This window comes from Megamonas sp., from assembly GCF_986095205.1.
The window spans coordinates 1-57671 of the sequence record NZ_CFQVBI010000056.1 but is presented as its reverse complement, the minus strand read 5'-3'; the positions used below and the strand labels follow the sequence as shown (position 1 = coordinate 57671).

Genomic DNA, 57671 nt, shown 5'->3' with positions numbered 1-57671 from the left:
AAGGGAGCATACTAATTCGCTCCAGAAAATTATTCTGCAGAAGCGATAACTTCTTTACCATCATAATAACCACATTCAGTGCAAACATGATGAGGCATTTTTGGTTCATGACACTGAGGGCATGCAACATAACCAGGAGCTTCTAATTTCCAGTTAGCACGACGTCTGTCACGACGAGCTTTTGACATTTTACGCTTAGGTACTGCCATTTACTACACACCTCCTTAAATAACTAAAGGTTCTTCAAGCTAAATTGCTTTTACCTATTTTTTCAATAAATCCTGCAAAGCTGCAAGTCTTGGGTCAATACTTTCCCTATTGCAACCGCATTCGGTTTTATTCAAATTAGCACCGCATACACTACATAATCCTTTGCAATCTTTGGAACATAAATGTTTTGTCGGCTGAGCAGAAATTATAATATCACGCACTAAATCGCCGATATTAATAATATCGCCGTCAAAATGATTTATCTCTTTAATTTTTGCAAATTCTTCATCTCTTGTATATTCTTCCGCAAAAGAATATTCACTTTTTGTCTGGAAATATTCTAAGCATCTATCACAAATCTCTGAAATAGTGCAAAAAATCTTTCCCTCTAAGCGAAAACAAGTACCAGTATTAGTTGCGGTTCCTTTGACCATGATGGGACCTTCTAATTTACAATCATCTAAAAGTGGCCCAATGTCTTCGGGTTTTGCATCAAAACTAAAAGCCTTTTCATGACCAATTTGTTCAGCTATTTCCGATACATTTATTTTCATCATTGCAATCAACCTCAATTCATTATAGCCGTAGCTATATATTTTGTCAAACAATCCAAGTAAAATTTTTAGGAAAAATTTTACTTCTATGCTAAAATATTTTTTATCGCTAAAAAAATTATAAAATAAAAATCAAAGAAAGTGAATTAAAAATGTCAATAACTGGAATTATTAGTGAATATAATCCATTTCATAATGGTCATAAATATCTCATTCAAAAACATAAAGAAAATTTTCCTGACAGCTATTTCATCGCTGTTATGAGTGGTAATTTCACGCAACGTGGAGAAATTGCCTTAGTTGATAAATGGCAAAGAGCTAAACTTGCTGTAGCTAATGGCATTGATTTAGTCATTGAGCTTCCCTTTGTATTTGCCGTTCGTAGCGCCCAATATTTTGCCAAAGGTGGCATTGATTTACTGCATAAATTACACTGTGTAGATACTATTTGTTTTGGTAGCGAATACACTAATGAAAAAGAGTTAACATTTATTGCTCAAACTTCTCAAAGTAAAAAATTTCAACAAATGTTAAAAAATAAACTTGCTGATGGTCAATCATATGCTGCTGTAACTAGTGAAGTTTTAAGTAATCTCACCAATATTTCTGAAGATATTTTAAAAGCTCCTAATACTATTTTAGGCATTGAATATTTAAAAGCTAATTTAAATTTAGAAAAACCTTTAAGCGTAAATATAATTCAACGCATGAAAGCAGAACATAATGACTTGAATTATCAAGAAAATTTTGCTAGTGGTACAGCCATTCGCCATTCTTTATATACAAATAATAGCAACTTTTCCAAGCTTAAACAAGTTGTACCATCTGAAACTTATTTTCTCTTGCAAAAAATTCACCAAACACAAGATTTACCTCATTTAGATTATCTTTTTACCAATTTAATCAGTAAATTACGACTAGCTAAACTTGATGAATTAACAAAAATTTATGGTATTCGTGAAGGATTAGAATATAAATTATTAAAAACTGCCAATGAAGCTATCAATTTACAAGATTTCTTTCAAAAATTAAAATCAAAAAGATATCCTTTGACAAATTTACAACGCTTAACATTATATTTACTATTAAATATAACTAAAGACCTTATACAAAGATTTGATGATACAGGCACTTTATATGCCCGTGTTTTAGCTTTTAATGATAGGGGTACAGAATTGCTCAAACAAATGAAAAAAAATGCTTCTATTCCTATCATAACTAAAACAACATCATATTTAGATAGCAAAAAACGTTGCCAACAAAAATTGACAACGTTTGAAGAAATGTTAGCTATAGATACTTACGCTACTGAATTGTATAATTTATGTTTTAATCCCTTTAAACCATATGGAAAAGATTTCACTACATCTCCATATTATTTCAAAACATATAACAAAAATTAAAAGTGTAAACTTTGTTGTTTCATATGAATATTCATCAATAAACCAAGACAAGTTACATTCGTTAATAGCGAACTTACACCATAACTCATAAGTGGAAGTGGTATACCTGTTACTGGCATAACCCCCATTGTCATGCCTACATTTACTAATAAATGGAAAGCCAACATAGAGGTAATTCCTGAAGCTAATAACATGCCAAAAGTGTCTTTACATTCTCGTGCTATTTTAACACCACGCCACAATACAATTAAATATAGACACAATAAAAATGCTGCCCCAATAAAACCAAATTCTTCACCAACTACAGCGAAAATAAAATCCGTATGATTTTCAGGCAAGAAATTTAATTGACTTTGTGTACCGCCAAAAAGACCTTTACCAAAAAACATTCCCGAACCAATAGCTATTTTCGATTGTATAATATGATATCCCGAGCCTAATGGATCAACATTTGGATCAATAAATACCATAATACGCATTTTTTGATAATCATGTAAAAATTGCCATATTATTGGCAGCATTGCTAAAAAACCACCAAATACAATACCTAATATTTTTAAACTAATACCAGCTACAAAAATCATTCCCAAGAAAATAGCTAAGAATACTAAGCCTGTACCCAAATCCGGCTGTTTTGCTACTAATAAAAACGGCACCAAAACGAATAAAGCAACTGGTATTACCTCTCTCCATTTACTCAAATGTCCAATTCTACTTTCTAATAATGACGCCAAAGCAATAATCATAATTATTTTAGAAAACTCAGAAGGCTGTATACTCACAGGCCCTATCTGTATCCAACGCTGTGCTCCTAATGCTGCATGTCCAAAAAACATAACAGCAAGTAACATGATTAAATTGAATATATATATCTTACTACCCCAATTTTTCAAAGCTCGATAATCAAAAAAATTCGTTATCATAAAAGCCCAAATCAATCCACCAACTGCAAACATACCTTGCCTTTGTAAATACCAATATCTATCGTCACTAGGTGTATTTACATGAGTTGCACTAGCTATTGTAATAAGACCTATTATTAAAATTCCAATGACTGCTAAAGTCAAAGGTAAATCCAACCGACGCAGTGTTCGATGCTCTCTAATATTGAACATAATTACCTACCATTTCTTCTTTTCTTCTAAAAATACTAATTACCTATACAAAATAATAGAGGATACAACTGATTTCATTTGTATCCTCACTTATTATAGCAATTCTTATCATAATGTCAAAGTCATTATCACTTCATCTGTATCTATATCGATAATTTTAATAGTTTTATCCTCTAATACAGCTACAGTTGCTCTATTATCTTCACGTTTACTAAGTGATGGAGAACCCGGATTTAAAAATACTGTATTTCCTCTTTTTTCTAAAACATTGATATGCACATGACCAGAGATGAAAATATCTGCTTTTAAAGCTTTAGCCATTTTATCTTTTGCTTCATCTGTTTCTACATAATGACCATGAGTAGTAACTATTTTTAAACCTTCTGCTACTACATAAGTATATGGTGCTTGAATTGGCATGTTTAATACTAAAGTGTCAACTTCACTATCACAATTACCACGGCAGATAACTACAGGCATACTACAAGCATTTAATTTTTCTGCAAGTTTGGCAGGATTATAATCGGAAAGCATAGGATTTCTTGGTCCATGATATAAAACATCTCCTGCATGAATAATCATATCTGCATCTTTAAAATATTTATCAAAAGCAAGTGAAAATCTTTCATGACAACCATGTGTATCGCTAATAATTCCAATTTTCATATCAAAGCACCTCTTTATCTTTATAATAAAATTATTCTAGCATTTTTCTAAAAAAAAATACATACTTGCACTTGTCATTCTAAAAATATCTTTCTAACAAAAAAGATTTCTTGAAAATTCAAGAAATCTTTTCTTCTTTTATTAGAGATTATTCATAGTTTTATTTTCGCCACAAAGAGCTTCAAAATCTTTTACAAATACATCAACTGCACATCTTGCAGCATCAACTTTGATGAGATTTTCAATTACATCTGGAGCAATTGTGCTTGCACCTACACCATATTTAGCAAGTTCCAATACTTGTTGGGAATTTTTAAAACTTGCAGCTAAAATTTCAGTTTCAAGACCTGCATTTTTCAACATATCATGAATATCTTTTGCTACTTGAATACCATTTGCACCTAAATTATCAATACGATTTACATATGGTGCTACATATTTTGCCCCTGCTTTACCTGCTAAAAAGCCTTGCATTTGATTGTAAATTGCAGTACCTGTGATATTTACGCCTTCTTTAGCTAAAGCTTTGATTGCTTTTAATCCTTCTGGAATTACAGGAATTTTGATAAAAGTATTTTCACCTAATACTTCACGCATTTTATAAGCTTCTTTGATCATACCTTGTGCATCTTTAGAGATAACTTGTGCATGAAGTTCAGCTTCACTGCCAATAAAAGCTCTGATTTCACTTAAAACATCAAAAGGATTTCTTCCTGCTTTTTTCAAAATTGAAGGATTTGTAGTAACACCATCTGCAGGATAATATTCATACATTTTTTTAATGGCATTAATGTCAGCATGGTCAACTAAAATTTTCATTATTATCGCTCCTATTCAATAATTAAATTTTTTATTCCATTTTGTTTAGCAATATCATAAAAAAATTGCAATTGTGCATTGCTATACAATTTAGGATTTTCTGTAAAATAATATTTTTTATCTAAATAACTATATTTAGCTTTTGCCAAAGGATTGTAATTTAACAATTCATACTTTACTTTATCATAACAACCACTAATAAATCTACTGATTTGCTCAATATTTTCTTTTGTAGCCGTCAATGTTGGAATAAGCGGTGTTCTTACAATCACACAATCTTTTTTATCAGTTTGCAATAAAAACTTTAAATTATCTTTTATTACTTGATTATCTACATTCGTGCATTTTTTATGCCAATCGTTATCAAAAATCTTTAAATCAGTATAAAACTCATCAACATATGGCAATATTTTGGCTAAAACTTCTCGTTTGACAAATAATGAAGTTTCTATCGCTGTATGCAAATTCTTTTGCTTACATGCTTTCAATATAGCTAAGGCAAATTCATGTTGGAATAATGGCTCTCCTCCAGAAAGCGTAACGCCTCCACCATATTTAAAAAAAGCTTCATCTTTCGTTATTTCTTGCATAATTTCTGTTAAATTATAGTATTTACTATCAAATTGCAAGGCTCTTGTTGGACATTCTTCTGTTATCTGTAACCAATTACTATCTTGCTGACGATTTATATTCATCTTATCATCTACAAATTTTATCGCATCATTTTGGGCAATATGCTCACAAGTCTTACACTTTATACATTTATTTTCTAAATATAATATCTGCTGTTTATAATCCAATCCTTCTGGATTTTGACACCATTTACAACGAAGGGGGCAGCCCTTCAAAAATACAGTTGTACGAATTCCTGCCCCATCATGCACAGCAAAACGCTTAATATCAAAAACTAAGCCTTTATCTTCAGACATTATCATATGTTGTTCTGGCGATGATTTCATTTTGTAACTCCCCTGCAAGCTCTGTAAAATACGCTGTATAACCTGCTACTCTAACAGTGAGTGAACTATATTGTTCTGGATTTTTTTGAGCTTTTAGTAAATCTTCTCTACGCACTACATTAAATTGAATATGCGGTATTTCTAAATCGACAAAAGTTCTTAAAAAACTAGCAAATTTATCTATACCTGTCTGTGTTTGGAAAAATTCTGGCAAAAACTTCATATTCAATAATCCGCCATTTGTCGTCAAATTATTATCTAAACGAGAAACAGATTTCAGTACTGCTGTTGGACCATTTAAATCTCTACCATATACAGCAGACATGCCACCATCAGCTAATGGAGTTTGTGATAAACGACCATCTGCACTAGCTCCCAAATTTTCCCCCATAGGCACATGAGCACTAACTGTATACATGCCCATATGATAAGCTCCACCTCGATAATTTGTAAATTCTCTGAGTTTTGCTCTGAATTTTCTAGCCCATTTAACGCCTAATTCATCCACCCAAGCAATATCATTGCCGTATTTAGGTACATGATTTAATAATTTTTGACGAAGAATTTCTTGATTAGCAAAATTATTTTTCAAAGCTTCTTCTAAAACTTTTGCTGATACTTTTTGCTCATCAAATACTAATTGTTTTATCACAGCTAAACTATCTGCTAAATTAGCCACCTGAATAAATTGTATTCCTGATAAATTATATTTTGCTCCACCTTTTGTTACATCAATGCCTTTTTCCATGCAATCGTCAATTACACTAGATAAAAATGCTGTTGGCAATATTGCAATATGACCTTTTTCCACAGCTTCACAACAAGGTATCATCTTTTCTACAAAATAATTCATTGTTTGCTCTAAAGCTATTTCTAAATCTGCAAAAGTTTTATAAGTACTAAGTGAGCCAAAATCAGGTGCCATCTGTTTATCCGTCAACAAACATCTACCATGATTTAAAGTTAGCTCTAAAACTTTGTTCATATTGAACATAGCCGCATCACTCCAGCCAAGATTATTGCCCTGTGTTGTGAGTTCTACACAGCCAACAATAGCATAGTTCATGGCATCTTTATGGGTTACACCTAAATTTTCCATTTCTTTAATGATAGCTTTATCATTGAAAAATTGTGGCATTCCACTGCCTTTTGCTACTACGCGAATAGCATGTTTTAATAATTTATCATTAGTTTTTTCATGAAGTCTTACCGATAAATTAGGTTGTGGCAAACCTAAATCTTCTTGTGCTGATAAAAATAATTCTGATAGATCATTGCTAAAATCATTACCTTGTTCATCTACACCGCCAACAGCTACATTAAAGCCAATAGGAAAACCTGCAAAGTATTTTGCACTATGCTGATTGCGTAAATAAACAATTTCATTGAATTTTAACCATAGACATTCAATAATTTCTAAAGCTTCATCTTTAGTTAAAATATTATTTTCTATATCTTTTATATAATATGGATATAAAATTTTATCCAATCTACCTGGAGAAAAACTAGATGCATTACTTTCCATGTGCAAAATCACGAATAAAAACCATGTAGCCTGCACAGCTTCATGAAAAGTTTGTGGTGGTCTTTGACTGATATTTTTACAAATATCTGCTACTTTTATTAAGCTAGTTCTATTTTTTTCATCAGTTTTGGCAGTAGCAATCAATAAATCATGATAACGAAGCATAAAATCTTGTACAGCTTTCATCACAATAATTATTGCTTGATAAAAATTTTTCTTATCTTCATCTGCATTTTCATAATGATTTTGAGCATCTTCTAGTAGACCACTAACGCCTTTTTGTAACCACTTTTCTACATTTGGACAAATATGTCCTTGTGCATGGTCTGTTTGATTTATTTTTACTACTTTATTTATCGCACTTATTTCTTGTCCAAAATTTTGTTTTATTACATCTTCTAGACTTTTGCCCTTCCAATAAGGTACTATCTGTTCACGAAAAATTTTTATATCTTCATCTCTTACCAAAAATTTATCTTGTTTTCGTGTTGGAATAGTTTCATACTCTCTATCCACCCAAGAAATACCGCTTTCAGGGAAAACAACGCCATAGCGCACACCTTTAGTGCGATTTCCCACTATCAATTCTTCATTTTCTATACCGATTTCTAATTCTCGCAAAGCATTTGCTAATGCATAAGCTCGTTTTAAAATTATGGGTTCATTTTCATGTTGTTTATATGTTTTTGTAATAATTAATGCTTGTTCTATACTGACATATCTAGGTTGGGACAACATTTTTTCTTTTAAAATTTGTATGCGATTTTTTGTCATAAATACACTCTCCTCAACTATAATCAACTGTCAGAAAATTCCATTCATTAATTTTATTATATAAAATTTCTTATTATTGTCAACAAATTTATATTATTTTTTATTATTTATTATTATTTTATCTGTTGATAATTTCTATATTATATTTTAATAATTCTTTTTCTTCTGTTTCCGTCAAATTCTCATCAGTAATTATTCCTTGAAAATCTTCGATATTAGCATATTTATAGCTTCCCGATTGTTTTAATTTTTCACTTTCTGCCATCATATAACTTTTTCTGCTAATATTTAACACTTCTTTTTTTGTAATACCATCATTTGCCATATAAGTAGTTACTGCATTATCGTGAATATCCACACTGACAACACCCATAAAAGATATATCAAAACGGAAATTTTTCAACATCTCTATTGTTAAACTACCCACAAAACCATCTTTGCCAAAATCAAATTCTCCACCGATAAAAATCACTCTTATATTTGATTTTGCCAATATATTCACTATCTCCAACATATTCGTTACAATGATAGCTTTCAAATCACTTTTAGCAATGAGATAAGCCAGTTCAATATTTATCGTAGATATATCTAAAAATACAACATAATCATCTTTTATCAAGGATAATGCTTTTTGTGCTATCTTTTGCTTAGCTACTAAATTAATGGATTTTCTTTGTGTAGCAAATTCACGATGCACATTTTCCTTTACTAATACAGCTCCGCCATACGTTTTTTTCAATTTGCCTTGCTGAGCTAATAAAGCTAAATCCTTGCGAATTAAATCCTCACTGACCTTAAATTTTGCACTCAATTCTTTTACTTTCACGCGACCATTTTCTTTTAATTCTTGTATAATCAAAGCATGTCTTTCTTCTACAAACACTTTTATCACCTTCAAAACTAAATTATTCCCCTTATTATTTTACTGCATAGCCTAAAAATCCAAAATAAAAAGATGAGATATCTATTTAAAATATCTCATCTTTTTTGTCTTTTATATTTAGTTTTAAAGTTTATCTACAAGCTAACACATCATTATAAAAAGCGTCCATTTCTTCTTTTGTATTGAAATTAGCTATATACATTTGATTTCCCATTGCCCCAGAAAGAGCATCCGCTACTCGTCCTGACATCTTCATGTTAGCACCGTATTTATGCATTATATCTTCATCACTCATCACGAAGTTTTTACCATCACGACGACCAGCAAATGCACAAAAAGCAGTTTGACCAATTCCTCTTAAGGAACTATCATATGCTATCATGTCCGCCCATATTTTATATACATCGGTACTTTGAGAAAAGTTCATCATGTCTGGGCTAATACCGCCACTTGGTCTCATATTTACTTCAAGCCCAATGAGCTCACCTTTTCTACCTAAACCTTCATGGTCTTTCAATAAACGGAAAAATTCAAAATGCACAAAACGACTTTTTACGCCAAAACTTTTTACTGTCGCTCTACCCATAGCACGTGTATCATCAGCTAAATTATTTAAAATATAAAAAATACTATTATCTGCATTATTTACTACATCCATGAGTGACATTGGTGTTACATTACCAATCTCAAAAATTGGCTCCCCATGAGAATTGATAATCGCATCATAAGAATTTATCTCTGCATATATGTATTCTTCCATAATATATTCTATGTGCGAAAATTTTGTTGCAAAGAAATATGCCACTTCATCTTGATTATTGAGCTTATATGTGAAGCTAGCACCCACACCATTATTAGGTTTTACAATTACAGGATAACCAACTTCTTGAATAAACGCCATACAATTTTCCCAACTATCCACAATATGATAACGTGCTGTAGGAATGCCTGCTCTAGCATAAAATTCTTTCATTCTAGACTTATATTTTACCTTTGGCATATCTTCATTGTGAAAGCCAGTTTTAATATTAAAATCTGTACGCAATCTAGCATCACGTTCTAACCAATATTCATTATTAGACTCTAACCAATCAATTTCACCATATTTATTTCTAAAGAAATCTACTGCTCTACAAACTTCATCATAATTTTCAAGACTGCCAACTTTATAATATTCATTCAAACTATCTTTTAGTTCTGGGCATAAATTATCATAAGGAGCATCGCCTATACCTAATACATTCAAACCATTATTTTTTAATTCTCTACAAAAATGCCAATAATTTTCTGGGAAATTAGGAGATATAAATATAAAATTCTTCATAATATTATCCTTTCTTTCATCTCTCTTCGTCTTAATCTAGCAAATATGGTACAAAATAAGCTACTTGTTTATACCACCAATCCCAATCATGACTACAATCATAGCCCCAATAATCTACCCAAGTATTAATATTTTTTTCTCTCAAAATATCATCAAGTTGACCTGTTGAAGAAGGTATTTCCCAAGCTCCTTTACCTACGCAAATCACAGATTTTTTTAGATTATATAAATGAATATATGGGTGGTCATATGGCATATTTTTTAAATAATCCACAGGAGAATTATTATAAACAATATCGTCCATATAGCCATCAAATCCATAGCTTGCAGTGTAAATACCACTTAATGCCAATAATCTATCAAATAAATCTGGTCGACGATAAAATAAATTTGCTGCATGTGTAGCACCTAAACTACAACCAAAGACCATTATTCCAGGATAACCAGTCCAACCATTGCGCAAATTCACCATATCTCGCATAAAAGGAACCATTTCATCTGTAATATATCTCATCCATTGTTCATGACGTTCTGCTCTCCATCTTGGGTCAGCACTTTTATTTGACCATGTTTCTTTATCCATTGTTTCTATGGAGAAAACCATCACTTGACCACTTTCTATCCATGGAGCCCAAGTATCTGTCATATTAAAATTCTCAAAATCAAAAAAGCGCCCATCTTGACAAGGAATATATAAAACTGGTCTACCGGCATGACCATATACTTTAAATTCCATATCTCTATTTAAATTATAGCTATATCTTTTAAAATACTGTACTTCCATAAACTATCACTACATATAGTAGCTAAAATTCACCTCTTATTATTTTTTATTTTTCATATAATAAAGTTTTAACAAAGAAAGGAATTTGTTTTTCCCAACTTGCTTCACTATGAGTACCATTTGGCACAATGCGAGAATTTAATCTGATATTTTTTTTCATTAACATAGACGATATCATCGCAAATTTTTGTATCATATGTTTGTATCGTGGAAGTTCTTCTGTACCATAATCCATATAAACTACAGTGTCTGGATTAATATTAGCGTTTTTTATCATTTTGGCTAATTTTTGTGGACCTGTCCATATAGATGGTGATAAAGCTGCCGCTCTAGAGAATATATGATTGTATTCAAGTATTGCATATAAACTCATTAATCCTCCCATGGAGCTTCCTGCGATAAATGTATTATTTCTATCAGAAAGTGTGCGGAAAGTATTATCAATTGTTGGCTTTAATTCATTGACAAACCAATCCATAGTAATTTTCCCTAAACTCTTGATATTCCCAAATGTTTTATCTTTAAATGGATACGGTGTATATTCTTTTAATCTACCATTATCTGGATTTTGATTACAAGCTGGAGCCACTACTATCATTTGTGTATTTGTATATTCAAGATATTCTTTTAATCCCCATGATTTTCCATAAGTGGCATCACTATCAAAAAATACATTTTGTCCATCAAACATATATAATACAGGATAATATTCGTCTGTTTTTTCATTATAAGAATTCGGAAGATATATATATAATTTCCTATTTTCTTGACCTGTTAATTCTGGTATAGTCATATCCCATACATCAATCACAATTATCACCATTACTGAAAACTTATAAATTACTTTATAAGGTTACACCTTTTCAATAAATCCTTTCTTTTTGACTTAAGTATTTACTGAATACTCAACGTAGTAACTTACGTTTTAAAATAATAAATTATTATTTAGAGATTATAAAACTCATCATGTCTAATCTCAGGAGATTTTAAGGCTTCTAGAGAGATTTTTTATTAAATATACCATATTTCAAAACAAATTTCAACACCAACCCTAAAATTACATGTAAACATGTAAACTAATAATAATTAAATAAAGAGGATATTTCTATATGTTTTATAAAAATATCCTCTTTAGTATTCATCTATATTTATCTAAAATATTATTTTATTTTCTTTAATAAGCTTGCCATTTCCATAGCTGCCATAGCTGCATCGCTACCTTTATTACCTGCTTTTGTACCAGCACGTTCTACAGCTTGTTCGATATTTTCAGTAGTTACCACACCAAAAATAGTAGGTACGCCTGTGCTCATTCCCACTTGAGCTACACCTTTAGATACTTCATTGCATACATAATCATAATGAGTAGTTGACCCACGAATTACAGCACCTAAACAGATAACAGCATCATATTTTCCTGTTTGTGCTAATTTTTTAGCTACTACAGGAATTTCAAATGCACCTGGTACCCAAGCAACATCAATATCATCTTCATTTGTTTCATGACGGCGAAGTGTATCGATTGCTCCAGATAATAATTTACTTGTAATGAACTCATTGAAACGAGCTACTACAATACCAATTTTTAAATCTTTACCATTTAAATATCCTTCTAATATATTAGCCATTAAAAAAACCTCTTTTCTTTACATTTAATATTTGTATTAAAGATTATTATTTAGTATCTATTTATTATTTTAATAAATGTCCCATTTTTTCTTTTTTCACTTTTAAATAACCTGCATCATATTCATTCGCCGGGATTTGAAGTGGTACTCTTTCTACGATTTCTAAGCCAAAACCTTCAAGACCTGCTCTTTTAGCTGGATTATTAGTCAATAAACGTATGCTAGATAAGCCTAAATCTTCTAAGATTTGAGCACCAATGCCATATTCACGTTCATCTGGAGCAAAACCTAATAAAACATTTGCTTCAATTGTGTCTTTACCTTGGTCTTGAAGTGCATACGCTCTGATTTTATTTGCAAGACCTATGCCACGACCTTCTTGACGAAGATATAATAATACACCTTCACCTGCTTCTTCAATTTTTTGCATTGCCAAATGAAGTTGATCGCCACAATCGCAACGCATAGAACCTAATACATCACCTGTTAAACATTCAGAATGAACGCGTACTAATACATTCTTTTTATTTCTTACATCGCCTTTGACAATAGCTAAGTGACATTTTCCATCTAATTTGCTTTCATAAGCCATTACTCTAAAATGACCAAATTTGTTTGGAAAATCTGCTTCAGCTACTTTTTCTACCATTTTTTCTGTAGTTTTGCGATATTCTACTAATTGAGCTACAGTTATAAATACTAAATCATGTTTTTTGGCAAATTCAATTAAATCTGGAGTACGAGCCATATGACCGTCTTCCTTCATGATTTCACAGCAAAGACCTGCTGGTTTTAAACCTGCTAATTTTGCTAAATCTACAGTAGCTTCTGTATGACCAATACGGCAAAGTACGCCACCTTCTTTAGCACGAAGAGGGAACATATGACCTGGACGACGTAAATCTTCTGGTTTTACATTATCATCAATTAAAACTTCAACTGTTCTAGCTCTTTCAAAAGCAGAAATACCTGTAGTTGTATCTACAGCATCAACAGATACAGTGAAAGCTGTTTCATGATTATCTGTATTGTGGCTAACCATCTGATTTAAACCAGCTTTATCAATGAGTTCGCCAGACATTGGCACGCAGATTAAACCTTTAGCATGAGTAGCCATAAAATTGATGATTTCTGGAGTTACTTTTTCAGCAGCTACGATTAAATCGCCTTCATTTTCACGGTCTTCATCATCTGTTACTAATACCATTTTACCTTGTTTAAATGCTTCAATAGCTTCTTCAACTGTATTGTATTTAAATTCCATATGTCTATACCTCATTTCTTAAAAACCATTTTCACGTAAAAAATCTAAACTCAATGATGATGATTTTGGTTTATCTTGTTTAAAACTCAATAATCTTTCTACATATTTACCCACGACATCATTTTCTACATTAATTATCGAACCTACTGATTTACTAAGTAGTGTTGTAACTTCAGATGTATGTGGTATTAACGATACTGTGAAATTATCTTCACCCAAATGTGCTACAGTAAGACTTACTCCGTCTAAAGCAACAGAACCTTCAGAAATGATATATTTTAAAATTCTATCATTAGCTGTTAAAGTAACACGTGTAGCATTATCATCTTTTTTCATTTCAATAATTTTAGCAGTGCCATCAATATGGCCACTTACAATATGACCGCCCAATCTACTTGATAAAGTCAAAGCTCTTTCTAAATTGACTTTATCGCCAATTTTTAATAAACCCATATTCGTCTTGCGCATGGACTCTGGCATAACATCTGCTATAAAATAATCACTTGCTAAAAAAGTAACTGTTAAACATACACCATTTACAGCAATACTATCACCTAATTGTGTATTTGCTAAAACTTTCTTAGCTTTAATAGATAATTTTATAGAATGAGTGCCTTTTGCTATAGCCTTTACAACACCGATTTCTTCTACGATACCTGTAAACACTGTATCACACCTTATCTTTATCTACTCTACCTATGATTAAAATATCTTCTTCTAATTTTTCAATTTGGATATCTTTTAGCGCTAGAGCTTCTTGTAAATTTAAAATACCTGTTCCTGCTACAGGAGTTTTCGCTTCTTTACCGCCAACAATTTTTGGAGCAATAAAGAAATATACTTTATCTACTAATTTTCTTGCAACAAAACTTCCGCTTAAAGTAGCACCGCCTTCAACTAAAATGCTACAAATATTTTGTTGTCCTAAAATATCTAGTAATTTTTCTATATCTACTTTATCATTTTCATCTTTATCCACTACAATGACATCAACATCTTGAGCTTGTAGTTTTAAAATTTTATCTTTATCCGCTTTATCTGTAGTAGCAATAATGGTTTTTGCTGATTTATCTTGTACTACATTAGCATTTATATCAATTTTTAAACTGCTATCTACAACAATTCTAATTGGATTTTTCCCGCCATCTACTCTAGCAGTGAGCATAGGATTATCTTCTATCACAGTATTAATTCCTACCATGATACCATCATAAATATCACGTAATTTATAACCATATGCTCTTGATGTTTCATTTGTTATCCATTTTGATTGACCTGTTGCTGTAGCAATTTTTCCATCTAAAGTCATAGCAACTTTTAAGACTACAAATGGTTTTTTATGCTCAATCCATTTAAAGAATACTTCATTTTGTTTACGCAATTCATCTTGCAAAAATCCATATTCCACATGAATATCTGCATCTTCTAAAATCTTAAAGCCTTTACCTGCAACTTTAGGATTTACGTCCAATAAACCGCCATATACATTTTTTACCTTTGCTTCTACTAAAGCTTTAGCACATGGTGGTGTTTTGCCATAATGAGCACATGGTTCTAATGTTACATATACATCAGCACCTTGAGCTAATTCTCCTGCTTGATTTAATGCATGAACTTCAGCATGTGGTGTACCTGCTTTTCTATGCCAGCCACAACCCACAACTCGATTATCTTTGACAATCACAGCACCGACTAAGGGATTAGGAGAAGTTCTACCGATTGCATTTCCTGCTAACTGCATGGCAAGTCGCATATATTTTTCATCGTAACTCAAAAAATCACCATTCTTTCTGTTCATTCTTTGGTTATAATTTTTAAAGAATTAAACAAAAAAGGCTGTTAAATGCATTGCAAATAACAGCCTAATCAGCTTTATATTATAAATTAATTATCTATACTAATTCACTTTTATAAACTAATTTATAACTTTCCATCTTTTCTCATCCAGACTATACTGTCGGCTTTGGAATTTCACCAAATCATGCAAATAATTGCTCGCGGGCTTTACCGCCGGTAGGGAATTGCACCCTGCCCCAAAGACTGCTTTATTTAGTTACAAGAACATCATAGCACTTTACTATGAATAAATCAATATTTATTCTTTATTATTTCAAATTTATTACATCTAAATCATCAGGTACATATAAATTTCCATAATAATATTGTTTACCTTCATCAGTGTATAATTCTTTGCGTTTATCTATATGTTTATCTTCTGTATGATATAAAATCAAATTTTTAACTTGTAATTGTTCCGCTAACTCACAAGCTTCTTTTACTGTACTATGGTGCTTTTCATATGGTTTGAAAATATCTCTATCCCCATATAAGCAAAATGCTTCAGATAATAAATAATCAGCATTTTGAGCATAAATTTCACAGACTTCATTATATGGTTCATCACCTAAACAACATAAATTCATACCATCTGCAAATTCAGCACTAAAACCAAATTGTTTTTCTTTTGTAGATAAAATATCAAAGAAAATGACTTGCATATTTAAGATTTCTCTTTGGTCGCCATCTTCAACTACATCAAAAATAATATTTTTACCAATTTGTGCTAAATCTTTCTTTTTCAAAGTCAAATTTGCAATAGTTTCTACTACCATTTTTACTTTATCATGACAATAGATATGTAATTTGCCTTCATATTTTCCTTGGTTCATTAACGTAGCTATCTTACGCACTACCCAAATTACACCGAGAACATGGTCTGTATGCGCATGTGTAATAAATAAGTGATGGATTTTTGTCATATCTATTTGCGCTTTTTCTAATTGAGCTAAAATTCCATTTCCGCCACCAGCATCAACTAAAAAATATTCATCATCTATATTTAAGGCAAAACATGTATTAAAACATTTTGTAACCATAGCATTGCCTGTTCCTAATAAGATTAATTTTCTCATAGCTAGCACCTCTATTAACATAATAGTTGTTAGTATTTATTATAGCACAAAAGAATAAACTCTGGGTTTATTTCCTACATTTCATCTATGTATACAAATACTTACCTATAATAATACATAACCTAGTCTGTTACTTTTTATTTATCATTAAAGAAAGCCATATAATAATAATTTATTATTTACTAACATGTCTATTTTGTAGTAAACTTAATTAAGTTAGTAATTCGAAATATGCAGGTGATATAATTTGTTAACAAAAAACAAAATGTTCTTCATTATTAAGAAAGATTTATCATCGCTAGAAAATTTATTACATGAGACGGTTACATCTCCTGTTGACCTTATAACTGATATCGGAAATCATCTTATAAGCTCTGGCGGAAAACGTATTCGACCCGCCTTATATCTTCTGGCGACAAAGAGTAATCCTAATTTAGATAAAGATTATGTAATGCCTCTTGCTATGGCACTAGAAATGATTCATACAGCTTCTCTTGTTCATGATGATGTTTTAGATAATGCAGCTACTCGCCGTGGTTCTGCTACTGCCAATGCAAAATGGGGAAATAATATAGCCGTACTTACTGGCGACTATTTATTTGCTAAAGCATTTGCAGCCATTGCTAAAAATGATTATGGCACGCGAATTTCTGAACGCTTAGCAACTATTGTCTGTGATTTAAGCGAAGGCGAAATCTTACAAAACCATTTTGGTTATACAATTCCAGACTCTATTGATATTTATTATGAACGCATTGCCAAAAAAACAGCTAATTTTATTGCTACTAGCTGTGAAATCGGTGCAATTGTTGCTAAATTATCAGCAAAAGAAGTTGATGCTCTCCGTGAATACGGTTATTGTATCGGCATGGCATTCCAAATAGTTGATGATATTTTAGATTTAACCTCTGACTCTAAAAAAATCGGCAAACCTGCTGGAAACGATATTTTGCAAGGTGTAATCACTCTTCCTGTAATTCATGCCTATAAGCATGGCAAAAATAGCGAAGAGTTAAAAAATATCATCGAAAATCGTCAAATGAGCTTAGAAGAATTAAATCGTGCTATTAATATCGTAAAAAATTCCAACAGTATTGATTTTGCAAGACAAACTGTTACAGAATTTTTAAATCGCGCTAAAAATATTCTACCTGATAGCTTACCACAGCCAGTTAGAACATCTTTCATTGAAATAGCTAATTTTATTGGTAGCCGTGATTATTAAAATAAAATTTTTACTGAGGTGACTTAAATGTTTGGTATTGGTTTTCCTGAACTTATCCTTATTTTAATCATTGGTCTTGTAGTATTTGGTCCTGGCAAATTGCCTGAAATTGGTCGTGCTGTAGGTAAGGGCTTACAAGAATTTAAAAAAGCCACTTCTGAATTATCAAATTCCGTTAATAATACTACTAATAACGCTTCTATAACTCCTACACCACCTAATCCAGCTAATCCAGAACAACCAGCTGTAGCTCCTGTCTTCATGCAAGAAACTGCTACAGAAAAAAATACTACTACTGCAAAAACAGAAACAACAGCACCTAAAACTCCAGTTGAACCTGAAAAAACTACTAAATAATCTATAATAGTTGACAACTACTTTTTAGATTATATTCTTTATTTAGTATTAAAAATAAAAATAAAAGTAAAGGTGATTTAAATGTATAGTATTGGTATTCCTGAACTTGTATTAATCTTGGTTATCGCTTTAGTTGTATTTGGTCCTGGTAAATTGCCAGAAATCGGTAAAGCTGTAGGCAAAAGTCTTCGCGAATTCCGTTCTGCTTCTACAGAAGATAATACAAAAACTATTGATGCTAAAAATGAAGACGAAAAAAAAGATAAAAAGTGAGGTAGCAATTTATGTCTCAAGATATGAACGAACATACTTCTGCTAATACTGTTACTGCTTCAACTTCAGAAAATCTACCAACAACTGAAGTTAACGAGCAGACAACTACAAATAATGGCAGTATGTCCATTATTGCTCACCTTACTGAGCTTAGAAAACGCCTTATTCGTTCACTAATTGCTATAGGTATTGGTAGCTGTGTTGCCTATTATTTTATTGAAGACATAATGCACATCTTAACAGGCCCTGCTGGAAAGCTTTATTATATGCAACCAGCAGAGGCATTTTTTACTTATATTAAAGTTGCTGTATTTGTCGGATTTTTACTTGCTCTACCTATAGTTTTATATCAAATATGGCGATTTGTTTTACCTGCCTTGATCGGTATGGAAAGATATTTAATCTCCGTTATCGTGCCTATTTCGCTAATTTTATTTTTAGCTGGTTTAGCCTTTTCCTTTTTCTTTGTCATGCCAGCTGGGATAAAATTCTTAATGGGCTTTAGCACTGAAGAACTTCAACCTATGTTTTCGCTAAAACAATATTTTGACTTTGTCATTGCCTTTTTATTGCCATTCGGCTTTATCTTTGAAATGCCTTTAGCCATTATATTATTAGCCAAAGTAGGTATTATTTCTTCAAAATTCTTAGCAAAACAACAACGCATTGTAATCTTTTTAACTTTTGTCGTTGGTGCTATTATTTCCCCAACACCAGATGTTTTTTCCCAATCTATGATTGCTATACCTATGATTTTACTTTATGAAATAAGTTATGTCATAGTTCGTTTTGCTATGAAAAAATAATGTTAATCACTTACGCAATATAAATATAAAGGAGCGATTTTTTTGGCTTTTTATGATTTAAGAGAATTCATCAACGCTTTGGAGTCTCGTGGTATGCTCAAACGCATCAAAACTCCTGTTGATTGTAATTTAGAAATCACTGAAATCACTGACCGCGTTTCCAAAATGGAAGGCAAAAAAAATGTAGCTTTATTATTTGAAAATGTAAAAGGCTACGATATGCCTGTACTTATGAATGCTTTCGGTAGCATGGAACGCTTGGCACTTGCTTTTGGTGTAAATGATATTGAAGAAATTCCTAATGAACTTCGTGAAATCTTAAGATTACCTTATATTTCCCTTCAAAATAAAATGGATTTAATCCATATCATTCCAACTGCAAAACGTGCTATTAATTTCCCTAAATATGTAAAAAAAGCACCTTGCCAAGAAGTAGTTATCACAGATAATCCTACTTTAGATAAATTCCCTATTTTGAAATGTTGGCCTCAAGATGGTGGTCCATTCATCACTTTACCACTTGTATTCACTCGCAATCCAAAAACAGGTAAACGCAATGTTGGTATGTATCGTTTACAAAAATATGATGGTCAAACAACTGGTATGCACTGGCATCTTCATAAAGATGGTGCTAGCAACTATCGCGCTTATCAAGAAATGGGCAAAGATAAAATTGAAGTTGCTGTCGCTATCGGTACAGATCCAGTAATCACATATGCTGCTACTGCTCCACTTCCTCGTGATATTGATGAAATGGTATTTGCAGGCTTTTTACGTAAAAAATCTGTAGAAATGGTAAAATGTAAAACTGTTGATGTTGAAGTACCAGCTTGCAGTGAAATCGTACTTGAAGGATATGTAAATATCGGTGAAACTCGCCGTGAAGGTCCTTTCGGTGACCATACAGGTTATTATTCATTAGCTGATGATTATCCAGTATTCCATATCACTTGTATAACACATCGCAAAAATCCTATTTATTCTGCTACTATCGTTGGTAAACCGCCAATGGAAGATTGCTTCTTAGCCAAAGCTACAGAACGTATTTTCTTACCATTATTACAACAGACTTTACCTGAAATTCGCGATATCAATTTCCCTCTTGAAGGTGTATTCCATGATTGCGTAATGGTATCCATCAAAAAAACATATCCACAACAAGCTAAAAAAGTAATGCATGCTATTTGGGGTATGGGACAAATGATGTTCACAAAAATGATTATTGTCGTTGATGAACACGTTGACGTTCAAAAAGAAAAAGAAGTTTGGTGGCGTGTTTTCAACAATATTGATGCTAAACATGATATTGTAATGGTTGAGGGTCCGCTTGACGCCTTAGACCACTCCTCACCAATGGCAAAATGGGGTACAAAAATAGGTATTGATGCTACAAAAACATGGCCAGAAGAAGGACATACTCGTGAATGGCCTGATGAAATTAACATGTCTGACGATATTAAAAAACTTGTAGATGCAAAATGGCAGGAACTCGGTCTTGAGTAAATTATCTGCTCATATCAATAATATAGCTCTTCATCATTCTGTATTTGCCCTACCCTTTGCTTATATGGGATTATTCCTTGCGGCAAAGGGTATCCCTACTTTTCATGATTTTTTATGGGTAACACTTGCAATGATAGGGGCTAGAAGCTCTGCTTTAGCCATGGACAACCTTGTCGATTTGAAATTTGATAAACAACAAAATCGCATGTCCAAACGTCCATTAGTTACTGGAGCAATTAAACCTATTGAAGTAATAATCCTCATCATCGTCAGTCTTTGTATATTTTTATATTCTGCTAGTCAACTAGCTCCTATTTGTCTAAAATTAACACCAATTTGTTTATTTTTCTTATTATTTTATCCGTATACGAAAAGATTTACTTTTCTTTGTCATTATTTTTTAGGTGTAGCTTTAGCCATGGCACCTGCTGGTGGATATATCGCTGTTACAGGTGAACTGCCATTTGGTATTATTTTATTAAGTGGTGGCGTTTGTTTATGGATTGGTAGTTTTGATGTAATTTACGGTAGCCAAGACCGCCAATTTGATTTAGACCACAAACTTCATTCTATGGCAACACAATTTGGTGTAGCTAATGCTCATAAAATAGCAGCTTTTTTCCATTTTATTTCTATTTTATGTTTTATCGGTGCTGGAATCTATTTTGATTTATCCTTTATTTATTATATTGGTGTATTAATAGCTATCTTGACATTAATTTATCAACATAGCCTCATCACTCCATATGATTTCAGTCGTTTAACTCAAGTTTATTTCATGCGCAATGGCATTGTTTCTATTGTCATTTTTGTATTTACATTAATCGATATTTTAAGTTAATAAAGAAGGTGTTATTTTTGAGTGCACAAATTTTATCCGGAAAAATATTTGCTAGTGAATTTAAAGAAGAAGCAAAAAAACAAGTTTTAGCTTTAAAAGAACAATATAATATCACTCCTGGTCTTGCTGTAATTATCGTTGGAGAAAATCCAGCTTCTAAAGTTTATGTAAATAATAAACATCGCACTTGCGAAGAAGTTGGTATCTATTCTGAAGTTATAAGCATGCCTGCTGATACAACAAAAGAACAACTCATCGCTAAAATCGATGAACTAAATTATCGTCAAGAAATTCACGGCATTTTAGTTCAATTACCACTTCCAGAAGCTATTGCTAAAGAAGAAGCTGATATTTTAAATGCTATTTGCCCATTAAAAGATGTTGATGGTTTCCACCCTGTTAATGTTGGTAAATTGATGATTGGACAAAACGATGGTATGATACCTTGTACTCCATATGGTTGTTTAAAAATGCTTCAATCTGCTAAAATTAACATGGATGGCGCACATGCTGTTATCGTTGGTCGTAGCAATATTGTAGGTAAACCTATGGGACAATTATTACTCTCTCAAAACGCTACAGTTACTATCTGTCATTCACATACTCACAATCTCAAAGAAATTTGTCGTTCTGCTGATATTTTAGTGGCAGCTGTAGGCAGACCTCATTTTATCACTGCTGATATGATAAAACCTGGTGCTACTGTAATTGATGTTGGTATCAACCGCATTGCACCTAAAAAATTAGTTGGTGATGTAGATTTTGATAACGCTGTAGAAGTAGCTGGTGCTATCACACCTGTACCTGGTGGCGTAGGTCTTCTCACTATAGCTATGCTCATGCAAAATACTATCAATGCTGCAAAATTACAACTTGCTAAATAAATTTGCCTTTGTTATAATAAAAGCATAATTTCATAAATAGTATGGAACTGACGGATTTTAGTGGAATTAACCACATGAACCGTACTATTATCAAAAAGTCGACCGTCTGGGCATAATAATATATGCTCAGGCGTTTTTTTATGCCTAAGCATATGTTTGGCAAAATTTATATTGCCTTTTTCCAAAATATATAATACTATCAAATTAGTTTAATTATTGGAGGTACTAAACCACATGAAAACAGACGTGCAAATTGCTCAAGAAGCTATTATGGAACCTATTGGTAAAATTGCTCAACATCTTGAAATTCCAGAAGATGAACTTGAATTATACGGAAAATATAAAGCTAAAATTTCTTTAAACTATTGGAATACAACTCTCCAACAAAAAGAAAACGGTAAACTTATTCTTGTAACAGCAATTAATCCAACTCCTGCTGGTGAAGGTAAAACAACTACTAGCATTGGTCTTGGCGATGCTCTTCATAAACTCGGCAAAAAAACTGCAATCGCTCTTCGTGAACCTTCCTTAGGTCCATGCTTTGGTATGAAAGGCGGTGCCGCTGGCGGTGGTTATGCTCAAGTAGTGCCAATGGAAGATATCAATCTTCATTTCACTGGCGATTTCCATGCTATAACATCTGCTCACAATTTACTTGCTGCTGTTATCGATAACCATATCCAACAGGGCAATGCTCTTGATTTAGATGTTCGTCGCATCACTTGGAAACGCGTTGTCGATTTAAATGACCGTGCTCTTCGCAATATCATCTGTGGTTTAGGTGGTAAAGCTCATGGCGTACCACGCGAAACTGGTTTTGATATCACTGTTGCATCTGAAATGATGGCTATTTTATGCTTGACTTCTGACCTTGAAGATATGAAAAAACGTCTCGGCAATATCATCATCGGTTACACTAGAAGCGGTCGTCCTGTTCGCGCTGAAGAATTAAATGTAACAGGTGCTTTGACATTATTATTCAAAGATGCAATTAAACCAAACCTTGTACAAACTCTTGAAGGTACTCCTGCTCTTATCCATGGTGGCCCTTTTGCCAATATCGCTCATGGTTGCAATAGTGTAATGGCTACTAAATACGCTTTAAAAATGGCTGATTATACTGTTACTGAAGCAGGTTTTGGTGCTGACCTTGGTGCTGAAAAATTCCTTGATATCAAATGTCGTTTCACTGGATTTAAACCTGATGCAGTAGTAATCGTTGCTACTATTCGCGCTTTAAAAATGCATGGCGGACTTGCAAAAACTGAGCTTGCTACTGAAAATATCGAAGCACTCAAAAAAGGTATGACTAACCTTGCTAAACATATTGAAAACATTCAAAAATTTGGTTTACCAATCGTTGTAGCTATAAATGCATTCCCTACTGATACAGAAAACGAACTTCAAGAATTAAAAGCTCTTTGCGAATCTATGGGTGCTTCTGTAAGCATTTCCGAAGCTTGGGCAAAAGGTGGCGAAGGTGCTATCGACCTTGCTCAAAAAGTTATTGAAGCAACTGAAAAACCATCTAACTTCCAATACATGTATGACGTAAATGATTCTATCAAAGATAAAATCAATGCAATCGCTACAAAAATCTATGGTGCTGATGGCGTAAACTACACACCTGCTGTAGAAAAAACTATCGCTGAATTTGAAGCTGAAGGTCTTGATAAAATGCCAATCTGCATGGCAAAAACTCAATATTCCTTAAGTGATGACCAATTCAAATTAGGTGCACCAACAGGATTTAAAATCACTGTTCGCGAACTTCGCATCAGTGCAGGCGCAGGCTTTATCGTAGCCTTAACAGGTAATATCTTAACAATGCCTGGTCTTCCTAAAAAACCTGCTGCTGAAAATATGGATATCGATATTAACGGAAAAATTACTGGTTTATTCTAATTTTCTACGTTAATTATTAATTAAAAATCAAAACCCCAAAAGTTAATTTAAATAAACTTTTGGGGTTTATTTTATCCTCTTTTATTAAATTTAGTCATATTTTTTAACAATCTAAGATTGATAATCATAGCGATAATGGCAAAAATCGCACCACCTAGACCAACAAAAGGCATAGGTGCAAAATTTATGATTATTCCACCACAAGCCGAGCCTAGCGCTATACCTGTATTAAACGATACAGGATTTAATGCAGAAGCTAAAGTTATAGCTTCTGGTTTTTCTCTTGTGGCTGTCTTCAAAAAATGCAATTGCGCTGGTGAATTTTGTAAATACATTATCACACCCATGAGTAAAATATTTATCAAACCTAAAACTAAATGATAACTAGTAAAAATAAGTGCAAGCAAACATAGAGCTTGTAAGAAATATACCATTGGCATTTTCTTCATACCACCTAAACTAGCTATTCTTCCTGAAAGTAAATTACTGATAATCGTACTAATACCAAATAAACTCAATACTAAACTTGTCATAGAAATAGGAATTTGTATATATTGTTGTAAAATAGGTGTCAGATATGTATAAAATACATAACTTCCAGCAGCACCACAGATTACAATAAGCATACCATAATTTATACGCATACTTTTCAATAAAATAAATTGATTACATAAATTTGTTTTTTGTCCACTGCCAACATTTGGTAAATAATGCCATAACATCAATAAAATACATATACTAACTACAGATAATAATATAAAAGTCATTTGCCAACTAAATATTTGACAAATAATCGTACCTATAGGCACACCAAAAACAGAGGCTATACTAAAACCTGCAAAAATCCAACTGATGACTTTTGGTTGATATTGAACAGTCGCTATTTCAGAAGCAAATGTCATCGAAATAGATAATATTGTTCCTGAAATTATCGCAGTTATAATTCTGGCTAATACTAAAATATAATAATTACTCGCTAAAGCACATAAAAAATTTCCTAAAATAAAACATATTGCTAATATCAATAATACATAATATCTGTTATAAGCACTAACTGCTGCTGTGATAAACGGAGTGCCTATTGCATAAGCAAAAGCAAAAACTGAAATTAAATTACCCGCCATAGTCAACGAACAATTTATGTCTTTCGCTATATCAGGTAAAATACCCACAATTATAAATTCACTCGTTCCTAAAATAAAACTCAATAAAATTAAACTTAAAACAGCCATAGTATTATATGTTTTTTGTGCCATCAAGATAATCTTCACCTTCTCTAAAATACAAATTTATTTAAACATAAATTATACTTATTCAAAGGAAAAAATCTAGTATTTACAACCATTATTCATCATTTAAACTACAAAAATCACGATTTTGACTATATTAATTAAAAGTTTTTAATAAATGTATAACATCTAACAATGATTTACATTCTTTAAAATATAACTTTTTAGTTTCTTCATCTGCTGGTAATATATCAGGTATCATTATAGATTTTATTTTTGCTCTATGTGCTGCTAATATACCCATTCTTGAATCTTCTAATACTATTACTTCATCAGCTGGTAAATTTAATTTCTCTAAAGCTTTCAAGAAAATATCCGGTGATGGTTTAGATTCTTTTATCTCATCTCCACAAATAATATCATCAAATCTATTATATACATTTGCTCTTATTAATACATTTTCTGCTACCTTCCTATATGATGATGTTGCTACTACTTTTTTTATTTTTTCTTCATCTAAATAATTCAACAATTCTATTAAACCCAATTTAACTGGTACACCATTTTTCTCTAAATAATCATTTACTATTAATCTTTTTTTTATTAAAATTTCTTCTGCTGGAAAATTTTTTCCCAAATATTTTTTAAAAATATTTATTGCTGTTTTTTTATTTACCCCAATAGTTTTATCTAATATATAAGTAGGCATTTCATAATTAAAATCTTTTGTTACTTCAATCATTTTTTCATACCCTAATAACTCTGTATTAAACATTAATCCATCCATATCGAAAATAATACCTTTTATCGTCATACTTTTATCTCCTTCAAAAAATAAGGGCAGGATTTCCTGCCCTTATTTTACTTAATTTTATTATAGTCATTTTCTATTGCTTCTACTAAGATAGAATTTTCTTTTAATCCACAATATTTTACAATAGCCGTTTTTATACCCTCATTTTTAATACAATTTTGTATTTCCATTGCAGCAGGATCTTGTTCATTATCATAAGCAAATCCATTCGCTATTGATTTTATAATTCCTTTTGGATAAAAATCATTTTTTAAACAAATACATGCTATACCTGTTAATCTATCGTTTCTTGATAATTTTCTAATAGGATCCCATGCAATACGTAAAATATGATCTTCTAATTCGCCTTTAGCTGCAGGAAATATTGATAATTTATCTAAATCAGCTTTATTAACTCTATATTCTCTTAATATTCCCTCATAAATTTCATCATGAACCTGATTTATTAAATCTACACACTCTTGATCTCTAACTGTTTCATTTAATGTTGTATATCCTTTTAAATAATCTGCAAAAGCAGCTGTTACATGTGGACCATTAACTGTAAAAACCTTCAAATCTTTCATTAACTCTACATTATCACAAGGCTCTATCCATTCAACCGATGATAAATCATTTAACAATGGAGACTGTACTAATAATGATAAAACTGCTGTCGATCTTACATTTATAGACGAATTAGATTCTGAATCTGTTGCTCGTCTAACAATAGTATCTCTTAATGCTACATGCTCTCTAAACCATTTTCTTTCTTTTTCTGTACTTAATTCATTTAGAAATAATTTTTCAAATGATGGTATCAAATAATTTTTATTTGTCAAACATATAACATCCAAATTTTGCGCATAATTTTCTTCTACTCTTTTTCTAAAAGCAGCTCCCATATAAGCTATTGCTTCTGGAAAATCCTCAGGATAAATAGTCATTGCTATTACATTTGCATTAATTATAGCCATTTCACAAGAATAATCTTTATCATAACTATACGCTTTATATTTAGATATAATTCTATTATCTATTCTATCTTCTCTATGAACAGTTACTTTATAATATCCATTATTATTTAACTCTTTTATTACTGTATCATCATTATCTAAAAAACTTAAATTCCAACCGGCATTATCAAAGATTTCTCCCATAAAACCTTTTCCTAATCTACCAGCACCAACAATTAATACATTATTCATAAAAACATCTCCATTGCGTTATATTCGCAATAATTGTAATTAAAAATTAATCATCTAAAACTAAATTAGTAATAATACCTGTTTTTCCAACAACAAAATTAGATACCGTCTCTAATTTATCTTTTGTAACCATTGATATTACCTCTGAAGATACTTCAATCATTTTCTGTTTAGTTTGACATTCTTCTAATGTTACTATAGTTATACCAATTTCACTATCTATATGCGATATTCCCATAAAATACACATCTGCATGTATAGATTCTAATTGTTTTATAGTTTCATAACCTATATTTACTAATGATTGTTTATGCAAAAAACCGCCTAATGATAAAACTTTTATATTTGGATAATATTTTAATAAACTTATTATTGGAATACTATTTGTAATAATTATACAACTAAAATCTTTTGGAATTTGTTTTATTAATTGATAATTAGTAGTACCCCCATCTATTAATATAACTGAATCTGGTTTTATATATTTCACTGCTTTTTTTGCTAATCTAATTTTTTCTTCAATATTTACATCTTCTCTTATACTAAAATCAACAGCTTTAGGACCTCGTTTTATTGCACCACTATGAACTCTTTTCAAAAGACCTTTCTCATCAAGTTCATTTAAATCTCTTCTAATTGTATCTTCTGATACATTTAATTTAGTACTAATGTCTTTTGCTATAATTTTTTTTTCTTTATTCAAAATATCTAAAATTATATTTTGACGTTCAGCTTTCATTAATTTCATAAAATCACTCCATTATATTTAGAATAATACATATATAATCTCTTTATATTATATAACACTTATTATTCATAATATAATAAGTATTTTTATTTTAATTACAATTATTGAAATTATTAAAATTTATTAGAAATTATTAAAAATATTTAATATATCTTCTTTATTTTTTGCTCTACGAATTATTTCAATATTTTCTTCTTCCATACAAACTAAAGCAATTTTTTCTAAAATTTCCATATGTGTATTATTCTTTCCTGCAATACCAATAATAACATATGCTAATTCTCCATCAAAATCCACTCCATCAGGAACCTGAATTATTGAAATTCCTGATTTTATTATATATGATTCTGAATCTGGCATTCCATGTGGTATAGCTATGTTATTACCAATATATACTGATAAATCTTTATCTCTTTCTAACATAGATTGTATATAATCTTCTTTTACATATCCATTTTCTACTAATATATTTCCTGCATACTTAATTGCTTCAATCTTATTATCAAATACCATATTTAATTTAATATTATTTAAATTTAATACTTCTGACATAATTTACCTCTTATAATTTGTTTCTTTTTCTTATAATTTCTATTACATTATCATATTGTGATTGTTTTAAAAAATTATCTACTGATATAAATATGGCTTTTTTACTATTTAAACTAATTTTTGCTCTTTCTAAAATTCCCTCTAATGTTACTACCATATCAGCCTCTTTATTTATATTGCCAGAAGCTGCATGTTCTACAGTAATTCCATCCTTTTTCAACCTATTTTTTAAAACTGTTGCTCCCATTGCTGATGATCCCATACCTGAATCACAAGCTACTACAATTAATTTAATTTCATTATTACCTTCATTACTTTCTGTATTAGTTTTATTCTCTGCTGTAACATTTCCCGCACTTATATTATCTACCATAGATAATGTAGCTGCTGATTCTTTTTCATCTGGAGATCCAAATATTTTTAAAATTAATGTACCTACACAAAATGCCACTATAAATCCAGCTAAAATTGCAATAAAATTAGCAAAAATAGAATCTTTAGGTGTCATCATAGCAATCATTAATAATGATCCTGGTGATGGCATTCCTACAAGACCACCATCTAATAATACTAATAAAAATAATGATGTAGATAAACCTGCCATCGTAGCTAAAATCATTATAGGATTAGCTAAAATAAACGGAAAATATACTTCTCCAATTCCCGCAATTCCAGCTATAAACATAGCTAATGGAGCAGTTTTTTTAGCTTTACCTTTTCCCCATAAAGCAATAGAACATAATGTTCCCAATAAAGGACCACAGTTACTATCTACTGTAAATACTATTGATTTTCCCATTTCTGCTGCTTGTTGATAAGCAATAGGTGATAAAATACCATGATTTATTGCATTATTAAGAAATAATACTTGTCCTGGACACATCAAAATAGATAATAATGGCAATAAACCTTCTTGCATCATCCAATTAATTCCATTTGAAAAAAATATTACAACGGCATTAAATACTGGTCCAATTGTTACATAGCCAATCAATGCTAAGATCATACCTATAATGCCCAAGCTTAGGTTATTTACTAACATCTCAAATCCAGCTTTTACTTTACATCCAATATTTTCATCAAATTTCTTTAATAACCAAGAAGATAATGGTCCCATAATCATCGCACCACTAAACATTGGTACATCTGAACCTATAATAACCCCCATCGTTGTAAATAACCCTATTACTCCACCACGTTGTCCATAAATATTATAACCTGCAGTATATCCAATAAGCATAGGTAACATGAATCTAAGCATTGGACCGACCAATTCATTAAACTGTTCATTAGGTATCCAACCTGTTGGAATAAATAAAGCAGCTATAATACCCCATCCAACAAAAGCTCCCAAATTTGGCATAACCATATTACTCATATAGCCACCAAATTTTCTTATCCTTGCCAATACCATAATCTATCTCACCTCGTTCATTACTACTAATTACAAGATTTTCCGCCACTAATATTTATTGTTGTTCCTGTAATATAACTAGAATGATCTGATACTAAATATGCTATCAAATCTGCAACTTCATCTAATTTTCCTGGTCTTCCTAATGGTATCGTTTTTGTATAATCATCTGTTGTATTTTTAGGATCTGTTCCCCTAGTATATGCTAATGCTTCAAAAGCTGCATCATTATTCATTGGTGTTCTTTCATTTACATCTGGTGCAACGCCTACTACTCTAATATTAAATTGTCCTAATTCTTTTGCCCATGCCATTGTATATGAATGAACTGCAGCTTTTGTACCTGAATATGCTGATTGACCTTTTGAACCATGAATACCTGCTTGAGAAGATAAATTTATAATAACACCACTTTTTTGTTTTATCATTTCTCTAGCTACTGCTTGTGCACACAAAACTACACCTTTTTGATTAACATTATACATAAAATCGAGATCATCTTCTGTTAATTCATATTCAGGTTTCTGCCCATAATAATCTACCAACATTCTTGGTCTACTTACACCTGCATTGTTTACAATTGCATCTATTTTACCATATTTTTCAATAGTAACTTTTACCATATTTTCAACATCAGATTTTTTAGCCACATTGCATTTAACAAAAACAATTCCTTTATCTTCAATAAAATTTTCATTTATTCTTAAATCAGCTACTACAACAAAAGCATTATTGGCTCTTAAATTTTGAACAACATGTTCACCAATACCTTGACTTCCTCCTGTTACAATAACAACTTTTCCATTAAGATCCATCCATTTTTCTACAGCCATTATCCATCTCTCCTTAATGCGCATTTTTGCGTAATAATGCGTTTTTCATCTTTATGATTTTATTATAATTGCACTTACACGCAAAGTCAAGTTATTTTTTCTATTTTTTATTTTCTGAATTTTATTCTAAATTAGCATGATATTGCCACAACGATTTTAAGTTAATTTGTTTTCTTTCTACTATCATTTTAGCTACTATATCACCTAATAATAATAATGATTGTTCAAATAAACTAGACATTGGCTGATTTGAAGATATTTCGTCTTCTAAATATAATTTTGTTTGTACTGGAATTCTAACCATTAAATCTGTAATTGGAGCTAACGAGCTGTGGGGATTTGAACCAATATGTATAATTTTTCCACCTACGCTCTTAGCTTTTTTTGCAATAGCTACTGGTACTAATGATTCACCACTACCTGAACCCACAACCAAAATATCTTTATCTGTCATTGCTGGTTCATTAATATCTCCTACAATATGCGTTTTTATGCCTAAATGTGCAAGTCTTTTTGCAACAGCCTCTAACTCTAGTTTTACTCTACCAACACCAATAAAAAATACTTTATCTGCATTAAATAAATAATCTATTAACATATCTATTTGTTTTTCTTCTACTTTACTCAAAGCTAAATAGCATTCATCAATAACAATTTTAGTAGTTTCTCTATAATTCATAATTCTATTCTCCTAATGATTTTTTTATTACATTTTGCGCTTCTTGATAATTTTCTAAATAAGAAAAACCTTTTCTAAATATACTTTTACTGCCTGCAACTAATACATCAGCTCCAGCTTCAATCAATTTAGGCATTACTTCAAAAGACACTCTACCATCAATAATTATCTGTGCATTTGACCCTATTTTATTTAATAAATCTTTACAATCTCTTATTTTATCTATTGCATAAGGTACCATTTCTTCTGATTTTCCACCAGCATACCCAGGATTAATTGTCATTAATAAAATATAATCGCAAGCTTTCGCAACATATTCAATAGTGGATAAAGATGTTGCTGGTGCTAAAGCTATTCCAGCCTTAATTCCTGCTTCTTTTATAATTTGCAACATTTTTTCTACATGAATTGTAGCTTCGCTATGAAAAGTTATACTTGAAATATCCATTTTTACAAGCTCTTTAATGAAAAACTCATTATAATTAGACATAATATGAACATCAAAATCCATATTACTTTTAGCCTTCAATTGCTTTACAATATCTATTCCAATTGGCATACTTGGACTAAAATGAGGATCTATTAAATCCACATGTAATGATTTCATTCCTGCTAAAGATAAATCTTTTACTTCTTTTTCTAAATTACATAAATCCGCACAAATCAATGATGGTGATATTATTATTTTTCTTTTCATGATATCCTCCAATTAGCAATTTTTAACAACATTATTGTTGTTTTTTCTTGTTATTTAGATAATATCATTGCTATTTCAAATTGTCAACACCATTTTAGTTGTTTTTAATTGCGATTTTTAATTTTTCTAAAAATTTTTGACAAGTTCTTTTAAGAATAATAAAATAAATATAAAATAGAGGTGAAATACATGTCAAAATTAATAACAGCTGAACGTAGAAATAAAATAGCTGAACTTATAATTTCTAATGGTAGTATAAAGGTTGGCGAACTTGCAAAAACTTTTGCTGTTTCTACAGAAACTATACGAAAAGATTTAATATACTTAGATAAACAAGGCATTATAAAAAAAAGTCACGGTGGCGCACTGTCTTCTTTAGAAGTAATCGAAAAACCATTAGAAGATAGAAATATGGAAAATTATGATGCTAAATTAGCAATTGCTAATGAAGCACTAAAATTTATTAAAGATCATTCTGTTATTTTTATTGATGCTGGTAGTACTACATTATGCTTAGCTAAATTATTATATTTAAAAAAAGGTTTAACGATTATTACAAATTCTGTAAGTGCTTTAAATGTATTATCTAATAGTGACAACATTGTCCATCTTAGTGGTGGTCAATTAAATAACACTACTATGGCACTTGAAGGTTTTGGTGCAACTAGTTTTCTTAGTAAAATAAAAGTAGATGTTGCTTTTTTAGGTTCTAGTGGATTTAAAGAACATTTTGGTCCTACTTCTATAGATTTTTCTGATGCCGAAGTAAAACGTATAATGATTAGAAATTCTAAGCAAAATTTTGTTTTAGCTGATAGCAAAAAATCTCGTTCTACTGCGATGGTAGAATATGCTACATGGAAAAATATTGATTTTTTAATTACCGATGATAACATTTCTGATAAAGAAATTGATTTTTTACAAAAAAATACAACTGTTTTAGTTGTAAAAACTAAAACATAAATGAAATTAATTTTATTCTTGACATAGATTAAATATTTGTTATAATAAAGCTATCAATTGAATAAGCACTGTGGAACTGACGGATTTTAGTGGAATTAACCACATGAACCGCATTGCTATAGAAAAGTCGACCGTCTGGGCAAAGAAAATTTTTGCCTAGATGGTCTTTTTGTTTTTAGGCATAAGTTTTCTTGTACTTTATAATTCTTTATTTTTACGAAAGGAAGATTATATAATGAAAAACAGATGGCTTATCGCATTATCCGCAATTGGTATTCATATTTGTATTGGTAGTGTTTATGCTTGGAGCGTACTCACCAAGCCAATCATGGCTCAAATGGGTTTTAGTCTTCAAGAAACTACATGGACATTTTCTATTGCAATTTTATTTTTAGGTTTATCCGCTGGTTTTTTAGGAACATTTGTTGAAAAAAATGGCCCTCGTATTAGTGGACTTACTGCCACTGCATTCTTTGGTATTGGCATGTTTGGTACAGCTTTAGCTCTTCATTTACAAAGTCTTATTTTACTTTACATCTGCTACGGTGTAATCGGTGGTATTGGTCTTGGTATTGGATATATCACTCCTGTTTCCACTCTTGTAAAATATTTCCCTAAAAGACGTGGATTTGCTACAGGTCTTGCTATCATGGGATTTGGTTTTGCAAGTTTAATTGCTGGCCCTATCATGCAAATTCTCGTTAGCAATTTTGGCTTAGTAACTAACTTCATCATTTTAGGCTGTGCTTATATATTAATCATGGGAGCTTCTTCTTTATATCTCGCTCCTCCACCAAAAGAATTCGTAGAAAAATATTTACCTACAACTGTTAAGACTTCTAATTCTATGGTTGAAATAAAACAATATAGCGTAGCTGAAGCTACTCGCGATTGGAAATTCTATGCACTTTGGTGGATATTCTTCACTAATATTACTTGTGGTATTGGTCTTTTAGCCGTAGCTTCTCCTATGGCTCAAGAAGTAGTTCATATGAGCCCAATTGCTGCTGCTTCTATGGTTGGCGTTATTGGACTTATCAATGGTTTTGGTCGTATCGCTTGGTCTAGCGTTTCCGATTATATTGGTCGTAGAAATACTTATATTTTATTTTTCTTAATTGAAATTTTTGCTTTCTATGCACTCGCTAATACAACTGAATCCTTTTTCTTCCAATTATTAGTTTTAATCATTGTTTCTTGCTATGGTGGTGGCTTCTCTTGTATGCCAGCTTATTTAAGCGATTTATTTGGCACAAAACAATTAAGCGCTATTCATGGCAGAATTCTCACAGCTTGGGGCATGGCTGGTATTGCAGGACCACTTTTATTATCCTTTATTCGTGAAACAACTCAAAGTTATGCACTTTGCCTCTATGTATTCGCATTTTTATTTATTATCAGCTTCATCATAGCTATAATATTAAAAATAAAAACAACTAAAAAAGAAAAACTCATTTCAAGCAAAACTATTGCTTAAGAAAAAAACTCACTCTAAATAAAGCCTAGTAGTTAAAATTAAACTAACTACTAGGCTTTATTTATGTGCTAAAATAATATTAACTATCAATATAGTTAAATTTTATTAATAAAAAATATATGTTTTTTATAGAAAGGTTAATTTATTATGTCTGAGCTCTTCCATGAATTTTTATCTACCAATTTTACAATAACACAAGAAATAAAAAAATCATCAAAGAGTAAAATTGTTTTAGCTATTAATAAATTAACAAATCAACCTTGTATCATAAAATATCTTCATCACACTACAAGTCCTTATAACGAATTAAAAAAACTCTCACATAGTTGTTTTCCTGAAATATATTATCTATATCAAGATGAAAACATCACTATTATTGTTGAAGAATACATCAATGGACGCACACTTTTTAATATTTTAGAACAACAAGAACAACTTTCTGATGATATTATCAAGAAAATAATCATTCAATTATGCGAAGGATTAAAAATTTTACATGAACATAATATTTTACATCGCGACATAAAACCTTCTAATATAATGCTCACTAAAGATAATATCGTTAAATTAATCGACTTTGATACAGCTCGTCTAATCAATCCTGATAAAACGTATGACACAGAATATCTTGGTACACGTGGATATGCTCCCCCTGAACAATACGGTTTTGCTCAAACAGATATTCGCAGTGATATCTATGCTTTAGGCATAACTTTACAAAAACTTCAACCTAAAAATAAAAAGCTTCAAAAAATCATCAAAAAAGCGATTAAATTCGATCCTGACAGACGTTACCAATCTGTAAATGAAATTTTGCAAGAATTTGTCCCTATGGCAACATGGAAAAAATTCTTAATCACTTTAAGTGTTATCCTGCTTACATTAATTTTAATCATCATCTCTTATAGCTATTATTTAAATAAAACTTCTGAGACACCTACAGATTTTGATATTCAAAAAATTGAAGATGATCTAAAACAACTTCCTGAAAAAATTGATACAGAAAAAATAAAACAAGAAATTAAAGATTTACCTCAAAAAAATCCTTTTAATGATGTCAAATCAGAAAATAAATCATCTACTCCTAAAAATAATGAAACGACTCCTTCTTCGCCTGCTCCAACATCTACGCCTAATGATGAAAAAAATCAGTCTACTAATCAAAAACCTAGACGAAAATACACTAGAGAATATTTAGCTGAGCATGTCCCATTTACTTATGATATTGATGGCAGTTTTAGCCCTACGACTTTATCTTGGCAAGATTATGGAGATTATATCGGAGGTAGAGGTACTTTACATTTTAAAATAGTAAATAATACAGATATTGATTTACCCCTTAACTATGAATTTGTAACTCATGGAATGAAAATACCTACTTCAGCCGTTACTACAAGTGATAATTTATCTCTTACTGATTTAGATATCTATCCTGGAGATGGTATCTATGGTGCAACAACTATATTTATCCTTCCTAAAAAAGATATCTCACCAAATGAAGTATGTGAAATATGGATTGATTTAAGTCAATGTAAATTATACGATAAAACGCTTTATGAAGATTTTTCTAAAAAAGTTGATTTAAGCAATGGACTTCCAACAAATAGCTCTTTAGATAAGGATAAAAATGGTCCCTACATGATAGATATAAGCTTTTATTCACCTATACTAGATATTATCTATCTTTATAATGATGAATTTCCTGTTTATTAATCATAAATTATCATAAAAACTTTGTAATTCTTTTAAGCTATTTGTTCTTTGTTTTATCGGCAAAGCTTGCCATACTTTTTCTTTATAACTTGCCTTTGATTTATCACCTAGACGCGAGTCAATGATAGATACTATGCCTTTATCTGTTTTATTGCGTATTAATCTACCTACACCTTGTTTTAATTTAATAATCATTTCTGGAACTAATACTTCCTCTAAAGGATTTTTACTACGTTTACATTTTTCATTGATAATTGGTTCTGGCAGTGGGAATGGCAATTTATAAATAATTAAATTCGAAAGTGCTATACCTTCTATGCTTATACCTTCCCAAAAAACTCCTGTTCCTAGTAATACAGAATTTACATCTTGCTTAAATTTATAAATTAATTGTTGTTGTGAAGATATTTCATTTTGTTTAATTAAAGTATAATTTAAATTCAAAGCTTTTAGCCTTGTATATACAGCATTCATATCCGCTTTAGATGTAAATAAAATCAAAGCCTTTCCTTGAGAAATATCCAATATTTTTTTCACTAAATCTATGCTTTCATCAATGAATTTTCCTCTATCTTTACTAGGGCTTGTAATATCATCTGTATAAAAAAGTTTTGCATGTTTATCATAAGCAAATGGCGAATATTTCACTTCTGATAATATGCTATCATTTATTGGAAACATTGTATTTTGTATAAAATAACTATATGCTTTCGTCAAATCTTCACTAGCTAAATTCGTCAAAGTCGCCGAAGTAAAAATTGTATGGAAATTTTTTCTCAGTTTTACTCTATCGCCAAAAAATAATTCATTGATTTTTTCATTTACATTTGTAGGACAAAGATATATTATTGGATTTTTAGCCTCTTCAGCCCAGACAATATAGTTTTTTTCATCTTGCCATGCTTTGAAAAAGTCTAAAATAATCTCCATATCACTATTGATTTTTCCGCCAGTTTTGCGAATACTTACAGCATGTGCTATCATTATTGCTTCTGCTATTTTATATACATTTTGCAATAAATCAATCGGTATATTTATCTTAAATCTATCAGCATCTTGATGTTGTTTTTGTGCCTGTTGTATTTGATATTTTATCTGCTTATCTATTATCCTAAAAATTTTATCTATATCTCTAAATACACTATCTATATTTTTAGCTAAATTAGGTGGTATTTTTTTTATGCTTAAATAGCATCTTTTCAATGTATTTACCAATTGCTTTCTAGTCAACATATCTGTATACGAGGAACGCACTTTATCTTCTAAATTATGAGCTTCATCAACGACAATCAAGCTTAATTCTTCTGTAAATAAACCATCTTTCATCTCTCGTTTTAAACGCAAATCAGTAGTGAGCATATCTTGATTGCAAATAATTATACCCTTTGTCTTTTTCAAATTTAAACGTAAATTATGGTAATGACAAACATCTCGATATTCACAATATTTACATTCACGATAATTATAATTTTTAATTCTAAATTTCTGCCATAAATCTAAAGGAAGTTCAATATTCCAATCACTTGGCTCTTTACCACCTTGATTTATACATTCATATATTTTCTCATATTGCTTTAAATTTGCTCTATCATCAAAAAATCTTTTAAAATGATATCTACAAATGAAATTAGTCATACCTTTAGCCAATAAAACTTCTGGAAATATTTGTAATTTCTCCATGATATAGCGTATATCGCCTTGTAATTGTTCCTGCAAAGTGATAGTTGAAGTAGCTATTACCACTGGTTTTTGTAAATAATAATTATAATAAATAAGTGGCACTAAATAAGCAAAAGATTTTCCAATCCCTACACCTGCTTCTACCACTAGATTTTTCTTTTGACTTATGGCATCTACTATTTCACAAGCCATCTCTGATTGACCTTCACGAAATTCTAAATTATTATTTTCCATTTCAGGATTTTCAAAGAAAAAACTATATACTTTTTCTCCAATTTCTCGTAAATATTTAGCTTCTAATTTTGATTGCACTATTTTTACCTCTACTATCTATAATTTAATCAATATTGCATTCTTTAAAATGTTATTTTATTATAATATAAATCAATTAAAAATAACAAAGGAAGTATTTTTATGGGAGTAATCACAGATAAATTAGGTGCTGATTTAAAACAACAAAAAGATATTCACACTTTTTTAGAAAATAATAAAGATAAATTATTAGATATGAACTTACCTAAATATCTAGATGAACTTTTAGCGCAAAAAAATTTAACAAAATCAGATGTTATCAAAAAATCTGGTCTACCTGTAACTTATGCTTATAAAATTTTTTCAGGGCAAAAACATACTGCTAGAAATCGCATATTAGCTCTTGCTATAGCTATGCAATTAAGTATTGATGAAACAAATCATCTTTTAAATCATGCTGAACATAGTTCTTTATACCCACGCAATCCATGGGATACTATAATCATGTATGCACTTCAAAGACATTTAAGCGTAATTGAAACAAATATATTATTGACTGATGCAAAAGCTTCTCCTTTACTAGAATAAAACTTTTAGGCTAATAAATTTTTCTTTTTATTAGCCTATTTTTTATTCTATATAATGTATTTTGTATTTTTATTTTTTTCATTAATTTAAATATAGAAAATTATTGCAAAATTTAATTAAATAGTGTATTATTATAAATCATAACTGCAATAACAAAAATTAATCGTTATATAAATTTTAGTAATGGAGGTTTTTTATATGTCTTTTTTAGAAGCTGGCACAAAATATTTAAAAACAATAGAATCTTATGATAGACTTTCCGCAGTAGAAAAAATTGAAGCAAATCATTTATTATTAGCTTATGAAGAACTCATGAAAGACGATTGTTATCGCCTCTGTTTAACTGATTTACATCTATTATTGCGTCTTACTGAAAGTGGTCAAGCAATTTGTCTTCAAGACCCTGAGCTTGCTCACGTTATTTTCGTAAAAACTATTGAGTTATCTCCTTATAATAAATTAGTTTTGCGCCATTATAGTGAATTTTTGAACATACATGGCTGGGATTTAGAATCTATTCAACTCAGTAAATTCCTCAAACAAAATCAATTAAAAGAAGCTCAAGATTTTGCTTTAAAATTGGATATCTTCCTAGATGGTATGCCTATCAATCAATTTAGAGACCCTAGCGCATTGACATCTTTCATCAAAGGTAATTTCACATCAGTATTTAGTCATATCGCTAAACGCTATTTGAATTTCATTCATCAAAAAATTAATTCTAATAAACGCAATTTCACTGAAGATATGAATTGGCTCAATAGCAAGATGAAATTATTCATTCCATATATTGATAAATCCGATTTAGATATTTTACATGAATTCACAGAAAAAGGATTAGCTAAATATATAACTTCTAATGAAGTTTCCTTTATGCTTTTCAAAAAAAATATGGAACTTGAACCATATAATCGTAAAGTAACTGATAAATTTTATAAATTACTTAGCTTAAATCGTCATAGACAATTTGGCTATTAATATTTTCAAATAAAAAAGGAAGTCTATATAATAGACTTCCTTTTTATTTTCATATTTATTATTTTACGCCTAAAGTTACTTTTTCACCATTGATATTCCATTCTTTAGTGAAGCCGTCTAATTTATCGTAAACAAGTTCATCTGCTAAAGTAATTTTCTTAATTGTTTCTGCATTATCCTGCATTAATTTAGCAATTTTTTCATTACCTTGAGCAAATACTGTAATTCTATCAGTTACTTCAAAGCCATTTTCTTTACGCATTGTCTGAACTTTACTGATGATTTCACGAACGAAACCTTCTTCAATGAGTTCATCTGTCAATACTGTAGAAATAGCAATTGTTACATCACCATCACGTTGAGCTGCAAAACCTTCTGTTTGAGTCATTTTTACATCAAGGTCTTCAGGTACAAGTGTGATTTCACCAGAAGAAAGTTCTAATTTCAATGTTTTTGTAGTTTCAAGTTCAACTTTAGCTTTTTGTCCATCAACTTTAGCTAAAGCAGCAGCAATTTCTTTCATCTGTTTGCCGTATTTTGGACCTAATACTTTGAACTGTGGTTTAATTTCATAGTTCAAATATTCGTCCATATTATCTTTGAATTCTACTTTTTTAACATTTAATTCTTCTTCTACAATTTTTGTATAGAATTCATTGAGTTCAAATGGAGCTTTTACATACATAAGAGCGATTGGCTGACGGTTTTTGATATTTGCTTCATTACGAGCAGCACGACCTAAAACTACAGCTTTTAATACTAAGTCCATAGTTTTTTCAAGTTCGCTATCAATGAATGCTTCATTTGCAACAGGATAAGCACAAAGATGTACGCTTTCTGGTGCATCTTTTTCACTATTTAAAACAAGGTTTTGATAAATAGCTTCTGTCATAAATGGAATCATTGGAGCTGCGAGTTTAATAACTGTTGTAAGTGCAGTATATAAAGTCATGTAAGCATTGATTTTGTTTTGGTCTGTTTCTTTAGCCCAGAAACGATCACGGCTTCTTCTTACATACCAGTTAGAAAGTTCATCTACAAATTCTTGAAGAGCTTTTGCAGCTTCTGTGATTTTATAGCTATTTAAATCTTCATCAACAGTTTTAATTAAAGTATTAAGACGAGACAAGCACCATTTATCTAATACAGAAAGTTTATCATATTCAAGGCTGTATTTAGATACATCAAATTTATCAATATTAGCATAGAGTACAAAGAATGCGTAAGTATTCCATAATGTACCCATGAATTTACGTTGACCTTCTTGAACAGCAGCATCATGGAAACGATTTGGAAGCCATGGAGCACTATTTTCATAGAAATACCAACGGATAGCATCTGCACCATGTTGAGCTAAAGCTTTCATTGGTTCCACTGCATTACCTTTGGATTTACTCATTTTACGACCTTGAGCATCTAAAACGTGACCTAATACGATAACGTTTTTATAAGGAGCTTTGTCAAAGAGTAATGTGGAAATAGCGATTAGAGAATAGAACCAACCACGAGTTTGATCTACTGCTTCAGAAATGAAATCTGCTGGGAATTGTTCTTCAAAGAGTTCTTTATTTTCAAATGGATAATGCCATTGTGCAAAAGGCATGGAACCAGAGTCAAACCAGCAGTCAATAACTTCTGGAACACGATGCATTTCTTTACCACAATGAGGACATTTAATAGTTACAGCATCAATGAATGGACGATGTAATTCAATATCATCAGGGCAATTATCAGACATGGATTTTAATTCTTCGATAGAACCGATTGCATGTTGATGACCGCATTCACATTCCCAGATATTAAGTGGAGTACCCCAATAACGGTTACGAGATAAGCCCCAATCTTGAACATGTTCGAGCCAATCGCCAAAACGACCTTTACCGATAGATTCAGGAATCCAGTTGATTGTTTTATTATTAGCAATTAATTTATCGCGAACAGCTGTCATGCGAATGAACCATGTTTCACGTGCATAATATAAAAGTGGAGTATCGCAACGCCAGCAATGTGGATAACTATGTTCAAAGTTAGGTGCAGAGAATAATAATCCTTTTTCTTCTAAGTCTTTTAAAATTTTTGGATCTGCTTTTTTTACAAATACACCTGGCCAATCAGTATCTGCTGTCATGCAACCTTTAGCGTCAACGAATTGTACGAAGGCAATACCATATTCACGGCAAACACGGGAGTCATCTTCACCGAATGCAGGAGCCATATGAACGATACCAGAACCATCTGTAGTTGTTACATAATCATCACAAGTTACGATAAATGCTTTTTTGCCATTTAATTTATTTAAAGCATATGGATAAAGTGGTTCATATTCCTTATATTCAAGAGATTTACCTGGCATTTCTTCGAGGATTGTATAATCTTCGCCTAAAACTTTTTCGCAAAGTTCTTTAGCCATGTAATAAGTGTAATCGCCTTGTTTTACTTTTACATAAGTGATTTCTGGATTTACGCAAAGTGCAAGGTTAGATGGAAGAGTCCATGGAGTAGTTGTCCATGCGAGGAAGTAAGCATCTTCACCTTTTGCTTTAAATCTTACAAATGCAGATTTTTCTTTTACATCTTTATATCCTTGAGCTACTTCATGAGAAGAAAGAGGTGTACCACAGCGAGGGCAATATGGAACGATTTTATGACCTTTATATAAAAGACCTTTGTTCCAAATTTCTTTTAATGCCCACCATACAGATTCAATATAATCATTATGGTATGTAACATATGGATCTTTCATATCTGCCCAATAGCCTACAGCTTTGGAGAATTCTTCCCACATACCTTCGTATTTCCAAACGCTTTCTTTACATTTTTCTACGAAAGGTTCAATACCATATTCTTCAATTTGTTCTTTACCATTGATGCCTAATAATTTTTCAACTTCAAGTTCTACTGGAAGACCATGTGTATCCCAACCAGCTTTACGGATAGTTTTATGACCTTTCATAGCTTGATAACGAGGAATCATATCTTTGATTACACGAGTTAAAACGTGTCCAATATGAGGTTTACCATTTGCTGTTGGTGGTCCATCATAAAATGTGAATACATCTGCATCTTCATGTTGATGTACTTGTTTTTTAAATATATCGTGTTCTTCCCAGAATTTTTCAATTTCTTTTTCGCGTTCTACGAAATTTAGATTGGTATCAACTTTGTTATACACAAAAAAGCCTCCTCTGTATACAAATAATAAATAAAAATTCCAGTATATGAAAAAAGCTCTTGCCAAATAGGACAAGAGCAACTGTAATACATAACTAAAAAAAGCCTTCACCCAAAACAGGATGAAAGCTGTGCTGTCATTATACCACCTATTTCACATACCAACATATGCAACCCCTTTAACGGAGGGACCCGACACGGTCTATTCTTAAAAATTAATTTCAACCTGTAACTCCAGAGTGATTTTCCATTAAAAACTACTTGTACCAATTTCCAGCAATACATGGCTCTCTGTAACTTTTATTTTTAATTTACTATCTCTTTCATTGTTTTTCTTCTTTGTACTATTGTGTACGCTTGATATAATATCACAATAATAGAAAATGAGCAAGAAAAAATTTACCCTAAACAGTTTACAATTATACAAAATAAAATTGACAAATATAATTTTATCGTTTATAATTCATTCATACTTATTCACTATGAAAATACATATTAAAGGAGGTCATTACCATGAAAATTTATCATAATTTTATGGAACTAGTAGGTCATACACCTCTTGTTCAAATTAATAATTACAGTAAACTCTATGATATAAAAGCTAATTTATTAGTGAAATTAGAATATTTTAATCCTGCTGGTAGTGCTAAAGATAGAATTGCCAAAGCCATGATTGAAGATGCTGAAAATCACGGTATTTTAAAACCTAATTCCACTATCATTGAGCCAACAAGTGGTAACACTGGTATTGGTCTTTGTGCTGTAGCTGCAAGCAAAGGTTATAAAATCATCATCACTATGCCAGAAACAATGAGTATTGAACGCAGAAAACTCATGAAGGCTTATGGCGCTGAGCTTGTATTAACAGAAGGTAGCAAAGGCATGGCAGGAGCTATCCAAAAAGCTGAAGAATTAGCAAAAGATATACCTGATAGCTTTATTCCTGGACAATTCACTAATTTAGTCAATCGCCAAGCTCATTATATGACAACTGGCCCAGAAATCTGGCAAGATACTGATGGTAAAGTTGATATCTTCGTTGCTGGTATTGGTACAGGCGGTACTTTAAGCGGTACAGGAAAATATCTCAAAGAACAAAATCCTAATATAAAAATCATTGGTATTGAACCTCAAACTTCTGCTGTATTAACAACTGGTAAAGCAGGTGCTCACAAAATTCAAGGTATTGGAGCTGGCTTTATACCAGATACTTTAGATACCTCTATCTATGATGAAATCATAACTGTGGACAATGAAGTATGTTTTACAGCTAGTAAAGAGCTTACCAAAACAGAAGGTCTTTTGACTGGTATCTCTTCTGGTGCTGCACTTTGGGCAGCTACTCAAGTTGCCAAACGTCCAGAAAATGTTGGCAAAAATATTGTTGTGCTTCTTCCTGATACAGGTGAACGTTATCTCTCTACACCATTATTTGAAGAATAATATTTCAAACTCAATAACATCATCATATTGTAAATATTTTTATGTGATGATGTTATTTTTTTATAAGATATTCATAGTTTTATAATAGGATAAATATATTTTAAAAGGAGAGTTTTTTGATGACAAAAAAATTAGATACAAATAATTGGGCTTTTGAGACTAAACAATTACATATAGGTCAAGAAATATCTGACCCTATAACAAATTCTCGTGCTGTACCCATTTATCAAACGACCTCTTATGTATTTGATAATTGCCAAGTAGCTGCTGATAGATTTGCCTTAAAAGAAGGCGGTAATATTTATGGTAGATTAACTAATTCCACTCAAGAAGTATTGGAAAAACGCATTGCTAGTCTTGAAGGTGGTGCAGGAGCTTTAGCTGTAGCTTCAGGTGCTGCCGCTATTGCCTATACAATACAAGCTCTCGCTAAAGTAGGCGACCATATTGTCTGCTCAAAAACAGTATATGGAGGAACATATAATCTTTTTGCTCATACTTTAGTGGATTTTGGCATAAATACGACTTTTGTCGACATTCATAATCTAGATGAAGTCGAAAATGCTATCACAGAAAATACAAAATGTATTTATTTTGAAACTTTAGGCAATCCAAATAGTGATGTTGCCGATTTAGAAGCTTTAGCTAATTTAGCACATAAATATAACATTCCTGCTGTTGTAGATAATACATTTGCTACACCATATCTTGTACGACCTATCGAATATGGTGTTGATATCGTCATTCACTCTGCTACTAAATTCATCGGTGGTCATGGCACTTCTCTAGGTGGAATTATCGTAGATAGTGGCAATTTCAATTGGGAAAAAAGTAATAAATTCCCTTCTTTAGTCGAAGCTAATCCTAGTTATCATGGAATTTCTTTCACCAAAGCTACAGGAAAGCTCGCTTTTATCACTAAAGTTCGTGCTATTTTACTTCGAGATTTAGGCGCTTGTATCTCTCCATTTAATGCATTTTTACTTTTACAAGGATTAGAAACTTTATCTTTACGTGTAGAACGCCATGTACAAAATACACTTAAAGTCATTGAATTTTTGCAAAATCATGATAAAGTTGAAAATGTCAATCACCCTTCTATTTTCTCACGCTTCGACCATGATTTATATCAAAAATATTTGCCTAATGACGGTGGCTCTATCTTCACATTTGAAATCAAAGGCACAGCAAAAGACGCCCAAGATTTTATCGATAGACTCCAATTATTCTCCTTACTTGCCAATGTCGCAGATGCAAAATCCCTCGTAATTCATCCTGCTAGTACCACTCACTCACAAATGACTACAGAAGAATTATCTGCTTCTGGTATAAAGCCAAATACAATTCGCCTTTCTATAGGTCTTGAAAATATAAATGATATTTTCCGTGATTTAGCTCAAGCTTTAGCATAATAATAAAGCCACATTATATTATTTAAATTTAAATATAATGTGGCTTTTATTTAACAAGCTGTAATTCCGCCATCAACGCTCCATACAGCCCCTGTTACAAAACTAGCTTCTGGACTTGCCAAAAAATAAATTACATTTGCTACCTCTTCTGGTCTGCCTATTCTTCCTATAGGATATAAACTACTCGCTTCTTTTATGCCTTCTTCCACATCACCTGCAAATTGATTTCGCGTAAGTGGTGTATCTATATCTCCAGGGCAAACACAATTTGCTCTGACCTTATACGGTGCTAATTCCAAGGCTAAAGCTTTTGTAAATACGGTCAAACCACCTTTAGAAGCACAGTATGCACTGCAAAAGAAATTTCCATTAATGCCTGCATCAGAAGATACATTTACAATAGAAGCATTCTCTCCTTGTTTTTTTAAATGCGGAACAGCGTATTTACATAAAAAATAAGCTCCTTTTAAATTTACATTTATGATTCTATCAAATTCATCTTCTTCTACATCTTCAATAGCATTTTCCAGATAAATCCCTGCATTATTCACTAAAATATCTAGTTTTTTATATTTCTCAATCACTGTATCTATGATGCTCTTGCAATTTTTAGCACTGCTGATATCTGCTTGAATAAAATCGCAAAATACATCTTTTGTGATAAATGATTTTAAATATTTTCTAGCTTCTATATATTTATCTTTATTTCTACCTACTAAAATCACATTTATTTTATTTACTAAAAATTTTTTAGCACATTCAAGACCTATACCAGATGTCCCACCTGTGATTAAAGCTATTTTCTCCATAAACTTCACCATTTCTTCATCATTCTAAAAAATAAAGCCGAGTCTAAATATCACGTGATATTAAAAACTCGACTTTATCATTTCTTAACGTTTATTCAATTAAGAATTACTGATTTACAGCTTCTTTTAAAGCTTTACCAGCTTTGAATACTGGGTTTTTGGAAGCAGGAATTTCGATAGTTTCGCCAGTCTGTGGGTTACGACCTTTACGAGCTGCACGAGTTCTAACTTCGAAAGTACCAAAACCAATAATTTGTACTTTGTCATCTTCAACAAGAGCTTTTTGTACACTTGCAAAAACAGCGTTAACAGCTTTTTCTGCATCTTTTTTTGTTAATTCTGCTACTTCAGCAACACTTGCTACTAATTCGGATTTATTCACGAAGATAGCCTCCTTTAAAATTATTATCAAATATAATTGTTCGCCGCTAAAGAGGTATTTCCTCTAAATAAGAGTCTAATTTATATATAAATTACGGCAAAACTCTTATTTTGTAAGGATTATTTCACAACATTAAATCCTTATATCATGAGATTATAAAACCACCTTATTATCTCATCATATAAGGACTTAATCAAGTCCTTATTTATATTTATTTAATTATTTTTCATCTTGAAGCTTAGCTTCTTGCCACAATTCATCTAAATCAATCAAAGATAAACTTTCCCAATTTTGTTGTTTAGCTTTTACTTTTTCTTCAATATAGGAAAATCTTCTTCTAAATTTGCGATTTGTGCCAGTTAAAGCTACTTCTGGATCTATTTTTAAGAAACGAGAAATATTTACAATTGTAAATAAAACATCTCCTAATTCTTCTTCTATCTTTTCTTTTTGTCCATCGACAATAGCTTCTTCTAATTCACGAAGTTCTTCTTCTAATTTATCCCATACAGGATCAATGTCTGGCCAATCAAAACCTACTTTTGCTGCCTTATGTTGCAATTTATAAGCAGCCATAAGTGATGGTAAATCTTTTGGCACACCATCTAATATAGAAGTTCTTTCTGTTTTTTCCGCTTGTTTGATAGCTTCCCAATTAGCTAAAACTTCGCCTGCATCTTTTACATCGATATCACCAAAAACATGTGGATGACGGCGAATTAATTTTTCAGTTATACCATCGATAACATCTTGCATGGAGAATAACTTAGCTTCTTCTGCCATACGAGCATGAAATACTACTTGCATCAATAAATCGCCAAGTTCTTCACAGAGCAATTTTTCATCTTCTAAATCTATAGCTTCAATAACTTCATAAACTTCTTCAATCAAGTTGCGACGAAGAGATTTATGTGTCTGCACGATATCCCATGGACAACCGCCAGGACTACGAAGTGTTTTCACTACATCTTCTAGTGGCTCTAAATCAAAAGTCTGCTCATTTTTTGGCATTTTTCCTATATATAAACTTGTCAAATGGTCAATATGAGGTTGACGGTCTAATTCATATAGAGGAATTTCGCGAATTTCTTCATCTGGCAAACTCAAATTGCGAATGAATGTTACAGGATAATCTTCTGGATAATTTTCCATCAAAGTCAATTTTGTATCTGAAGCTACATGCTGATTATATACTTGCGTGATTACAAGTGCTGATGGCATTTCACTTGGCAAGTTTTCTAAATCGCAAGCATCTAAAATAGTAAGCCCATCAATAGGGTCTATATTTAAGCGCTGATATAAAACTTCCATAAAGCTCATACCTGGCATGATGTTTAATTTCACATCAGCTTCTTTGGCTTTTTGTCTGATAATCACTACTGTTCTTTCTGCAACAAGTGGACTACCTGGAACAGCATATACTACATCATGACCATTTTTAGCTTCTTCAATCAATTTTTGAGCAATGCTATTATACACATCATCAAAAGAAACCCCTTGTTCATAAAATTCATCACAAGAAGTATAAACTACATTTCGTTTATCTAATTCAGCTACTGTAGGGTGAATAGCAGTACGCAAAATCAATTTATCTGTATTTGTTATTTTATCCCAAGTATCTAAAGTAATAAGACCAAAATCGCCTGGTCCTAAGCCTACAATTGTTATTTGTCCCATATTATACCTTCCACTTCTTTCAGAAAAAAAGTAACCGCTGTGGAAAACCGTGCGGTTACTATGGATTGTGATTACTATAAATATAAAGCAAGAAAAGTGATTTGTCAATCAAAGATTGCAATAAACTAAGGTTTCATAAGGTTTTAATGCAATTTTTTTTGCTTTTGCTTCATTTTTATAATTATTTAATATGCATTTGTAATTTGAAAGGTCATATGGCAATTCTATTTCATATGTTGTTGGATAAAAATTACAGATTACAATTAATTTTTGACCTTTATAATTGCGTTCATAAGCAAATACTCTTTTATCTTCGCGAAGTAATGGTTTTATATCTCCATAAGCTATCACATCATAATTTTTACGCAACTGAATTAATTTTTGATAATAATAGAAAATAGAGTCCTTATCTTCTAAACTATTTTTTACATTTATCTCAGTGTAATTATCTGCTGTCTGTATCCAAGGAGTTCCTGTTGTAAATCCTGCATTTATACTATCGTCCCATTGCATAGGAGTTCTTGAATTATCACGAGAATGTACATCTAAAATCATCAAAGCTTGCTCTTTTGTCATGCCTTTATCTTGTAAAATTTGATAATGATTTAGACTTTCTACATCGCGATATTGTTCAATGGATTTAAAATGAGGATTAGTCATTCCGATTTCTTCACCTTGATAAATATATGGTGTTCCTCGCAAACAATGTATCAATATTGCCAACATTTTGCCTGATTCTTTGTGGTATTTATCATCACTACCAAAGCGAGATATTACACGTGGCTGGTCATGATTGCACCAAAAAACAGCATTCCAAGCATTATTTTTTTCCATATTTATCTGCCAATCAAAAATCAACTGTTTCAACTTCATAAAGTCAGTTGGCACAAGTACCCATTTTTCATTGCCCATAAAATCCACTTTTAAATGATGAAAAGTAAATACCATAGAAAGTTCGCCTGTTTTTTCACCAGCGTATTTATAACAATTTTCCATAGTAGTGCTACTCATTTCACCAACAGTGATGATATCTTTATCTTTAGCAAAACTATCTCTAGCTAATTCTTGTAAAAATTCATGAATACGTGGTCCATCTGTATAAAAACTTCTACCATCTCCATCTACAGAGAAATCATCCTCAAAACCAGCCTTACTGATTAAATTAATAACATCAAAACGGAAACCTTTTACACCTTTTTCCATCCAAAAACGCACGATATTTTTTACTTCTTCACGAACTTCAGGATTTTCCCAATTTAAATCAGCCTGTGTTTTATCGAATAAGTGCAAATACCATTTATCAAATTTTTCCACATATTCCCATGCAGGGCCACCAAATTTACTATTCCAATTTGTAGGTGGTTGATTATTTGCTTTACCTTGTTTGAAGAAAAAATAATTTAAATATTTTTCTTCTCCTGCCATAGCTTTTTTAAACCAAATATGTTCTGTAGATACATGATTGAATACCATGTCCATCATCAAATAAATATTGCGTTTTTTCGCTTCAGCAATTAAATTTTCTACATCTTCCATAGTCCCATAACTAGGGTCAATATTATAATAATCTGCCACATCATAGCCGTTATCATTTTGTGGTGAAACATAAAATGGAGTAAGCCAAATATAATCTACACCTAAAGCTTGTAAATAATCTAATTTTTCGATTACGCCTTTTAAATCGCCTGTACCTGTACCATTTGTATCTTTAAAAGATTTTGGATAAATCTGATATACTACTTTCTTTTTAAAATCATTCATAGAAAAAATGCCTTCCTTCTAATGTTTTATTTCATCAAATACCATCTATAGATAATTATAATTTTATTATATTTTCATCTCCAGCTTTTACAGCTACATTTTCTTGTAAAAGTTCGACTTTACGTCCATCTGTAAATACAATTGGTGTTACTAAAGATTTTCCTTGAGATTTTACATAATCTATATCTACATTAACTAAAACATCACCTTGTTTTATCTTTTGACCTGCCTGTACTTTTACATCAAAACCTTTTCCGTCAAGTTCTACTGTATCCATACCAATATGAATTAAAATTTCTTTACCATCATTTGATTTTAAACCATAAGCATGACCTGTTGGGAAACATACCATGACTTCACCAGAAAATGGAGCTACTACTTTTCCATCTTGCATTTCAATAGCAAAACCTTCACCCATAGCACCGCTAGCAAAACCTTTATCTTCAATATCACTTAATTTTTTAGTAATACCTGTTATTGGTGCTTGGAAATTTTCTGCTACTGTATCTAATTTATTTTCTTCACTATCAATATTTTCAGTTTCTGTAAATTCTGCTTGTTTAATATCCACACCAGAGACATCTTCGCTAGTTAATTTTTTCTTACCCACAACTGTAGTCAAAATAAATGGGATACAAAAAGCTACAATCATAGCGATAAAGAACATAAACATAAATTGAGGTTTAATAGATAAAATGCCCGGTATACCGCCAACACCGATAGAACTTGCCATAACTCCACTAGATACAGAAATCATAGCTGCAATACAAGAACCAACTAAACCACAAATAAATGGAAAACCATATTTTAAGTTTACCCCAAATAAAGCAGGTTCTGTAACACCTAAATAACAGGAAATACAAGCTGGAACATTAATCTGTTTTGCACGTTCATTTTTGCGTTGTAAGAAAATCATAGCTAATACTGCTGAACCTTGAGCGATATTAGAAAGTGCTACCATTGGCCATAAAATAGTACCATTGAATTGACTCATAAGTTGAAGGTCAATAGCATTTGTCATATGATGCAAACCTGTGATAACAAGTGGAGCATAGAAGAAACCAAATACACCAGCAAAAAGCCAACCAAAACTAGAAGTAAGACCTGCATAAACAGCATTAGCAATAAAAGAACCGATAGCCCAACCAATAGGGCCTACTACTGTATGTGCCAAAATTACAGCTGGTATTAAGCTAAATAAAGGCACAATTATCATAGAAATATAATCAGGTGTAATGCGACGCCAGAATTTTTCTAAATAAACTAAAATAAATGCAGCTAAAATAGCAGGTATTACTTGTGCTTGATAACCTACCATTTCAATTTGAACAAAACCAAAATCCCATACAGGAGGAACAGTTCCCGGTGCCATATTATAAGCATTTAATAATTGTGGAGATACTAAAGTCAAACCTAAAATAATACCTAAAATTTGTGTAGTTCCCATTTTTCTAGTGATAGACCATACAATGCCCACTGGTAAGAAATGGAAAATTGCTTCACCTATCAACCATAAAAAACTATATAAACCTGCAAAAAACTGGGAAGTTTCGATTAAAGTTTTTGTACCATCTTCAACTAATTTAATATCACCAATAACCGATCTAAAGCCTAAAATAAGACCACCACAGATAAGTGCTGGAATAAGTGGTGTAAATATTTCTGCTAAATTTGCCATCAATTTTTGTACAAATGTCTGATTGGATTTTGCTGCCGCTTTTACTGCATCTTTACTTACACCATCAATGCCTGCAATTTTAGTGAATTCATTATAAAACTCACTAACTTCATTACCGATAATAACTTGGAATTGTCCTGCTTGAGTAAAAGTTCCTTTTGCTGATTTTAAACTTTCAATTTTTTTCACATCAGCTTTTTTCTCATCAATCAATACAAAGCGCATGCGTGTTACACAATGTGTTACTGCTTTTATATTATCTTTACCTCCGATATATTCTAATAATAATTTTGCATCTTCTGTAAATTTCGACATAATATCCTCCTTAATCTCTCAAAACCCCTTAACTTGTACGTACATCTATTAAACATCTTAAATATATCATGTACGTACAAGTTTGTCAATGATAAAAAAATACCTTATAACAAAAAGTTATAAGGTAAATGAGCATATTAAATAAAATTTTGTCTTGTTCTACGTGCAAAATCACTAAAGCGAAATTTATCTGGTCTATGTCTAGATAAAGTGTATTGAAATAATGTTGTATCTTCTAAAAATACGAAAGAAGCTATATTAATCAACATATCATAATTTTTTAAGTCCATTAATTTCTCATCTCGAGAATTTATAGCTCTACATGTTATCTCTTTTTTGGCATAGCCAATTCTTAAACCTAAAGTATTTTCAATGTATTCATATAAAGAATTTTGTACTATATCCACTGTTAAATTAGATACGATATCAGCATTTAAAATATCCGTATCAAAAATCACAGCTTCTCCATTTATTTTACGTACACGTTCTATATACCAAACTTTAGTACCATTTTTTAGCATCAATAATTTTTTTATTTCTTCATCCGGCTCAATACATTCACAAGTATGCACGATAGTTTCAACTTTGCCTTTTATATCACTTGCAATTTCTTTAAAACTAGTAAGCCCTGATACTGGAAAATTAAATCTATTGATATCTAATACAATTGAACCTTTTCCCTGTGATTTTTGAATATATCCATTTTGAGATAATAATAATAATGCTTTTCTAATTGTATCTCGTGAAGCTTGATATTTATTTTGTAAATCAAACTCACTAGGCAATTTTTCTCCAGCTTTAATTTTATTATTTTCAATCAAAGCCAATAAATCATGATAAATACTTTCATATTTTTTCATTATTTTTTCTCCTCTTTTTTAAGAGTCATCTTCTGTAATTTTTCACCTGTTAAAACTTTTACTACTTTTAAACATAGATTTATTATATGTTTTTTATTTATTGGCGTAATTTTTATCTGTATCGTATTTTGTTTTGGCACAAATTTCAATAAATTATCAAATTGCTTTTTCGCTAAAAGCACATTTTCTGTCTCTATATTTGGTGCTTTATCAAAACATATTTCCACAAAAGCAGGTTTTTCAATAATAGATTTTATTTTTAATTTACGAGCATAATTTTTCAATCGTGCTACTTGCATTATTTTCTTTACAGGTTCAGTCAATGCACCAAAACGGTCGATTAATTCTTCCTCTAATTGGTCTGCATGTTCATCTGTTCGTATCGCTGCAATGCGTTGATAAATTTCAATCTTATTAGTGGCGTCATTTATATATTCACCATCTAAATAAGCATCTTCTTTCAATTCAATTATCGGTTCTACTACTTTTTCTGGCTCTTTACCTGTTTGCAATGTTTCTACTGCTTCTTCTAATAGACGACAATACATTTCAAAACCTACACTAGAAATATGACCATGTTGTTGAGAACCTAATAAATCGCCAGCACCGCGAATTTCTAAATCTCGCATAGCGATTTTAAATCCAGAACCTAGTTGGGCAAATTCTTTTATCGCCTGCAATCTCTTTTCTGCCATTTCAGATAAAATTTTATCTTTCTGATAAATAAAATATGCAAATGCCATTTGTTTAGAACGACCTACACGACCTCGCATCTGATAGAGCTGAGATAGACCAAAATAATCTGCATCATAAATAATTATAGTATTAGCATTTGATACATCTAAACCATTTTCAATAATGCTTGTAGCCAATAAGATATCGTATTTTCCTTCATAAAAATTGAGCATAGCCCTTTCTAATTCTTCTTCACTCATCTGCCCATGAGCTATCCCTATTTTTACATCAGGAAGCATAGATAATAAATGCAAATACATCTTATCTATAGTTTCTACTCTATTGTAAATAAAATATACCTGACCGCCACGGCGAACTTCACGCTTAATAGCATCTTTGATAATCATATCATTATTTTCAATTACATAAGTCTGCACAGGGAAACGCTCCTGTGGTGGAGTTTCGATAACAGACATATCTCTAGCACCTACAAGAGACATATGCAGTGTACGTGGTATAGGCGTTGCACTCAAAGATAATACATCGATATTTTTACTTATGCGTTTTATTTTTTCTTTTTGTTTTACGCCAAAACGCTGTTCTTCATCAACAATCAATAAACCTAAATCTTTAAATTTTACTTTTTTCTCATTCAAAATAGCATGAGTACCAATCAAGATATCAATTTGACCTGTTGCTAAATCTTCTAAAACTTTCTTTTGTTCTTTTGGGCTATTAAATCTACAAATAATACCAATTTTCGGTCCAAAGTCATTAAAACGATTGCTAAAAGTCTGATAATGTTGTTGCACTAATACAGTAGTCGGCACTAAAACAGCAACTTGTTTATTGCTCATTACAGCTTTAAAAGCAGCTCTAATGGCTACTTCTGTTTTACCAAAGCCTACATCACCGCATAAAAGTCTATCCATAGGAACAGGTTTTTCCATATCAGCTTTTATCTCTGCTATCGCTTTTAATTGGTCAGGAGTTTCTTCATAAGGAAAAGCATCTTCAAATTCTTTTTGCCATGGCGTATCTGGAGCAAATGCAAAACCTTTACCATTTTTACGTTCTGCATAGAGATTGATTAAATCTTTAGCAATATTTTCTACAGAAGCTTTTGCTTTTGCCTTTGCTTTTTTCCATGCTGTACCATTCATCTTAGATAAACGAGGTACATCACCTTCAGAGCCAATATATTTTTGGATTAAATGCACTTGGTCTGTTGGCACGAATAATTTATCTGTACCGCTGTATTTTATATGTAAATAATCACGATGAACATTGCCTATTGTCAATGTTTCCACACCTAGATATTTACCAATACCATGATTTACATGTACAACATAATCGCCAATATTTATATCTCTAAAATGAGCTATTTTATCATTTTTATTTTTACCCGATTGACGTGGTCTTAACTTTTTCTTTTGACGACCTAATATATCTTTTTCTGTGATTACCACCAATCGAGATTGAGGGAATTCAAAACCATTTAAAAGTGAACCTACGATAAATGTAACTCTATCTTTGGATAATTCTTTCGGCTCACTTTCTCGTGATACAGGTATTTTTTGTTGTTCTAATACATCTTGTAAATATGCTATTTTTGTCTTATCACCCAAACAAATCAATATTTCATTTTTTTGTTCTAGCCAATTTTTAATTTCTTCACCTAATAAATGCATCTGCTTTTGAAAAGGTGCTGTAGATTTTACTGCTACACTGATGAGCTGTTCTGGCTCTGTATCTGCTATTCTTTGCATCATCAAAGACATATAAATAATATTATGCTTTTTCGCAGAAGTTAAAATATAATTCCAGTCATAGACAAATTCTTTTATCTCAGGATTTTCTTTTATACCGCCTTCAACAGCTTCTTTTAAATGCAGTGGTTCATCTAAAATTACATTACAATCTTTATTTAAATAAGATAAAAATATAGCTGGTGAGCCTGTATCGTCCATTTGCATCAATGGCAAGATTTCACATTTAGCTATATTGCGCAAAGAACGTTGACTATCTATAGCAAATTCACGTATGGACTCTATTTCACTGTCAAAAAACTCAATACGTATAGGCGTATCTGAATTTATAGGATAAATATCTATAATTCCACCACGAGCACTGAATTGCCCTATTTGTTCAACTTTATCTACACGTTCATAACCTAAAGATACTAATTGTTCTAAAATTTTATCATGTTCGTATTCTTTATTGAGTTCTATTTGCACACTAGAATTTTCAAAATCCTGACGAGACATGTCTTTTTGCATAGCAGCATTTGTAGTCGCTAAAATAATGACAGGCTCTTTTCTAGTGAGCATTCCCAAAATTTTCATTCTCCTAGCTTTTAATTCTAAGCTTTTTGCTGTAGCACTTACAGACATGACATCTAATGCTGGCAATTCCCAAATAGATGCTTCTGGCAATAATGAAGAAAAATCATTGTACCATTCTTCTATACCATCTTGATTATGTGTAATAATAATTGTCGTTTTAGGATTTTGTTTATATGCATTAGCAATAACTATATGTTTTTGTGTGCCTGCTAAGCCATAAATATAATTTTGACCATAATCTTGATTAAAACATTCATTTATCTTAGTTAAAGTTACCTCTTTAGCTAATGCAGGAAAGAGTATATTCATTCATTTATCAACCTTTTCTCTATTGACTACTTTAGATACGATAAAGGGGACTGTACAATATTGTACAGTCCTCAATAAAACATAATATTCAACTTATAAATATATTACTATATTTACACTTCATTGTATATATTGACATACTCCCCATGCCTAAAGGCAGGGGATTCTTGGATACAAACGATACTTGCCTACTAAAATAGTAGGTCTTACTATATCTCTCCAAAGAAGGTTGATGCCCCAACCTTCCATATATTTATAGCAGCATTTCTATCTCTATCGTGAGTGGTTTTGCACTTTGCGCAAATCCACTCACGAACTGCCAAATTTTTAGCTTCAGGATTTTTTGTACCACAAACATGGCAAATTTGCGAACTTGGATAGTATCTATCTATCTTTTGCACTATTGAGCCAATTTC

51 protein-coding genes and 3 riboswitches are annotated in these 57671 nt (G+C 31.3%); of the genes, 16 read left to right on the top strand and 35 right to left on the bottom strand.

Going from position 1 to position 57671, the window contains the following annotated elements; all coding sequences use genetic code 11:
- Window positions 1-29: 29 nt before the first annotated feature.
- Together rpmF and AC5LAX_RS08185 are read right to left on the bottom strand one after the other, a co-directional pair.
- The gene (rpmF, locus tag AC5LAX_RS08190; RefSeq protein WP_008538627.1) at window positions 30-209 is read right to left on the bottom strand and encodes a 50S ribosomal protein L32; all 180 of its coding nucleotides are present in this window, start codon (window positions 207-209) and stop codon (window positions 30-32) included.
- Window positions 210-263: 54 nt separating this feature from the next.
- Window positions 264-767, bottom strand: coding sequence for a YceD family protein (locus tag AC5LAX_RS08185; RefSeq protein WP_008538628.1), 504 nt, complete (start codon window positions 765-767; stop codon window positions 264-266).
- Between the two features lie 149 nt (window positions 768-916).
- Here AC5LAX_RS08185 and AC5LAX_RS08180 point away from each other — a divergent pair, with 149 nt between their 5' ends.
- Window positions 917-2167 (top strand): nucleotidyltransferase, encoded by a 1251-nt coding sequence (locus tag AC5LAX_RS08180; protein ID WP_117585239.1) that lies wholly within the window; start codon window positions 917-919, stop codon window positions 2165-2167.
- On the opposite strand, the gene rodA is transcribed toward AC5LAX_RS08180, so the two are convergent.
- From rodA to AC5LAX_RS08110, 14 genes are all read right to left on the bottom strand, one after another.
- The gene (gene rodA, locus AC5LAX_RS08175) at window positions 2164-3282 is read right to left on the bottom strand and encodes a rod shape-determining protein RodA (protein ID WP_288909578.1); all 1119 of its coding nucleotides are present in this window, start codon (window positions 3280-3282) and stop codon (window positions 2164-2166) included. The genes AC5LAX_RS08180 and rodA overlap by 4 nt on opposite strands.
- Before the next feature lie 108 nt (window positions 3283-3390).
- Window positions 3391-3948, bottom strand: coding sequence for a phosphodiesterase (yfcE, locus tag AC5LAX_RS08170; protein ID WP_288909579.1), 558 nt, complete (start codon window positions 3946-3948; stop codon window positions 3391-3393).
- A gap of 141 nt (window positions 3949-4089) precedes the next feature.
- Window positions 4090-4767: a transaldolase family protein gene (locus tag AC5LAX_RS08165; RefSeq protein ID WP_288909580.1), complete on the bottom strand. Its 678-nt coding sequence runs from the start codon at window positions 4765-4767 to the stop codon at window positions 4090-4092.
- A gap of 11 nt (window positions 4768-4778) precedes the next feature.
- A complete protein-coding gene (locus AC5LAX_RS08160; protein WP_288909581.1) occupies window positions 4779-5726 on the bottom strand; it encodes a glycyl-radical enzyme activating protein in 948 nt (315 codons plus the stop codon).
- Window positions 5689-8025, bottom strand: coding sequence for a glycyl radical protein (locus AC5LAX_RS08155; protein ID WP_288909582.1), 2337 nt, complete (start codon window positions 8023-8025; stop codon window positions 5689-5691). The genes AC5LAX_RS08160 and AC5LAX_RS08155 overlap by 38 nt, the downstream gene beginning before the upstream one ends.
- Window positions 8026-8143: 118 nt before the next feature.
- Window positions 8144-8908, bottom strand: coding sequence for a DeoR/GlpR family DNA-binding transcription regulator (locus AC5LAX_RS08150; RefSeq protein WP_266286621.1), 765 nt, complete (start codon window positions 8906-8908; stop codon window positions 8144-8146).
- 130 nt (window positions 8909-9038) lie between these two features.
- Window positions 9039-10232 (bottom strand): ATP-grasp domain-containing protein, encoded by a 1194-nt coding sequence (locus AC5LAX_RS08145; RefSeq protein ID WP_026296917.1) that lies wholly within the window; start codon window positions 10230-10232, stop codon window positions 9039-9041.
- A gap of 31 nt (window positions 10233-10263) precedes the next feature.
- Entirely contained in the window at window positions 10264-11016 is a 753-nt protein-coding gene (locus AC5LAX_RS08140) for an esterase family protein (protein WP_266286623.1), read from the bottom strand.
- Window positions 11017-11062: 46 nt separating this feature from the next.
- Window positions 11063-11839, bottom strand: coding sequence for an alpha/beta hydrolase (locus AC5LAX_RS08135; RefSeq protein ID WP_193525609.1), 777 nt, complete (start codon window positions 11837-11839; stop codon window positions 11063-11065).
- Between the two features lie 337 nt (window positions 11840-12176).
- Window positions 12177-12644 (bottom strand): 6,7-dimethyl-8-ribityllumazine synthase, encoded by a 468-nt coding sequence (ribH, locus tag AC5LAX_RS08130; protein ID WP_008538641.1) that lies wholly within the window; start codon window positions 12642-12644, stop codon window positions 12177-12179.
- Between the two features lie 64 nt (window positions 12645-12708).
- Window positions 12709-13908, bottom strand: a complete 1200-nt coding sequence (locus AC5LAX_RS08125) for a bifunctional 3,4-dihydroxy-2-butanone-4-phosphate synthase/GTP cyclohydrolase II (RefSeq protein WP_288909583.1) — start codon at window positions 13906-13908, stop codon at window positions 12709-12711.
- 18 nt (window positions 13909-13926) lie between these two features.
- Window positions 13927-14574 carry a riboflavin synthase gene (locus AC5LAX_RS08120; RefSeq protein WP_117585248.1) on the bottom strand — a complete coding sequence of 216 codons (648 nt, stop codon included), beginning with the start codon at window positions 14572-14574 and terminating at the stop codon, window positions 13927-13929.
- 4 nt (window positions 14575-14578) lie between these two features.
- Window positions 14579-15706, bottom strand: a complete 1128-nt coding sequence (gene ribD, locus AC5LAX_RS08115) for a bifunctional diaminohydroxyphosphoribosylaminopyrimidine deaminase/5-amino-6-(5-phosphoribosylamino)uracil reductase RibD (protein WP_288909584.1) — start codon at window positions 15704-15706, stop codon at window positions 14579-14581.
- Window positions 15707-15836: 130 nt separating this feature from the next.
- Window positions 15837-15953: riboswitch (FMN riboswitch) on the bottom strand.
- A 60-nt stretch (window positions 15954-16013) separates the two neighbouring features.
- Window positions 16014-16820, bottom strand: coding sequence for an MBL fold metallo-hydrolase (locus AC5LAX_RS08110; protein ID WP_018999073.1), 807 nt, complete (start codon window positions 16818-16820; stop codon window positions 16014-16016).
- A 247-nt stretch (window positions 16821-17067) separates the two neighbouring features.
- Here AC5LAX_RS08110 and AC5LAX_RS08105 point away from each other — a divergent pair, with 247 nt between their 5' ends.
- The 8 genes from AC5LAX_RS08105 to AC5LAX_RS08070 all read left to right on the top strand — a co-directional run bounded on the left by AC5LAX_RS08105 (window position 17068) and on the right by AC5LAX_RS08070 (window position 24614).
- Window positions 17068-18045 carry a polyprenyl synthetase family protein gene (locus tag AC5LAX_RS08105; protein WP_288909585.1) on the top strand — a complete coding sequence of 326 codons (978 nt, stop codon included), beginning with the start codon at window positions 17068-17070 and terminating at the stop codon, window positions 18043-18045.
- Between the two features lie 27 nt (window positions 18046-18072).
- Complete coding sequence (gene tatA, locus AC5LAX_RS08100) at window positions 18073-18402, top strand: twin-arginine translocase TatA/TatE family subunit (protein WP_288909586.1); 330 nt, start codon at window positions 18073-18075, stop codon at window positions 18400-18402.
- Window positions 18403-18483: 81 nt separating this feature from the next.
- Window positions 18484-18675 carry a twin-arginine translocase TatA/TatE family subunit gene (locus AC5LAX_RS08095; protein WP_008538649.1) on the top strand — a complete coding sequence of 64 codons (192 nt, stop codon included), beginning with the start codon at window positions 18484-18486 and terminating at the stop codon, window positions 18673-18675.
- 11 nt (window positions 18676-18686) lie between these two features.
- On the top strand, window positions 18687-19481 hold the full coding sequence (tatC, locus tag AC5LAX_RS08090) for a twin-arginine translocase subunit TatC (RefSeq protein WP_008538650.1): 795 nt from the start codon (window positions 18687-18689) through the stop codon (window positions 19479-19481).
- A 42-nt stretch (window positions 19482-19523) separates the two neighbouring features.
- A complete protein-coding gene (locus AC5LAX_RS08085; protein WP_008538651.1) occupies window positions 19524-20984 on the top strand; it encodes a menaquinone biosynthesis decarboxylase in 1461 nt (486 codons plus the stop codon).
- Entirely contained in the window at window positions 20977-21825 is an 849-nt protein-coding gene (locus tag AC5LAX_RS08080; protein WP_008538652.1) for a 4-hydroxybenzoate octaprenyltransferase, read from the top strand. The genes AC5LAX_RS08085 and AC5LAX_RS08080 overlap by 8 nt, the downstream gene beginning before the upstream one ends.
- A gap of 17 nt (window positions 21826-21842) precedes the next feature.
- Window positions 21843-22709, top strand: a complete 867-nt coding sequence (gene folD, locus AC5LAX_RS08075) for a bifunctional methylenetetrahydrofolate dehydrogenase/methenyltetrahydrofolate cyclohydrolase FolD (RefSeq protein WP_288909587.1) — start codon at window positions 21843-21845, stop codon at window positions 22707-22709.
- Window positions 22710-22742: 33 nt separating this feature from the next.
- A riboswitch (ZMP/ZTP riboswitch) is annotated at window positions 22743-22828 on the top strand.
- 115 nt (window positions 22829-22943) lie between these two features.
- Window positions 22944-24614 carry a formate--tetrahydrofolate ligase gene (locus tag AC5LAX_RS08070; protein ID WP_022227955.1) on the top strand — a complete coding sequence of 557 codons (1671 nt, stop codon included), beginning with the start codon at window positions 22944-22946 and terminating at the stop codon, window positions 24612-24614.
- Window positions 24615-24685: 71 nt separating this feature from the next.
- On the opposite strand, the gene AC5LAX_RS08065 is transcribed toward AC5LAX_RS08070, so the two are convergent.
- The 9 genes from AC5LAX_RS08065 to AC5LAX_RS08025 form a co-directional block, all read right to left on the bottom strand.
- A complete protein-coding gene (locus tag AC5LAX_RS08065; protein ID WP_117464181.1) occupies window positions 24686-25870 on the bottom strand; it encodes an MFS transporter in 1185 nt (394 codons plus the stop codon).
- 130 nt (window positions 25871-26000) lie between these two features.
- A complete protein-coding gene (locus tag AC5LAX_RS08060) occupies window positions 26001-26657 on the bottom strand; it encodes an HAD family hydrolase (RefSeq protein WP_278849894.1) in 657 nt (218 codons plus the stop codon).
- Window positions 26658-26704: 47 nt separating this feature from the next.
- A complete protein-coding gene (locus tag AC5LAX_RS08055) occupies window positions 26705-27844 on the bottom strand; it encodes a mannitol dehydrogenase family protein (RefSeq protein WP_288909588.1) in 1140 nt (379 codons plus the stop codon).
- Window positions 27845-27890: 46 nt separating this feature from the next.
- The gene (locus AC5LAX_RS08050; RefSeq protein WP_204920741.1) at window positions 27891-28592 is read right to left on the bottom strand and encodes a DeoR/GlpR family DNA-binding transcription regulator; all 702 of its coding nucleotides are present in this window, start codon (window positions 28590-28592) and stop codon (window positions 27891-27893) included.
- 123 nt (window positions 28593-28715) lie between these two features.
- Window positions 28716-29144, bottom strand: coding sequence for a PTS mannitol transporter subunit IIA (locus AC5LAX_RS08045; protein ID WP_193525619.1), 429 nt, complete (start codon window positions 29142-29144; stop codon window positions 28716-28718).
- A 10-nt stretch (window positions 29145-29154) separates the two neighbouring features.
- Window positions 29155-30558, bottom strand: a complete 1404-nt coding sequence (locus tag AC5LAX_RS08040; protein ID WP_193525620.1) for a PTS transporter subunit EIIC — start codon at window positions 30556-30558, stop codon at window positions 29155-29157.
- Window positions 30559-30584: 26 nt separating this feature from the next.
- Window positions 30585-31391: a sorbitol-6-phosphate dehydrogenase subunit gene (locus AC5LAX_RS08035; protein ID WP_193525621.1), complete on the bottom strand. Its 807-nt coding sequence runs from the start codon at window positions 31389-31391 to the stop codon at window positions 30585-30587.
- A gap of 121 nt (window positions 31392-31512) precedes the next feature.
- Window positions 31513-32070, bottom strand: a complete 558-nt coding sequence (hxlB, locus tag AC5LAX_RS08030; RefSeq protein WP_193525622.1) for a 6-phospho-3-hexuloisomerase — start codon at window positions 32068-32070, stop codon at window positions 31513-31515.
- 4 nt (window positions 32071-32074) lie between these two features.
- Window positions 32075-32767: a ribulose-phosphate 3-epimerase gene (locus AC5LAX_RS08025; RefSeq protein ID WP_018999085.1), complete on the bottom strand. Its 693-nt coding sequence runs from the start codon at window positions 32765-32767 to the stop codon at window positions 32075-32077.
- A gap of 189 nt (window positions 32768-32956) precedes the next feature.
- Between AC5LAX_RS08025 and AC5LAX_RS08020 the strand changes: the two genes are divergently transcribed.
- The 3 genes from AC5LAX_RS08020 to AC5LAX_RS08010 all read left to right on the top strand — a co-directional run bounded on the left by AC5LAX_RS08020 (window position 32957) and on the right by AC5LAX_RS08010 (window position 36920).
- Window positions 32957-33730 (top strand): DeoR/GlpR family DNA-binding transcription regulator, encoded by a 774-nt coding sequence (locus AC5LAX_RS08020; RefSeq protein WP_018999086.1) that lies wholly within the window; start codon window positions 32957-32959, stop codon window positions 33728-33730.
- 62 nt (window positions 33731-33792) lie between these two features.
- Window positions 33793-33878, top strand: a riboswitch (ZMP/ZTP riboswitch).
- An 87-nt stretch (window positions 33879-33965) separates the two neighbouring features.
- Window positions 33966-35207, top strand: coding sequence for an L-lactate MFS transporter (locus AC5LAX_RS08015; RefSeq protein ID WP_288909589.1), 1242 nt, complete (start codon window positions 33966-33968; stop codon window positions 35205-35207).
- 147 nt (window positions 35208-35354) lie between these two features.
- Window positions 35355-36920, top strand: coding sequence for a serine/threonine-protein kinase (locus AC5LAX_RS08010; protein WP_288909590.1), 1566 nt, complete (start codon window positions 35355-35357; stop codon window positions 36918-36920).
- Here AC5LAX_RS08010 and AC5LAX_RS08005 read toward each other — a convergent pair whose 3' ends face one another.
- Window positions 36921-38912, bottom strand: coding sequence for an ATP-dependent DNA helicase (locus AC5LAX_RS08005; RefSeq protein WP_288909591.1), 1992 nt, complete (start codon window positions 38910-38912; stop codon window positions 36921-36923). It abuts the gene before it with no gap.
- A gap of 102 nt (window positions 38913-39014) precedes the next feature.
- Here AC5LAX_RS08005 and AC5LAX_RS08000 point away from each other — a divergent pair, with 102 nt between their 5' ends.
- Together AC5LAX_RS08000 and AC5LAX_RS07995 are read left to right on the top strand one after the other, a co-directional pair.
- Window positions 39015-39440: a helix-turn-helix domain-containing protein gene (locus AC5LAX_RS08000; RefSeq protein WP_018999090.1), complete on the top strand. Its 426-nt coding sequence runs from the start codon at window positions 39015-39017 to the stop codon at window positions 39438-39440.
- Between the two features lie 198 nt (window positions 39441-39638).
- The gene (locus AC5LAX_RS07995; RefSeq protein ID WP_018999091.1) at window positions 39639-40418 is read left to right on the top strand and encodes a hypothetical protein; all 780 of its coding nucleotides are present in this window, start codon (window positions 39639-39641) and stop codon (window positions 40416-40418) included.
- Window positions 40419-40476: 58 nt separating this feature from the next.
- On the opposite strand, the gene ileS is transcribed toward AC5LAX_RS07995, so the two are convergent.
- On the bottom strand, window positions 40477-43590 hold the full coding sequence (gene ileS, locus AC5LAX_RS07990) for an isoleucine--tRNA ligase (protein WP_117464189.1): 3114 nt from the start codon (window positions 43588-43590) through the stop codon (window positions 40477-40479).
- Window positions 43591-44102: 512 nt separating this feature from the next.
- On the opposite strand from ileS, the gene cysK reads away from it, so the two are divergent.
- Window positions 44103-45032 carry a cysteine synthase A gene (gene cysK, locus AC5LAX_RS07985; RefSeq protein WP_288909592.1) on the top strand — a complete coding sequence of 310 codons (930 nt, stop codon included), beginning with the start codon at window positions 44103-44105 and terminating at the stop codon, window positions 45030-45032.
- Between the two features lie 119 nt (window positions 45033-45151).
- Window positions 45152-46444, top strand: coding sequence for an O-acetylhomoserine aminocarboxypropyltransferase/cysteine synthase family protein (locus tag AC5LAX_RS07980; protein WP_288909593.1), 1293 nt, complete (start codon window positions 45152-45154; stop codon window positions 46442-46444).
- A 50-nt stretch (window positions 46445-46494) separates the two neighbouring features.
- Here AC5LAX_RS07980 and AC5LAX_RS07975 read toward each other — a convergent pair whose 3' ends face one another.
- The 8 genes from AC5LAX_RS07975 to AC5LAX_RS07940 form a co-directional block, all read right to left on the bottom strand.
- Window positions 46495-47253: an SDR family NAD(P)-dependent oxidoreductase gene (locus AC5LAX_RS07975; RefSeq protein ID WP_288909594.1), complete on the bottom strand. Its 759-nt coding sequence runs from the start codon at window positions 47251-47253 to the stop codon at window positions 46495-46497.
- Window positions 47254-47359: 106 nt separating this feature from the next.
- Entirely contained in the window at window positions 47360-47635 is a 276-nt protein-coding gene (locus AC5LAX_RS07970) for an HU family DNA-binding protein (protein WP_008538666.1), read from the bottom strand.
- A gap of 219 nt (window positions 47636-47854) precedes the next feature.
- Complete coding sequence (yabN, locus tag AC5LAX_RS07965; protein ID WP_288909595.1) at window positions 47855-49312, bottom strand: bifunctional methyltransferase/pyrophosphohydrolase YabN; 1458 nt, start codon at window positions 49310-49312, stop codon at window positions 47855-47857.
- 108 nt (window positions 49313-49420) lie between these two features.
- The gene (gene treC, locus AC5LAX_RS07960) at window positions 49421-51073 is read right to left on the bottom strand and encodes an alpha,alpha-phosphotrehalase (RefSeq protein ID WP_288909596.1); all 1653 of its coding nucleotides are present in this window, start codon (window positions 51071-51073) and stop codon (window positions 49421-49423) included.
- 55 nt (window positions 51074-51128) lie between these two features.
- A complete protein-coding gene (treP, locus tag AC5LAX_RS07955) occupies window positions 51129-53066 on the bottom strand; it encodes a PTS system trehalose-specific EIIBC component (RefSeq protein WP_288909597.1) in 1938 nt (645 codons plus the stop codon).
- A gap of 137 nt (window positions 53067-53203) precedes the next feature.
- Window positions 53204-53926, bottom strand: coding sequence for a trehalose operon repressor (treR, locus tag AC5LAX_RS07950; protein WP_117585262.1), 723 nt, complete (start codon window positions 53924-53926; stop codon window positions 53204-53206).
- On the bottom strand, window positions 53926-57255 hold the full coding sequence (mfd, locus tag AC5LAX_RS07945) for a transcription-repair coupling factor (RefSeq protein ID WP_288909599.1): 3330 nt from the start codon (window positions 57253-57255) through the stop codon (window positions 53926-53928). The genes treR and mfd overlap by 1 nt, the downstream gene beginning before the upstream one ends.
- A gap of 209 nt (window positions 57256-57464) precedes the next feature.
- Window positions 57465-57671, bottom strand: a 207-nt coding sequence (locus tag AC5LAX_RS07940; RefSeq protein ID WP_493263818.1) for a zinc ribbon domain-containing protein, incomplete at its 5' end; no start/stop codon positions are given.

Excerpts from the sequence above, each read along its gene's own strand:
- AC5LAX_RS08020 (WP_018999086.1), top strand. The coding sequence starts at position 32,957 with ATGTCAAAATTAATAACAGCTGAACGTAGAAATAAAATAGCTGAACTT.
- AC5LAX_RS08035 (WP_193525621.1), bottom strand. The coding sequence starts at position 31,391 with ATGGCTGTAGAAAAATGGATGGATCTTAATGGAAAAGTTGTTATTGTA.
- AC5LAX_RS07980 (WP_288909593.1), top strand. The coding sequence starts at position 45,152 with ATGACAAAAAAATTAGATACAAATAATTGGGCTTTTGAGACTAAACAA.
- AC5LAX_RS08155 (WP_288909582.1), bottom strand. The coding sequence starts at position 8,025 with ATGACAAAAAATCGCATACAAATTTTAAAAGAAAAAATGTTGTCCCAA.
- cysK (WP_288909592.1), top strand. The coding sequence starts at position 44,103 with ATGAAAATTTATCATAATTTTATGGAACTAGTAGGTCATACACCTCTT.
- AC5LAX_RS08010 (WP_288909590.1), top strand. The coding sequence starts at position 35,355 with ATGTCTGAGCTCTTCCATGAATTTTTATCTACCAATTTTACAATAACA.
- AC5LAX_RS08045 (WP_193525619.1), bottom strand. The coding sequence starts at position 29,144 with ATGTCAGAAGTATTAAATTTAAATAATATTAAATTAAATATGGTATTT.
- AC5LAX_RS07975 (WP_288909594.1), bottom strand. The coding sequence starts at position 47,253 with ATGGAGAAAATAGCTTTAATCACAGGTGGGACATCTGGTATAGGTCTT.
- treP (WP_288909597.1), bottom strand. The coding sequence starts at position 53,066 with ATGTCGAAATTTACAGAAGATGCAAAATTATTATTAGAATATATCGGA.
- AC5LAX_RS08065 (WP_117464181.1), bottom strand. The coding sequence starts at position 25,870 with ATGGCACAAAAAACATATAATACTATGGCTGTTTTAAGTTTAATTTTA.
- tatA (WP_288909586.1), top strand. The coding sequence starts at position 18,073 with ATGTTTGGTATTGGTTTTCCTGAACTTATCCTTATTTTAATCATTGGT.
- AC5LAX_RS08055 (WP_288909588.1), bottom strand. The coding sequence starts at position 27,844 with ATGAATAATGTATTAATTGTTGGTGCTGGTAGATTAGGAAAAGGTTTT.
- hxlB (WP_193525622.1), bottom strand. The coding sequence starts at position 32,070 with ATGAATTATAGAGAAACTACTAAAATTGTTATTGATGAATGCTATTTA.
- AC5LAX_RS08000 (WP_018999090.1), top strand. The coding sequence starts at position 39,015 with ATGGGAGTAATCACAGATAAATTAGGTGCTGATTTAAAACAACAAAAA.
- treC (WP_288909596.1), bottom strand. The coding sequence starts at position 51,073 with ATGAATGATTTTAAAAAGAAAGTAGTATATCAGATTTATCCAAAATCT.
- AC5LAX_RS08140 (WP_266286623.1), bottom strand. The coding sequence starts at position 11,016 with ATGGAAGTACAGTATTTTAAAAGATATAGCTATAATTTAAATAGAGAT.
- AC5LAX_RS08145 (WP_026296917.1), bottom strand. The coding sequence starts at position 10,232 with ATGAAGAATTTTATATTTATATCTCCTAATTTCCCAGAAAATTATTGG.
- AC5LAX_RS08135 (WP_193525609.1), bottom strand. The coding sequence starts at position 11,839 with ATGGTGATAATTGTGATTGATGTATGGGATATGACTATACCAGAATTA.
- AC5LAX_RS08165 (WP_288909580.1), bottom strand. The coding sequence starts at position 4,767 with ATGAAAATTTTAGTTGACCATGCTGACATTAATGCCATTAAAAAAATG.
- AC5LAX_RS08040 (WP_193525620.1), bottom strand. The coding sequence starts at position 30,558 with ATGGTATTGGCAAGGATAAGAAAATTTGGTGGCTATATGAGTAATATG.
- rodA (WP_288909578.1), bottom strand. The coding sequence starts at position 3,282 with ATGTTCAATATTAGAGAGCATCGAACACTGCGTCGGTTGGATTTACCT.
- yfcE (WP_288909579.1), bottom strand. The coding sequence starts at position 3,948 with ATGAAAATTGGAATTATTAGCGATACACATGGTTGTCATGAAAGATTT.
- AC5LAX_RS08185 (WP_008538628.1), bottom strand. The coding sequence starts at position 767 with ATGATGAAAATAAATGTATCGGAAATAGCTGAACAAATTGGTCATGAA.
- ribD (WP_288909584.1), bottom strand. The coding sequence starts at position 15,706 with ATGAACAGAAAGAATGGTGATTTTTTGAGTTACGATGAAAAATATATG.
- yabN (WP_288909595.1), bottom strand. The coding sequence starts at position 49,312 with ATGGGACAAATAACAATTGTAGGCTTAGGACCAGGCGATTTTGGTCTT.
- tatC (WP_008538650.1), top strand. The coding sequence starts at position 18,687 with ATGTCTCAAGATATGAACGAACATACTTCTGCTAATACTGTTACTGCT.
- AC5LAX_RS08050 (WP_204920741.1), bottom strand. The coding sequence starts at position 28,592 with ATGAAATTAATGAAAGCTGAACGTCAAAATATAATTTTAGATATTTTG.
- AC5LAX_RS08180 (WP_117585239.1), top strand. The coding sequence starts at position 917 with ATGTCAATAACTGGAATTATTAGTGAATATAATCCATTTCATAATGGT.
- AC5LAX_RS08025 (WP_018999085.1), bottom strand. The coding sequence starts at position 32,767 with ATGAAAAGAAAAATAATAATATCACCATCATTGATTTGTGCGGATTTA.
- AC5LAX_RS08015 (WP_288909589.1), top strand. The coding sequence starts at position 33,966 with ATGAAAAACAGATGGCTTATCGCATTATCCGCAATTGGTATTCATATT.
- treR (WP_117585262.1), bottom strand. The coding sequence starts at position 53,926 with ATGAAAAAATATGAAAGTATTTATCATGATTTATTGGCTTTGATTGAA.
- ribH (WP_008538641.1), bottom strand. The coding sequence starts at position 12,644 with ATGGCTAATATATTAGAAGGATATTTAAATGGTAAAGATTTAAAAATT.
- AC5LAX_RS08095 (WP_008538649.1), top strand. The coding sequence starts at position 18,484 with ATGTATAGTATTGGTATTCCTGAACTTGTATTAATCTTGGTTATCGCT.
- AC5LAX_RS08125 (WP_288909583.1), bottom strand. The coding sequence starts at position 13,908 with ATGGAATTTAAATACAATACAGTTGAAGAAGCTATTGAAGCATTTAAA.
- AC5LAX_RS08110 (WP_018999073.1), bottom strand. The coding sequence starts at position 16,820 with ATGAGAAAATTAATCTTATTAGGAACAGGCAATGCTATGGTTACAAAA.
- mfd (WP_288909599.1), bottom strand. The coding sequence starts at position 57,255 with ATGAATATACTCTTTCCTGCATTAGCTAAAGAGGTAACTTTAACTAAG.
- AC5LAX_RS08160 (WP_288909581.1), bottom strand. The coding sequence starts at position 5,726 with ATGAAATCATCGCCAGAACAACATATGATAATGTCTGAAGATAAAGGC.
- rpmF (WP_008538627.1), bottom strand. The coding sequence starts at position 209 with ATGGCAGTACCTAAGCGTAAAATGTCAAAAGCTCGTCGTGACAGACGT.
- AC5LAX_RS07995 (WP_018999091.1), top strand. The coding sequence starts at position 39,639 with ATGTCTTTTTTAGAAGCTGGCACAAAATATTTAAAAACAATAGAATCT.
- AC5LAX_RS08060 (WP_278849894.1), bottom strand. The coding sequence starts at position 26,657 with ATGACGATAAAAGGTATTATTTTCGATATGGATGGATTAATGTTTAAT.
- AC5LAX_RS08070 (WP_022227955.1), top strand. The coding sequence starts at position 22,944 with ATGAAAACAGACGTGCAAATTGCTCAAGAAGCTATTATGGAACCTATT.